General features: G+C 29.9%; 53 protein-coding genes (2 of these 53 running past the window's edge). 24 read left to right on the top strand and 29 right to left on the bottom strand.

Features of this window, described 5'->3' with window-relative positions; all coding sequences use genetic code 11:
* The 5 genes from BLT70_RS16685 to BLT70_RS16665 all read left to right on the top strand — a co-directional run.
* A protein-coding gene (locus tag BLT70_RS16685) for a SulP family inorganic anion transporter (protein ID WP_091897057.1) crosses the window boundary here: on the top strand, positions 1–18 show its final stretch. The gene continues 1,575 nt to the left of window position 1, outside the view; the window shows 18 of its 1,593 coding nt (coding positions 1,576–1,593); its start codon lies off the left edge, out of view; it ends in the stop codon at positions 16–18.
* Between the two features lie 4 nt (positions 19–22).
* Positions 23–814, top strand: a complete 792-nt coding sequence (locus BLT70_RS16680) for a universal stress protein (RefSeq protein ID WP_091897054.1) — start codon at positions 23–25, stop codon at positions 812–814.
* A gap of 9 nt (positions 815–823) precedes the next feature.
* A complete protein-coding gene (locus tag BLT70_RS16675) occupies positions 824–1,453 on the top strand; it encodes a carbonic anhydrase family protein (RefSeq protein WP_091897051.1) in 630 nt (209 codons plus the stop codon).
* A 91-nt stretch (positions 1,454–1,544) separates the two neighbouring features.
* Positions 1,545–3,407 carry a SulP family inorganic anion transporter gene (locus BLT70_RS16670; RefSeq protein ID WP_091897048.1) on the top strand — a complete coding sequence of 621 codons (1,863 nt, stop codon included), beginning with the start codon at positions 1,545–1,547 and terminating at the stop codon, positions 3,405–3,407.
* Between the two features lie 10 nt (positions 3,408–3,417).
* The gene (locus tag BLT70_RS16665; protein WP_091897046.1) at positions 3,418–4,044 is read left to right on the top strand and encodes a carbonic anhydrase; all 627 of its coding nucleotides are present in this window, start codon (positions 3,418–3,420) and stop codon (positions 4,042–4,044) included.
* Positions 4,045–4,083: 39 nt separating this feature from the next.
* On the opposite strand, the gene BLT70_RS16660 is transcribed toward BLT70_RS16665, so the two are convergent.
* On the bottom strand, positions 4,084–4,611 hold the full coding sequence (locus BLT70_RS16660) for a CvpA family protein (protein ID WP_091897043.1): 528 nt from the start codon (positions 4,609–4,611) through the stop codon (positions 4,084–4,086).
* 82 nt (positions 4,612–4,693) lie between these two features.
* Here BLT70_RS16660 and BLT70_RS16655 point away from each other — a divergent pair, with 82 nt between their 5' ends.
* Positions 4,694–5,053 (top strand): hypothetical protein, encoded by a 360-nt coding sequence (locus BLT70_RS16655; RefSeq protein WP_091897040.1) that lies wholly within the window; start codon positions 4,694–4,696, stop codon positions 5,051–5,053.
* On the opposite strand, the gene BLT70_RS16650 is transcribed toward BLT70_RS16655, so the two are convergent.
* The gene (locus BLT70_RS16650; protein ID WP_091897038.1) at positions 5,050–5,847 is read right to left on the bottom strand and encodes an SDR family oxidoreductase; all 798 of its coding nucleotides are present in this window, start codon (positions 5,845–5,847) and stop codon (positions 5,050–5,052) included. The genes BLT70_RS16655 and BLT70_RS16650 overlap by 4 nt on opposite strands.
* Before the next feature lie 104 nt (positions 5,848–5,951).
* Here BLT70_RS16650 and BLT70_RS16645 point away from each other — a divergent pair, with 104 nt between their 5' ends.
* Positions 5,952–7,322, top strand: a complete 1,371-nt coding sequence (locus BLT70_RS16645) for a TlpA disulfide reductase family protein (RefSeq protein WP_172824436.1) — start codon at positions 5,952–5,954, stop codon at positions 7,320–7,322.
* A gap of 3 nt (positions 7,323–7,325) precedes the next feature.
* Here BLT70_RS16645 and BLT70_RS16640 read toward each other — a convergent pair whose 3' ends face one another.
* From BLT70_RS16640 to BLT70_RS16630, 3 genes are read right to left on the bottom strand one after another with little or no spacing between them, the layout of a single operon-like run.
* Complete coding sequence (locus BLT70_RS16640) at positions 7,326–7,685, bottom strand: YraN family protein (protein WP_091897035.1); 360 nt, start codon at positions 7,683–7,685, stop codon at positions 7,326–7,328.
* A 28-nt stretch (positions 7,686–7,713) separates the two neighbouring features.
* Positions 7,714–8,697 (bottom strand): LD-carboxypeptidase, encoded by a 984-nt coding sequence (locus BLT70_RS16635; protein ID WP_231962755.1) that lies wholly within the window; start codon positions 8,695–8,697, stop codon positions 7,714–7,716.
* Positions 8,687–9,307 carry a hypothetical protein gene (locus BLT70_RS16630; RefSeq protein WP_231962754.1) on the bottom strand — a complete coding sequence of 207 codons (621 nt, stop codon included), beginning with the start codon at positions 9,305–9,307 and terminating at the stop codon, positions 8,687–8,689. Before BLT70_RS16630 ends, BLT70_RS16635 begins: the two co-directional genes overlap by 11 nt.
* Before the next feature lie 50 nt (positions 9,308–9,357).
* On the opposite strand from BLT70_RS16630, the gene metG reads away from it, so the two are divergent.
* The 3 genes from metG (at position 9,358) to BLT70_RS16615 (ending at position 13,744) form a co-directional block, all read left to right on the top strand.
* Positions 9,358–11,499 (top strand): methionine--tRNA ligase, encoded by a 2,142-nt coding sequence (gene metG, locus BLT70_RS16625; protein ID WP_157691932.1) that lies wholly within the window; start codon positions 9,358–9,360, stop codon positions 11,497–11,499.
* Between the two features lie 1,073 nt (positions 11,500–12,572).
* Positions 12,573–13,031 carry a lipocalin family protein gene (locus tag BLT70_RS16620; RefSeq protein WP_091897029.1) on the top strand — a complete coding sequence of 153 codons (459 nt, stop codon included), beginning with the start codon at positions 12,573–12,575 and terminating at the stop codon, positions 13,029–13,031.
* 5 nt (positions 13,032–13,036) lie between these two features.
* Entirely contained in the window at positions 13,037–13,744 is a 708-nt protein-coding gene (locus BLT70_RS16615) for an OmpA family protein (protein WP_091897028.1), read from the top strand.
* A 67-nt stretch (positions 13,745–13,811) separates the two neighbouring features.
* Here BLT70_RS16615 and BLT70_RS16610 read toward each other — a convergent pair whose 3' ends face one another.
* The 3 genes from BLT70_RS16610 to BLT70_RS16600 all read right to left on the bottom strand — a co-directional run bounded on the left by BLT70_RS16610 (position 13,812) and on the right by BLT70_RS16600 (position 17,073).
* Positions 13,812–16,028 (bottom strand): xanthine dehydrogenase family protein molybdopterin-binding subunit, encoded by a 2,217-nt coding sequence (locus tag BLT70_RS16610; RefSeq protein WP_091897025.1) that lies wholly within the window; start codon positions 16,026–16,028, stop codon positions 13,812–13,814.
* Positions 16,029–16,047: 19 nt separating this feature from the next.
* The gene (locus BLT70_RS16605) at positions 16,048–16,509 is read right to left on the bottom strand and encodes a (2Fe-2S)-binding protein (protein WP_091897022.1); all 462 of its coding nucleotides are present in this window, start codon (positions 16,507–16,509) and stop codon (positions 16,048–16,050) included.
* Positions 16,510–16,734: 225 nt separating this feature from the next.
* On the bottom strand, positions 16,735–17,073 hold the full coding sequence (locus BLT70_RS16600) for a single-stranded DNA-binding protein (protein WP_091897020.1): 339 nt from the start codon (positions 17,071–17,073) through the stop codon (positions 16,735–16,737).
* Between the two features lie 174 nt (positions 17,074–17,247).
* On the opposite strand from BLT70_RS16600, the gene BLT70_RS16595 reads away from it, so the two are divergent.
* From BLT70_RS16595 to BLT70_RS16585, 3 genes are read left to right on the top strand one after another with little or no spacing between them, the layout of a single operon-like run.
* The gene (locus BLT70_RS16595; protein ID WP_091897017.1) at positions 17,248–17,796 is read left to right on the top strand and encodes an HNH endonuclease; all 549 of its coding nucleotides are present in this window, start codon (positions 17,248–17,250) and stop codon (positions 17,794–17,796) included.
* Positions 17,797–17,812: 16 nt separating this feature from the next.
* Positions 17,813–18,166, top strand: a complete 354-nt coding sequence (locus BLT70_RS16590) for a hypothetical protein (RefSeq protein WP_091897014.1) — start codon at positions 17,813–17,815, stop codon at positions 18,164–18,166.
* A 1-nt stretch (position 18,167) separates the two neighbouring features.
* Entirely contained in the window at positions 18,168–18,455 is a 288-nt protein-coding gene (locus tag BLT70_RS16585) for a hypothetical protein (RefSeq protein ID WP_091897010.1), read from the top strand.
* A 4-nt stretch (positions 18,456–18,459) separates the two neighbouring features.
* Here BLT70_RS16585 and BLT70_RS16580 read toward each other — a convergent pair whose 3' ends face one another.
* The 6 genes from BLT70_RS16580 to BLT70_RS16555 form a co-directional block, all read right to left on the bottom strand.
* A complete protein-coding gene (locus BLT70_RS16580) occupies positions 18,460–18,927 on the bottom strand; it encodes a CBS domain-containing protein (RefSeq protein WP_091897807.1) in 468 nt (155 codons plus the stop codon).
* A 526-nt stretch (positions 18,928–19,453) separates the two neighbouring features.
* Positions 19,454–20,881, bottom strand: a complete 1,428-nt coding sequence (pyk, locus tag BLT70_RS16575; RefSeq protein WP_091897005.1) for a pyruvate kinase — start codon at positions 20,879–20,881, stop codon at positions 19,454–19,456.
* A 5-nt stretch (positions 20,882–20,886) separates the two neighbouring features.
* Entirely contained in the window at positions 20,887–21,357 is a 471-nt protein-coding gene (locus BLT70_RS16570; protein WP_091897003.1) for an IPExxxVDY family protein, read from the bottom strand.
* 90 nt (positions 21,358–21,447) lie between these two features.
* Positions 21,448–22,185: a ribonuclease III gene (gene rnc / locus BLT70_RS16565; protein WP_091897000.1), complete on the bottom strand. Its 738-nt coding sequence runs from the start codon at positions 22,183–22,185 to the stop codon at positions 21,448–21,450.
* Positions 22,186–22,189: 4 nt separating this feature from the next.
* The gene (fabF, locus tag BLT70_RS16560; RefSeq protein ID WP_091896997.1) at positions 22,190–23,443 is read right to left on the bottom strand and encodes a beta-ketoacyl-ACP synthase II; all 1,254 of its coding nucleotides are present in this window, start codon (positions 23,441–23,443) and stop codon (positions 22,190–22,192) included.
* 7 nt (positions 23,444–23,450) lie between these two features.
* Entirely contained in the window at positions 23,451–23,687 is a 237-nt protein-coding gene (locus tag BLT70_RS16555) for an acyl carrier protein (protein ID WP_091896995.1), read from the bottom strand.
* A 170-nt stretch (positions 23,688–23,857) separates the two neighbouring features.
* Between BLT70_RS16555 and BLT70_RS16550 the strand changes: the two genes are divergently transcribed.
* Complete coding sequence (locus BLT70_RS16550) at positions 23,858–24,430, top strand: phosphoribosylglycinamide formyltransferase (protein ID WP_091896992.1); 573 nt, start codon at positions 23,858–23,860, stop codon at positions 24,428–24,430.
* The gene (locus BLT70_RS16545; protein WP_091896989.1) at positions 24,423–25,061 is read left to right on the top strand and encodes a viroplasmin family protein; all 639 of its coding nucleotides are present in this window, start codon (positions 24,423–24,425) and stop codon (positions 25,059–25,061) included. The genes BLT70_RS16550 and BLT70_RS16545 overlap by 8 nt, the downstream gene beginning before the upstream one ends.
* A gap of 66 nt (positions 25,062–25,127) precedes the next feature.
* Here BLT70_RS16545 and BLT70_RS16540 read toward each other — a convergent pair whose 3' ends face one another.
* From BLT70_RS16540 to BLT70_RS16520, 5 genes are all read right to left on the bottom strand, one after another.
* Positions 25,128–27,782, bottom strand: a complete 2,655-nt coding sequence (locus tag BLT70_RS16540; protein WP_091896986.1) for a carboxypeptidase-like regulatory domain-containing protein — start codon at positions 27,780–27,782, stop codon at positions 25,128–25,130.
* A gap of 5 nt (positions 27,783–27,787) precedes the next feature.
* On the bottom strand, positions 27,788–28,507 hold the full coding sequence (locus tag BLT70_RS16535; RefSeq protein WP_091896983.1) for a GLPGLI family protein: 720 nt from the start codon (positions 28,505–28,507) through the stop codon (positions 27,788–27,790).
* A gap of 64 nt (positions 28,508–28,571) precedes the next feature.
* Complete coding sequence (locus tag BLT70_RS16530; protein ID WP_157691931.1) at positions 28,572–28,805, bottom strand: hypothetical protein; 234 nt, start codon at positions 28,803–28,805, stop codon at positions 28,572–28,574.
* 232 nt (positions 28,806–29,037) lie between these two features.
* Positions 29,038–29,787: a GLPGLI family protein gene (locus BLT70_RS16525; protein WP_091896977.1), complete on the bottom strand. Its 750-nt coding sequence runs from the start codon at positions 29,785–29,787 to the stop codon at positions 29,038–29,040.
* 63 nt (positions 29,788–29,850) lie between these two features.
* Positions 29,851–30,093, bottom strand: coding sequence for a hypothetical protein (locus BLT70_RS16520; RefSeq protein WP_091896974.1), 243 nt, complete (start codon positions 30,091–30,093; stop codon positions 29,851–29,853).
* A gap of 510 nt (positions 30,094–30,603) precedes the next feature.
* Here BLT70_RS16520 and BLT70_RS16515 point away from each other — a divergent pair.
* Both BLT70_RS16515 and pth read left to right on the top strand, forming a co-directional pair.
* Positions 30,604–30,873, top strand: a complete 270-nt coding sequence (locus BLT70_RS16515; RefSeq protein WP_091896971.1) for a helix-turn-helix domain-containing protein — start codon at positions 30,604–30,606, stop codon at positions 30,871–30,873.
* Between the two features lie 124 nt (positions 30,874–30,997).
* On the top strand, positions 30,998–31,564 hold the full coding sequence (gene pth / locus BLT70_RS16510; protein ID WP_091896967.1) for an aminoacyl-tRNA hydrolase: 567 nt from the start codon (positions 30,998–31,000) through the stop codon (positions 31,562–31,564).
* Between the two features lie 112 nt (positions 31,565–31,676).
* Here the strand turns inward: pth and BLT70_RS16505 are convergent, their stop codons facing one another.
* The 6 genes from BLT70_RS16505 to BLT70_RS16480 form a co-directional block, all read right to left on the bottom strand.
* Positions 31,677–32,417 carry a succinate dehydrogenase/fumarate reductase iron-sulfur subunit gene (locus BLT70_RS16505; RefSeq protein ID WP_091897805.1) on the bottom strand — a complete coding sequence of 247 codons (741 nt, stop codon included), beginning with the start codon at positions 32,415–32,417 and terminating at the stop codon, positions 31,677–31,679.
* A 22-nt stretch (positions 32,418–32,439) separates the two neighbouring features.
* On the bottom strand, positions 32,440–34,452 hold the full coding sequence (locus BLT70_RS16500; protein ID WP_091896962.1) for a fumarate reductase/succinate dehydrogenase flavoprotein subunit: 2,013 nt from the start codon (positions 34,450–34,452) through the stop codon (positions 32,440–32,442).
* Positions 34,453–34,463: 11 nt separating this feature from the next.
* Positions 34,464–35,129 carry a succinate dehydrogenase cytochrome b subunit gene (locus tag BLT70_RS16495; protein ID WP_091896959.1) on the bottom strand — a complete coding sequence of 222 codons (666 nt, stop codon included), beginning with the start codon at positions 35,127–35,129 and terminating at the stop codon, positions 34,464–34,466.
* A 145-nt stretch (positions 35,130–35,274) separates the two neighbouring features.
* Positions 35,275–36,891: an aspartate:alanine exchanger family transporter gene (locus tag BLT70_RS16490; protein ID WP_091896956.1), complete on the bottom strand. Its 1,617-nt coding sequence runs from the start codon at positions 36,889–36,891 to the stop codon at positions 35,275–35,277.
* Positions 36,892–37,075: 184 nt separating this feature from the next.
* Entirely contained in the window at positions 37,076–37,714 is a 639-nt protein-coding gene (locus BLT70_RS16485; RefSeq protein WP_091896953.1) for a hypothetical protein, read from the bottom strand.
* A 56-nt stretch (positions 37,715–37,770) separates the two neighbouring features.
* Complete coding sequence (locus BLT70_RS16480; protein ID WP_172824435.1) at positions 37,771–40,602, bottom strand: sialidase family protein; 2,832 nt, start codon at positions 40,600–40,602, stop codon at positions 37,771–37,773.
* A gap of 137 nt (positions 40,603–40,739) precedes the next feature.
* Here BLT70_RS16480 and BLT70_RS16475 point away from each other — a divergent pair, with 137 nt between their 5' ends.
* Both BLT70_RS16475 and BLT70_RS16470 read left to right on the top strand, forming a co-directional pair.
* Positions 40,740–40,997 carry a GlsB/YeaQ/YmgE family stress response membrane protein gene (locus BLT70_RS16475; RefSeq protein WP_091896949.1) on the top strand — a complete coding sequence of 86 codons (258 nt, stop codon included), beginning with the start codon at positions 40,740–40,742 and terminating at the stop codon, positions 40,995–40,997.
* Between the two features lie 153 nt (positions 40,998–41,150).
* The gene (locus BLT70_RS16470) at positions 41,151–42,461 is read left to right on the top strand and encodes a DEAD/DEAH box helicase (protein ID WP_091896947.1); all 1,311 of its coding nucleotides are present in this window, start codon (positions 41,151–41,153) and stop codon (positions 42,459–42,461) included.
* A gap of 61 nt (positions 42,462–42,522) precedes the next feature.
* Here BLT70_RS16470 and BLT70_RS17285 read toward each other — a convergent pair whose 3' ends face one another.
* The gene (locus BLT70_RS17285; RefSeq protein ID WP_172824434.1) at positions 42,523–42,699 is read right to left on the bottom strand and encodes a hypothetical protein; all 177 of its coding nucleotides are present in this window, start codon (positions 42,697–42,699) and stop codon (positions 42,523–42,525) included.
* A gap of 20 nt (positions 42,700–42,719) precedes the next feature.
* Positions 42,720–51,722 (bottom strand): BspA family leucine-rich repeat surface protein, encoded by a 9,003-nt coding sequence (locus BLT70_RS16465; protein WP_172824433.1) that lies wholly within the window; start codon positions 51,720–51,722, stop codon positions 42,720–42,722.
* A 271-nt stretch (positions 51,723–51,993) separates the two neighbouring features.
* Here BLT70_RS16465 and BLT70_RS16460 point away from each other — a divergent pair, with 271 nt between their 5' ends.
* Positions 51,994–53,283, top strand: a complete 1,290-nt coding sequence (locus tag BLT70_RS16460; RefSeq protein WP_091896941.1) for an aminopeptidase P family protein — start codon at positions 51,994–51,996, stop codon at positions 53,281–53,283.
* A gap of 75 nt (positions 53,284–53,358) precedes the next feature.
* Here the strand turns inward: BLT70_RS16460 and BLT70_RS16455 are convergent, their stop codons facing one another.
* Positions 53,359–54,363: a sugar kinase gene (locus tag BLT70_RS16455; protein ID WP_091896938.1), complete on the bottom strand. Its 1,005-nt coding sequence runs from the start codon at positions 54,361–54,363 to the stop codon at positions 53,359–53,361.
* A 69-nt stretch (positions 54,364–54,432) separates the two neighbouring features.
* Positions 54,433–55,215, bottom strand: a complete 783-nt coding sequence (locus BLT70_RS16450) for an alpha/beta fold hydrolase (RefSeq protein WP_091896919.1) — start codon at positions 55,213–55,215, stop codon at positions 54,433–54,435.
* A gap of 198 nt (positions 55,216–55,413) precedes the next feature.
* On the opposite strand from BLT70_RS16450, the gene ppk2 reads away from it, so the two are divergent.
* The 4 genes from ppk2 to BLT70_RS16430 all read left to right on the top strand — a co-directional run.
* Positions 55,414–56,181 (top strand): polyphosphate kinase 2, encoded by a 768-nt coding sequence (ppk2, locus tag BLT70_RS16445; protein ID WP_091896916.1) that lies wholly within the window; start codon positions 55,414–55,416, stop codon positions 56,179–56,181.
* An 82-nt stretch (positions 56,182–56,263) separates the two neighbouring features.
* On the top strand, positions 56,264–56,698 hold the full coding sequence (locus tag BLT70_RS16440) for an Rrf2 family transcriptional regulator (RefSeq protein ID WP_091896913.1): 435 nt from the start codon (positions 56,264–56,266) through the stop codon (positions 56,696–56,698).
* Between the two features lie 74 nt (positions 56,699–56,772).
* Positions 56,773–57,111, top strand: a complete 339-nt coding sequence (locus BLT70_RS16435; RefSeq protein WP_091896909.1) for a cupin domain-containing protein — start codon at positions 56,773–56,775, stop codon at positions 57,109–57,111.
* Positions 57,112–57,139: 28 nt separating this feature from the next.
* Positions 57,140–57,671 carry the 5' portion of a nitric-oxide reductase large subunit gene (locus BLT70_RS16430; protein WP_091896906.1) on the top strand. 1,688 nt of this gene lie beyond the right edge of the window, so the window shows 532 of its 2,220 coding nt (coding positions 1–532); the start codon lies at positions 57,140–57,142; its stop codon lies beyond the right edge, outside the window.

Genomic DNA, 57,671 nt, shown 5'->3' with positions numbered 1-57,671 from the left:
GATTTAAGCTTAAGCTAAAACCATGAAAGAGGAAAAAAAATATAAAATTTTAGTGCTATCAGACCTAAAAAAAAGCACACAAAGTGTTTTAAAAAGTACTCTTAGTTTTGCTAAAATAATAAATGCTGATATACACTTTTTTTACATTAAAAAGCCAACAGAAATTATAAAAAACGACAATCAATTATCTGCAAAAAGAGCAATTAATAAAGAGTCTTTTATGATAGATAAGAAAATAAAAAATTTATTAACTTCTTTTTCTGATGACAATAACACCAGTATTAAATACTCATTTTCTGTTGGTAATGTAAAAAATGAAATTGATAATTATTTAAACAAAAACAACCCAGATATTGTTGTTTTAGGAAAAAGAAAATCGAAATCTTTTAATATTCTGGGAGATAATATAACAGATTTTGTTTTACAAAATTACAAAGGATCTGTAATTATTGCTTCCGAAGAAAACATTTTAGAGCCACACAAAAAATTATCATTAGGTTTTTTAAATGACACAAAAGAAGATACAAATATTAGTTTAGCATTAGACTTAAAAGCTAAATCTAAAGAACCTGTTAAATATTTTAGAGTGGTAAAAAATTCTGAAATTGAAAAAGAAACCCATCAAAATTTAGAAGGAAAAAAAATAGAATATGTTTTTGAAGAAAACGACACAATAGCTAAAAACATTTCTAATTATCTTTCTAAAAGCAATGTAAACCTACTTTGTTTAACAAAAAGTAAAAAAGCAAATGATACTGCTTTTTTAAAAAAAATAATTAATGACACAAATGTTTCATTATTACTAACAACATAAAATTATAACATGAAAGCACATACAAGAGAAACACAAGCTACAATGACACCAGAAAAGTCATTACAATATTTAACAGAAGGAAACCAAAGATTTCAAGACAATTTAAAAGCACATAGAAACTTATTAGAGCAAGTTAACGACACTAGTACTGGTCAATTTCCATTTGCAACAATTTTAAGTTGTATAGATTCTAGAGTTTCTGCAGAATTAATTTTTGATCAAGGTTTAGGTGATATTTTTAGCATAAGAATTGCTGGTAACTTTGTAAACCAAGACATTTTAGGTTCTATGGAGTTTGGTTGTAAACTAGCAGGCACAAAACTTGTTGTAGTTTTAGGACACACAAGTTGTGGCGCCGTAAAAGGTGCTTGCGACAATGCTAAACTAGGAAACTTAACTGCAATGCTAAATAAAATTAAGCCAGCTGTTAATGCCATTTCAGAGCCAAAAGATGTTAGTTTAAGAAATTCTTCTAATTTAGAATTTGTAGATAATGTTGCAGAAAAAAATGTAGCACTTACTATTGAAAGAATTAGACGTGAGAGTGAAGTTTTAGCTACAATGGAAGAAAAAGGTGAAATTATGATTGTTGGTGCCATGTATAATATTAACGATGGTGCTGTTACATTTTTAAAGTAAAATCTTATAAATAACTTAATAAAAGAAGCTCTTAGTACTTCTTTTATTAAGTTATAATAATTATCTTACAACCAATAATAACTATTACTTTATGAAAAATTTATTCTCAAATTTAAAAGGTGATGTTTTTGGTGGTATTACTGCTGGTATTGTAGCCTTACCTCTAGCTTTAGCTTTTGGGGTTTCTTCTGGCTTAGGACCAAGTGCTGGTTTATATGGCGCTATATTTATTAGTTTTTTTGCTGCTCTTTTTGGCGGAACAAGCACACAAATTTCTGGACCAACAGCACCAATGACTGCTGTAAGTATGGTTGTTATTGCAGGTATTATTGCTGCAAATGATGGTGATGTTTCTAAAGCGCTTCCAGCAATTTTAAGCGTATTTTTATTGGCTGGATTTTTTCAAATTGGTTTAGGATTAATAGGTTTAGGAAAATATATTAGATACATTCCTTATCCAGTGGTTTCTGGTTTTATGACTGCAATTGGTTTAATTATTTTATTAACTCAAGTATTACCTTCTATTGGTTATTATCCAAAGGAAGATGTAGAATTTGTATCAAATTTTAAAGCACAAGCACAAGAGGTAATTCTAGAAAACATATTAAAAGATGAGGCTGGTGAAGGTGTTTTAGTACTTGATAATTTTAAAGAAACAATTATAAAGGCAGAAAAAATAACATCAATTGAAATAGATAAAGAATCGCAAACATTAGCTGCAAAAGAAACTTCTGGAGCTTTAGGTGCAATTAAAGCTTTTCCTAGAGCAATTCAAAATATAAATTGGTTAGAACTAATATTAGCATTAGGAACCATTTTTATAATTTATGGTTTTAAACGGATTACCACAAAAATCCCTAGTACGTTAGTTGCCTTAATTGCAATGTCTGGTATTGCAGTTGCTTTTAATTTAGACTATAGAACTATACAAGAAATACCAAGTGGAATTCCTGAAATGAAATGGGAAATTTTTACAGGTTTTTCTATCAGTAACCTAACTCCTTATATTTTCACAGCTTTAACCTTAGCTCTTTTAGGAGCCATAGATTCGCTTTTAACAAGTGTAGTTGCAGATAATATGACTAAAACCAAACACAAACCAAATAAAGAATTGGTAGGACAAGGAATAGGAAATAGTATTGCTGCTTTATTTGGCGGAATTCCTGGTGCTGGAGCAACAATAAGAACGGTTGTTAACATAAATGCTGGAGGTAAAACCAAACTTTCTGGAATGGTCGCTGGTATTATGCTTTTAATTATTATGCTTGGTTTAGGCCCTATCGCTTCTAAAATACCTGCAGCTGTTTTAGCTGGTATTTTAATTACAGTTGGTATTGGAGTTATGGATTATAAAGGCTTAAAAGCAATACCTAGTTTACCTAGAGATATTAAAATTGGTCCTTTAAAATTAAGTTCAGAAGTATTAATTATGATGGTTGTTTTATTATTATCAACCTTTTGGAATTTAGTTTACGCCGTAGGTATTGGCTTAGTAATTGCTTCATTAATGTTTATGAAAAAAATTGGGGATTTAACAGCAGAAAGGTCTGATGTAAAATCATTAAAAGAAGAAGAATGGTCTGATGAAAAAGGATTTCCAGCAAACTTAAAAGAAGAAGTTTTTATCAAACATATAAAAGGTCCTTTATTCTTTGGATCAACTAGTGATTTTCAAGCACTTTATCTTCAAATTCCTGATACAGCAAAAATCGTTATTATGCGTTTAGGACGAATGCAATATATGGATCAATCTGGGTTATACGCTATGGAAGATATGTTGCAAGATTTAAAAACGAAAAATGTGGAAGTGTTGTTTGTTAATCTTTTACAACAACCTAGATATATGATGGAACGAATCGATATTATTCCAGATTTTATTCCGAAAGAACACATTTTCAAAAATTTTGATGAATGTACAAGTTGGATTAAAAAAAATGTAAAAGACACTATTTAAAACATAAAAAATGGATTTAGAAAAAGTATTTGAAAACAACGAAAAATGGATTCAAGAAAAGTTATCTATTGATAAAAATTACTTCGAAAAATTAGGAAAAGGTCAAAATCCAGAATTACTTTATATTGGTTGTTCTGATAGTAGAGCTACTGCAGAAGAATTAATGGGAGCAAAACCAGGCGAAGTTTTTGTGCACAGAAATATTGCTAATATGGTTATTAGTATCGATCTAAACGTAATGTCAGTTGTTAACTATGCCGTAGACCATTTAAAAGTTAAACACGTTATTGTTTGTGGGCATTATGGTTGTGGCGGTGTAAAAGCCGCAATGCAATCTGCAGATCTTGGCATATTAAATCCTTGGTTGCGTAATATTAGAGATGTATATAGAATTCATTCAACTGAATTAAATAAAATTACAAACGAAGAAAAAAAATACGAAAAATTAGTAGAGTTAAACGTAAAAGAACAATGTGTAAATTTAATTAAAACAGCAGCTGTACAAAAAGCATTTAGAGATAGAGGCTTAAAAGTACACGGTTGGGTTTTTGACATTCATACAGGTAAACTTGTAGATCTAAAAATAGATTTCGAAAAATACCTAAAAGATATTATGAAAATTTATCATTTAGATTAAAACCAAAAACCCGAAAAATATTCTCGGTTTTTTTATTAGCTATTTTATACTAAAATCTATTTTTGATTCTCCTTCTTCACCTTCTTTTATAATTGATGGAAACAAAGCTGGCGCAATCTTTTTAACAGGATTGTACATAACAGATTCATCTAAAGTTTCTTTTTCTACAAAAGGGATTGTATTGTTTACACTACCAAAAAATGTAAAAATTACACTTAAAATTAAAGCAATTTTTAAGCCACCAAAAATACCGCCTAACAATTTATTTAACATACCTAAAGCTGTAATATCTGCAATTTTTGTTAAAATTTTTCCAATAAAGATTACTAAAATTACTACAAACAAAAAAGTAACTGCAAAAGATACAATTCGGTTTGTTTCATCAGACCAATTTATAGCTGAAGAGTTTACCAAATAATACTCCATATGATGCGCATAATGAATAGCTACAAAGACTCCAGCAATAATTGCCACTAAAGAAGCAACTTCTGCAAAAAAACCTTTCATAATTCCTCTTACAAAAGCAAAAAGCAGTAATGCCACAATAATGATATCGAAAATATTCATTCTAATTAATTTATGTAAATCTACATCCTTTTTTTAAAAATTAAAAATGGGCATTGTATCTTTACACTTTTAAACAGTTTTTATGACAAAAGTTAGTAATTTAAAAGAAAAATGGGATTTTTTAGTAAACAAATTAACCGATGATTTTTCTGAAGGAGATGAATTAAATTTAGACGGAATCGTTTATTTAATTGGTGTGCAAGAATTAGGACAAGGTTATAGAGCGTTTAAAAAAGACGAAAAAGTAAATTTGATGCATATTGCCATTTGCAAATTATTAGAACCTTATGGATATTACGAATTTGATTATTTTGATGAAGATGGTTGGCCACATTATAAAACACTTACAGAATTACCAAATTTAAAAGCTGGTGAACAAACTGTTTTAATGAAAGAGGCAATTGTTTCTTACTTTGATACTTTATCGTATTTTAAAGATTAAGTAACACTTAATTTACGAATCATCTTAGACAATAACTTAGGATAAAAGCGTTTTAAATACACGCCTAATTTTTCTTTTACTCCAGCAATATAAACTTCCTCTTTTTGGTTTTTAATAGCCTTTGCCATTAATTTTGCAAAACGATCTGGATCAATTCCATTTGCTGTAGCAACATCCATTTTTTGTTGCGGAGTTCCATTTCCTGTTAATGCATTTTTAGAAACATTTGTGTTTACAAAACCAGGACAAACCAGCGTTACAACAATATTATCTTTAAAATGTTCTGCGCGTAAACTATCAAAAAAACCATGTAAAGCATGTTTACTTGCGGCATAACTAGAACGTAAAGGAGTTCCTATTTTACCAACAATACTTGTAGTAACAACAAAATGCCCACTTTTATTTCTGATAAAATGTGGTAAAATAGCTTTAGACAAAGTAACAGTTCCTAAATAATTGACATCCATAATTTGTTTATCAACCGCAATTAAAGTATCTTTTACAAGCGATCTTTGACTAATTCCACCATTATTTACCAAAATATCAATTTTACCAAAAGTGTCAATTGCTTCTTTAACTTTAGATTGTAAATTTGTATAATCTTCTAAATCTAACGCAACGATTTTTACATTATTTGGGTTTTTACATTTTTTCTTTACCAGCTCTAAATCGTTAATTTTTCTTGATGATAAAATAATTTTTGCGTTTTGGTTAGACAATTCTATTGCCAAGGCTTTTCCTATTCCTGAAGATGCGCCAGTAATCCAAATTATTTTATCAGAAAAACTACTCATAATTAAATTAATTTTAACGTTACAATATACTTAAATTGATGTATAAATAGTACATTTGGTACGTTTTTTGAATTTAAAAATTAGAGAACAAAATTTATCTAAGAATGATGAAAAATATTTTTTACTTTATACTATTTATTTCCTCTTTTGCAAATGCTCAACATGTTATAAAAGGTACCATGAACCCAAAAATTGAAACCGATTGGGTAATCTTATATAAAATTGAAGGCACTAAACAAATTTTTGTTAGCAATACAACCATAAAAACAGATTCTATTACCCTTAGCGGAAAAAAACAAGCTGTTGGTCGTTTTGAATTTAAACTAAAACCTGATGCAAAACCAGGTGCATATAGAGTTAATTACAGAACTGAAGGCGCAGGTTTTTTAGATATTTTTTACAATAAAGAAAATATTTCTTTCATTTTTAATCCAGATTATCCAGAGCAGACAGTTTCTTTTTCAAAATCATCAGAAAATAAGTTATATCAAGAATATGTAGAAACTATTTCTAAAGCACAAGAAAAATTAGATTCAATACAAATTGCTGCACTTCAAAATCCAAAATTAGATTTAAAAACACGTTATATAAATGCTTTTAATAAAGTAAATGTTGTGCAAAATAAATATGCAGAATTATCTAAAGAAAAATATATTGCTCCTATTATAAAAGCTAGTAATCAAAATAATTCTGCAGAAATTTTAACCTCTGTAGAAGATTATCTTTTTAAGGTTAAAAATTCATTTTTTAACAACTTAGATTTTAATAAAAAAACACTTATAAATTCTTCTTTTTTAACAGATAGAATTGTGTCTTACATCTTTTACATCAATTATTCTGATGATAGTAGAACACAGCAAAAACTCTATAAAGAAGCTATAGACGTTGTACTTTATAAAATTAACAATCAACCTTATAAAAGAGATATTATAGAGTTTTTAATAGTACAATTTGAAGCTTATAAAAATTTAGAAATTATAGATTATCTTTTTGAAAATCATTATAATAAATTACCAGAAACTTTACAAAGTCAAAAATTTAAATCAGAAAAAATAGCTTTATTTGCTTCTGAAATTGGCAGAATTGCGCCAGATTTTTCTTGGAAAGAAAATGGCAAATCCTTTAAATTATCTACATTAAATGATGCAGAAAAGTATGTATTGGTTTTTTGGAGCACAAGTTGTTCTCACTGTATGCGAGAAATACCAGAACTACACTCCTATTTAAAAAACAAGAAAAATATAAAAGTAATTGCCTTTGCCTTAGAAGATGATGCTTTTGTTTGGGAAAATTATTCTAGAACCAATTTATACGGTTGGCACAATGTGTTAGGTTTAAATAAATGGCAAAATGAAACTGCAAAAACCTATCAAATTTTTTCTACACCAAGTTATTTTGTGCTAGATAAAAGCAAAAAAATAATAGCAAAACCAAATGAAATTGATGATGTTATGGAGTATTTTAATCAAGAATAAGCATTAAAAATAAAGAAAAGCATCTTCTAAATGCTCAATCTTTGTATTGTTTTTTTGATAGATAATTGCAATAATATCAAAACGAACTTCTACATCTAAGTCTTTTTGAATAACATAATAATCAATTGCAGAAAGTAATAGTTTTATTTTCTTCGGATTTACAAAATCTTGCGGTTTACCGTAATAATCAGAACTTCTTGTTTTAACTTCAATAACTGCTAAAACACCGTTTTTTAAGGCAATAATATCAACCTCAGCTTTTAAATAACGGTAATTTCTTTCAAGAATTTTATACTCGTTTTTAATTAAAAAATCAACAGCAATTTGTTCTCCTATTTCGCCAAGTTCATTATGATCTGCCATTTTTTAATATTCAGTTATCAGAAATAAATTATTTTAAAAACTTTAAAGTCGATTTTTCTTCTCCGCGACCAACGACTAATTTAACTTTTCTTCCAAAAAGCAAAGCTCTATTATCTGATTCATGACCAGCAGGAAAATCAAATAAAACAGGAATATCGTTTGGCAAAACATCTAAAACTAATTGCTCTATAGAACTGCCCCAATTTGTAGAATTCTTTTTAATTTTTGTCATATCGCCAACAACAACTGCTTTTACTTTTGTAAAATATCCAGCACGCTTTAAACTTTGTAACATTCTGTCTATAGAATATTTATATTCACCAATTTCTTCAATAAAAAGAATTTTTCCATCTGTATTTAATTGACTTTTAGAACCTAGCATAGAAGCCAAAATAGAGATATTTCCACCAATAATTTGCCCTTCTGCAACACCAATTTTATTATAATTTGATGAGGAAATAGAGTACGTAATTTCTTCGCCAAAAAGCGATTTTTTAAACGATGAAATTGTCTCAATAATTTCTTCTGGTTTATCACCTAAACTTGTGCCCATCATACCGTGAATGGTTTCTACATTTAAATTGTGAATATGATTATGAAACGCTGTAATATCAGAATAACCAATAATCCATTTCGGATTTTTTTTAAATTTCGTAAAATCTAATTTATCTAAAATTCTAACAGAACCATAACCGCCTCTTGCCGCCCAAATTGCTTTGATATTTTTATTGTCTAAAGCTTCTTGAAAATCTTGACATCGTTCATCATCAGTACCTGAAAAATGATTTTCCTGATTAAATAAGTTTTTACCTAAAACAACTTTTAATCCCCAACTTTCTACTAATCTTTTGGCTTTTTCAATTACTTCTTGTTTGTTTTTTAAAATTCCTGCGGGTGCTACAATTGCAATTGTATCACCCTTTTTTAAATATGGTGGCGTTGTTAATTTTTTTTGAGCAAATACTGATGAAAAAGTCATCAATAATAAAAAAGGGATTACATTATTTTTCATTTTTATATATTTTGTGCCAACCTAAACCAAAAGTTAAGCCTAAACCTACATAAGATTTTTCAGCAATATTTGCGTATAATTTAAAACCTATAGATCGTCCAAAACTTGTTGGTTTACCAACCGGAATTAATCCATAAAAAACTCTAAATCTTTCTTTTTTCGATTTAAAAAAACTCATTCCTATTTCTAAAGGAAATCCTGCAAAATTATCTCTTGTTTTAAGATTACCATTCACATCTTCATTTATATTGTAAGAAATACCTCCAGAAAAATGATACGATATTCCGTCTTCAATATATCTTTTTCCATAAAGTACAGCAAATTCTGTTGTTGTATTGCTTACCGTAGAAATTGGAACAAAAAGAAACCAATCTATTTTATCTACACTTATAGTTTGTAAAGTTCTAAAAGTAAATAAATTATTATTTTTCTGGTAATTAATATTAAAACCAGCAGTAACAGCGCTTTTACCAGAGTTTGAATACCCAAGAATAAAATCTGAGAACACAATTGGGTTCTCTTGTACTTTTATAAAATCACGTTTTTCTTGCGCAAATGTTGATGAAATAATCAATAAAAAAAAGGCGATACATAAAGAAAAATTATTCAAAATATTTTTTGGTTCTTGGTACTTATCTTCAAAAGATCTATTAATTGTAAATGTATCTATTTTCTATCGGATTTAAAAATTGCTTTTTCGTACTTTTGCACTTCAAAAATCAGTACAAAAATAAAACAAAAGTACACATGAGTGCTCCTAAAAGATATACAATTACAGCAGCTTTACCATATACAAATGGTCCAATTCATATTGGGCACTTAGCAGGCGTTTACGTTCCTGCAGATATTTATGCGCGTTATTTACGTTTAACTGGTAATGATGTTGCTTACATTTCTGGTTCTGATGAACATGGTGCAGCCATACCAATGAAAGCAAAAAAAGAAGGTGTTTCTCCGCAAGTTATTATTGATAAATATCACGGAATTATCAAAAAATCTTTTGAAGATTTTGGTATTTCTTTTGATAATTACTCAAGAACTTCATCAGAAATTCATCATGAAACGGCTTCTGATTTTTTTACAAAACTGTATAATGATGGCGAGTTTGTAGAAGAAGTTTCTGCACAATTGTATGATGAAGAAGCAAATCAGTTTTTAGCAGATCGTTTTGTTGTAGGAACTTGCCCAAAATGTGGCTTTGAAGAAAGTTATGGCGATCAATGTGAAAATTGTGGAACAAGTCATAACGCAACAGATTTAATTAATCCAAAATCTGCAATAACTGGTAATGTACCAACTATAAAAGAAACAAAACACTGGTTTTTACCTTTAGATAAACACGAAGCTTTTTTACGAGAATGGATTTTAGAAGGTCATAAAAATGACTGGAAACCTAATGTTTACGGACAAGTAAAAAGTTGGGTAGAAGACGGTTTAAGACCAAGAGCAGTAACTAGAGATTTAGATTGGGGAATTCCTGTTCCTTTAAAAGATGCAGAAGGCAAAGTGTTATATGTTTGGTTTGATGCGCCAATTGGCTATATTTCATCAACCAAAGAATGGGCAGCAAGAGAAGGAAAAAATTGGGAAGATTATTGGAAAAAAGACGATACAAAACTGGTTCATTTTATAGGAAAAGACAATATTGTTTTTCACTGTATTATTTTTCCTGCGATGTTAAAAGCGCATGGAAATTATATTTTACCAGAAAATGTGCCTGCAAATGAGTTTTTAAATTTAGAAGGAAATAAATTATCGACTTCTAAAAACTGGGCAGTTTGGTTGCATGAGTATTTAGAAGAATTTCCAAATCAGCAAGATGTTTTACGTTATACTTTAACTGCAAACGCGCCAGAAAGTAAAGACAACGATTTTACTTGGAAAGATTTCCAAGCAAAAAACAATAATGAATTGGTTGCTATTTTTGGTAATTTTATTAATCGTGTGGTAGTTTTAACCAACAAATATTATCAAGGAATTATACCAACTCCAAATGATTTTACAGAAGCAGATGAAGATGCTTTAGCAGCTGTAAAAGAGTTCCCTAATATTATTGCAAAATCTATTGAAAGATATAGATTTAGAGAAGCTAGCCAAGAATTAATGAATTTAGCAAGACTTGGTAATAAGTATTTAGCAGACGAAGAACCTTGGAAAGTTATAAAAGTTGATGCAGAACGCGTACAAACTATTATGTATGTTGCTATGCAAATTTCTGCTGCTTTAGCAGTAGTTTCTGAACCTTTTTTACCTTTTACTTCGGATAAATTGAAAGGGATTTTAAATATTGATAACAGTTTTACTTGGGAAGATATTACAGAAAAGGATGTTTTATTACCAGCAAATCATGAGGTAAATAAAGCTGAATTATTATTTTCTAAAATTGAAGACAAAACGATTGAAGCACAACTAGAAAAATTAATTGCTACTAAAAAAGCAAACGAAGAAGAGAAAAGAGTTGTAGAACCTCAAAAAGAGACTATAGATTTTGAAGATTTTACCAAACTAGACATCAGAATTGGAACTATTTTAGAAGCAGAAAAAGTTGCAAAAACCAAAAAACTTTTAAAGTTAAAGGTTGACGTTGGTATTGATATAAGAACTATTGTTTCCGGAATTGCAGAAAGTTTTTCTTCAGAAGAAATTATTGGTCAGCAAGTTTCTGTATTGGTAAATTTAGCGCCAAGAAAAATAAAAGGTGTAGAAAGCCAAGGAATGATTTTAATGACAGATACTCCTGATGGAAAATTAGCTTTTGTAGAACCAGAAAAAGCAGTTAAAAACGGGCAACAAGTAAGTTAAAAAATAGAACTAAATGATTAAAAGTTATTTTTTATAAATATAAGTGTTACAACAGTTTTGCAAGAAACTGTTGTTTCGTTTAAAAATTATTTGAAAACCTCTTCTTCTAATATTAAAGAATGTAATTATGTTAGTAAATTCTGAAACCGATAAAATTACTTTTTTTATTGCTGATGCTAAAAATGTAAATGGTTATAAAATTGATCTTGTTTTAAAATTACAGAAAAAATAACATCCTAAGAAAAAGCAAAAAATACTGGGTTTTAATTTGCTCTAGCACTTCTAAAAATGATACTTATCGTGTTTTTTTAAATCAAGAAAAAACTATTTGTGTGTTAAATGATTAAATTATTGATGAAAAATATTTACAGAATCAAGCTTAAGCAAATAACATCTTTCTAAAATCTACCTTTACTTTTCATATAGTCACTAATAAAAAAGGATTACTTAAACTATTAAAATATTCATTTTAAAGAGCTTAATATTCATCTTATCGATTATTTTATAAATATACTATGTACGCATAGTATATTTGCACCCCCTTACAGCGTAAAAATTGTAAATTAAAATAAATAATCGTACCCTAATAATAATTACTCATGATTATCCCCCAGCAACTATTGCTACGGAATTGCTAAAAACTTAATTGATTTTAGCAATTCTTTTCTAAAACAAACTTTATATTTAACGATTAAATAATTCATTTTAAAGAGTTTAACACTACGTTTAACGATTTTACAGCAAAAAAAATAGATATGTATATTACATTTGTAAACCTTTAACACTTAAATAATAACTAATTAAAAGAAAAAATAAATACATCAATAATAATTACTCATGATTTACCCCCAAAGCGACTATTGCTAAGGAATTGCTAAAAACTTAATTGATTTTAGCAATTCTTTTAATAGCCTAATTTAATATTTTAACAAAAAACATCAATTAAACTTTAAAACTAACGATAACTAGGTTAATATATAGTTAATACCTTAAATGAGTTCACTTTTTTACCTTTTGAGATACTGTTGTATCTTTTTTCGTTGTTACTTTGCATATAATTAAAAACATAACTTATGAAAAACTTAATAGTGGTTGCACTCTCATTGATATTGTTCTCATGTAGTGCTACAAAAAATGTAAGAACAAAAGAGAAAATAATAAAAGGAAATTGGACATTAAATAAAATAGCTTACAGTAAAACTGGCGACTATAAAGTAACAATGTTTAACGACTCTCCAAAAGAATGTTTTGAAGGTAGCTCGTGGAAATTTGTACCAAATAACAACTCAGGAACTTATGACATTAATAACACAAATTGTGTAAATGGAGAAAGAGATTTTATTTTTGTAGTTCAAGAAATTGATGCTGTTTCTGGTTATTATGATTTTTTACTAAAACCAAAAAATAACGAAAACAATGTAGGTTATAGACTACAATTAACAGAATTATCTGAAACTACAATGCAATGGAAACAATACTTAAATGTAGATGGAACTCAATTTATAATTAACATAAACTTTACAAAACAATAATTATTATGAAAAAACTAATCAATAAAACAGTAATAGTAACTTTAGTACTTACATTAGTATTCAGTATCTCTAGTTGTGAAGCAATAAAAAATGCAAATAATAAACAAAAAGGCGCAACAATTGGCACTGCTGGTGGTGCAATTCTTGGTGCAATCATTGGTAATAATGTAGGTAAAGGAGGAAATGGAGAATTAGGCGCTATAATTGGTGGTGTTGTTGGTGGTGGCGCAGGTGTGCTAATTGGTAACAAAATGGACAAGCAAGCTGAAAAAATTGAAACTGAAATTCCTGGAGCAGTAGTAGAAAGAATAGATGATGGAATTGTAGTTACTTTTGATGAAAATAGTGGTGTATATTTTGATACCAATAAATCTAATATTAATGCTAAATCTCAAGAAACTTTAAATAAACTTTCTGATGTGTTTTTAGAATTTCCTGATACTAATATTTTAGTAGTTGGTCATACAGATAGTTCTGGTAAAGACGAGTATAATATGACGCTTTCTGAAAAAAGAGCTTTATCTGTTACAGATTATTTAATAGCTAAAGGTTTGGTTAAAAATAGATTTCAGACTTTATGGTATGGAGAAACTCAGCCAAAATATGATAATGCTACCGCAGAAGGAAGAGCAAAAAACAGAAGAGTAAATGTTGCAATTGTACCAAATGATAAAATGGTAAATGATGCAAAAATAGAATCTGGTGGAAACTAAGTTTCAAAAATAATAAAGCCAAAAAATGCCGCAAATTGCGGCATTTTTTGGTTTAAAGAACTACTCTTTATCCTAAAACGGCACTATTTTTAAGTTCCTTAATAAAAGGCTGACTGTAAATTCTTTGTCCTAATGCTGCATTAATTGCATTGGCAACTGCACCACCTGCAGGTGGTAAACCTGGTTCTCCTAAACCTGTAGGAGATAAATTATTTTCAACAAAATGAACTTCAACTTTAGGTGTTTCTTGCATTCTAATTAATCTATATGTGTCAAAATTTTGGGAATCTGGTTTTCCTTCTTTAAAAGAAAAATCAGCATACATTGCATGACCAATTCCGTCTAAAACTCCACCTACAACTTGGTTTCTTGCGCCTGTTGGGTTTACTACAACTCCACAATCTACAGCAACTGTTACTTTTTTAACAATTGGAAATCCGTCTTTTAAAACAATTTCTGCAATTTCTGCAACATGCGTATTATGGCTATAGTAAGCAGAAAACCCTTGGTAAGTTCCTTTTTCAGTTTTGCCCCAATTTCCTTTTTCACGCACTAACTTAATAGTATCTTCCATTCTTTGACCAGAATATTCTATTTTTTTATCAGAAGTATTTTTTACATTTTGTAATAAATCTAAACGCAATTGAATGGTATCAATATTTAATTCTGATGCTAATTCATCAAAGAAACTTTGTTCTGCAAATGCTAAAAAGTTGGTATAAGGTGCTCTCCAAGCTCCTGTTGTAATATTACTTTTATAATTTGCGGTATCTACTTTAAAGTTTGGAATACATCCTGCAGGAAAAAAGTTTGGAATTAAGCCGTACATATTTCCATTTATTGCAGCTTCTTTTAAATAATATCCTGTTACTTTTCCATCTTTGATGGATGCTTTTATTCTATATTTTATGGAAGGTCGATAAACTCCCATTGTCATATCATCTTCTCTTGTAGAAATTAATTTAACTGGTTTTTTAATTGCATTTGATATTTCTGCAGCTTCATACACAAAATCTCCATACAGTCTTCTTCCAAAACCTCCACCCATTCTGGTCATTTCTACAGAAACTTTCTCCAAATCATAACCCAATAAATCTGCAACAACTTGGGCTGCATATTCTGGTGTTTGAACAGGACCTGCTAAGTGTATTTTTTCTGAAGAAACATCAGCATAAAAATTCATAGGTTCCATACAATTATGCGGTAAAAAAGGCGAATGATATGTTTTCTCAATCACTTTATCTGCATCAGAAAAAGCTTGTTCTATGTTGCCGTCTTCTCTTCTTGTATTAAACTTTTTACCATCTAAAATCTCGTTTAAAAATTTATCATGAGCTGCAGTATTTTCTAATTCAGAATCTGATTTCCATATTGCAGAAAGTGCTTTTTTACCTTTTATTGCTGCCCAGGTATTTTCTGCAATTACCACTACTTTATCAGTTTCAGCCATTGTAAATGTCCAGTTTCTCTTATCAGACTCTACATATTTTCTTACTTTATCACCAATTGTTATCACATCAATTACACCTTTCACTTTCTTTGCTTCAGTTGCATCAAAACTTTCTAATTTTTGACCAAAAGCTGGCGGTCTTAAAACAGAAGCATATAACATTCCTTCGGTTTTATAATCCAACCCAAAAAGTGGTTTTCCTGTAATAATTTTATCAATATCTACATTTACAATTTCTTGACCAATAATTGTAAAATCTTTAATTTCTTTCAATTTTACATTATCAGGCACTTCTAATAAAGCAGCTTCTTTTACAACATCTCCATAACCTAATTGATCTCCATTTGCATTGGTTATTATTCCTTTTGATGCTTTACAAGTAGTTGCATCAACATTCCATTTTGCAGCAGCTGCATTTACTAATAGCTGTTTTGCAGTTGCGCCTGTTTGCCTTAAAGCATCCCAACCAAAACGAATAGATTGACTTCCTCCTGCAATTTGCCTTTGAAAATTTTTAGTATCTAAAGCCCCTTGAACTACATTTACTTTATTCCATTCTACATCTAATTCTTCTGCAATAATCATTGGCATAGCTGTTTTTACACCTTGACCAATTTCTGGATTTGGAGAAAAAATGGTTATATAACCTTCATCAGAAATTTTAATAAATGCATTAAAATCATTAAAATTTAAGCTTTCAATATCTACAGGCATTATTGCTTCTGGTTTGCAGGCTGAAAGTAAATTGAATCCAATTAACATTCCACCACTTGCTAAAAGCGAAGTTTTTAAGAAACTTCTTCTGCTAAAATTATCTTTTTTTTGAGATTTCATTTTTAAGTAGTTTAGTTAATTATAACATTTTTTCTGCAGCAACTTTTACCGCTTTTTCAATTCTATTATAAGAAGCGCATCTGCAAATATTACTATGCATTGCTTCTCTAATTTCTTCTTCTGATGGATTATTATTTTCTGATAAAAAAGCAGAAGCTGTCATTATTTGACCTGCTTGACAATAGCCACATTGTGGCACATCAATTTCTTTCCAAGCTTCTTGTACTGGATGTTTACCATCTTCTGATAAACCTTCAATTGTTGTGATTTTTACATCATCTAAAATAGAAACTTGCATTTGGCAACTTCTTGTTGCAACACCATCTATATGAACAGTACAAGCACCACATTGTGCAATTCCGCAACCAAATTTTGTACCTACTAAATTGAGTTCATCTCTTAAAACCCATAACAAAGGTGTATCTGCATCTGCAGTTACAGTTCGTTCTTTTCCGTTAATATGTAAAGTGTAGTTTGGCATAGAAGTCGATTTTTAAATTGATGTTGTAAGTTACAAAAATTAATTATTGTTAGATTAAGCATATATTAACCTTAACCAATTTTTAATTATCTGCTTTAAAAAATGAAACTCTAAAGTTTGTTTCAAATTATGATTAAAATAGATGGAATAATTAAATTCCTCAAACCAAAAAAGACCAACATAAAGTTAGTCTTTCTTAAAGCTTTCAAATTTACCTAAATATTTCTATTGGTTATTTCCGAGCATCAAAAGTTCGCTACAAACAACTTCTGTAATGTATCTTTTTTCACCATCTTTGGTTTCATAACTTCTTGAAGTTAACTTGCCTTCTATAACAATCTCATTTCCTTTTACTACGTATTTTTCTATAATTTCTGCAGTTTTATTCCAAGCAACAATGTTGTGCCATTGTGTATCTGTTACTTTTTCTCCTTGTGCATTTTTATAACTTTCGTTAGTTGCAAGAGAAAATTTTGCTAACTTTTTTCCACTTTCTAAAGAAATAATTTCTGGGTTTTTGCCTAAGTTTCCAATTAACTGTACTTTGTTTCTTAACGTACTCATAAGATAAGGTTTTAGATTATTTATAATTTGTTTTTGTCTATTCGTTTAGACACTGCAAAGATGAAACACAATAGCAATTTTATTCGGTTATAAAGCATTTACTTTCGGTTGTAATTATTTGTAGTCGTTTGTAAACGTATAAATGTGTATATTTACACAAATTAAAACATCAATATGAAATCATTTAGAAATGAAAGCTGGAAAGCTTTTGATTTAGCTGATTGCAATTTTGAAAAAGAAGAAATATTAGTATCGAATTACGGAAGAGTTCAAAAAAAGAAAAAAGGAGCCGAAGAATTTAAATTATATAAAAAAGGCATCATTAATAAATTTGAAACTCTTTCTTATACAAACAGTAAAAACAAAGTTAGAAGTTTTTACGTACACAGGGCTGTTGCTTTTTTGTTCCTAGAAAAAAAAGAAGATTCAAAATTTGTTATTCATAAAAACCATGATTTAACAGATAATTACGTCCAAAATTTAAAATGGGTAAATCAAAAAGAACTAACTGTACATCAATTAACAAATCCAGAAAGGAAAAAGAAATTAGGTTTAAAAACGAGTGCCAAATTATCTGAAGCAAAAGTTAGGGTAATTAAGAAAAAGTTATTAGATCCTAATAGAAGAACCAGATTACGAATTATTGCAAGCCAATTTGGAGTAACTACAATGCAATTGTATAGAATAAAATCTGGAGAAAATTGGGGGGAAATTGAAGTGTGAAAAATGAAAAAAAGCTATGGAAAAAAGAATTTGTTTAGAATGTAAAGAACCTGTTAAAGGCAGAGTTGATAAAAAATTCTGCTCTGATCATTGCAGAAATGCATACAATAACAAAGTAAATAAAGACAGTAAAAACCTTATTAGAAATATTAATAATCGGCTTCGAAAAAACTATAAAATTTTATCAGAATTAAATATATCTGGTAAAACAAAAGTAACAAGAACTAATTTATACGATAAAGGTTTCGACTTTCAGTTTTTTACATCAATTTACACCACTAAAACAGGAAACACCTATTTTTATGTGTATAACGAAGGTTACTTGGCACTAGAAAATGATATATTTTTATTGATAAAAAAAGAATCTTAGAATGAAAAAAAGATCAGGAATATTTGCCATAATTATCTTAATCATTATTATAATTGTTAGTTTTAGTTTGTACAGAAAACAAAACAATAATAAAATTAAAGAGGAACAAAAAGAATTAGAATCTTACCAAAAAGATAAAAAACTAGAACAAGAACAAATTTTAAATCAAAAAGACATAGCCATTTTAAAAAGATTAGATTCTCTTGATTCTCTTAAAAGAAAATCTATGGACAATAAAATGAAAAAAATTAAACAAAGGCTTCAAAAAGTAAATAAGAAAAAAAATTAGCATCCTATTTCCAAGTGTTTCCTTTTACCTTAATTGCTGCTTTTAAAACATCTTTTTGACTTAATTGACCTATTAATTTTCCGTTTTCTACAACTGGGAATCTTCTTCTGTGAGAACTAATAAACTTAAAAGCAGCATCAAAAATATTCATATCTTTATCAATCGTATCAACATCGGTAACCATATATTTACCTACAGTATTGTTGGTATCTGTTGGCATATTATAGTATTTACTTTCAGAAATATGTTTTATACAATCGGTTTCAGAAATAATACCAATTAACTCATTTTTATCATCTACAACTGGGCCTCCAGAAATTTTATTTTTAATTAGTAAATTAATTACATGATCTAAAGAATCTTCTGCTTTAAATGTGATTAATTTAGTTGTCATATAATCAGAAACTAAAATTTGTTCATCATTTTTTCCTTGAGATTCGTCTCTTTTTCCTTGAAAGCTTTTAATACCCATAATAAGTTGATTTTTAAGTTGATTGAAATTTACAGAAAATTCTGTTTGAATCCACATTTAAATAAAGTTTTTTTATTTATATCTTTATAAAACTTTTCTTTTAGATGAAAAGAGCTTCTTCTGTTTTATCTATTATAATAATTTTATATATTATTTTTTGTAGTTTTTTTTTGACATTAAACCATATTTAACTAATGTAAAACCAACTAAAAAAACAGCGTTTTCTTTAACTAATGCATTGCAACATATAAAGAAAATAAGTAAAAAAACATTATGTTGATTCTGATGAAAAATGTAACTTTTTTTTTTAGTATCAATAACGATAAAAAATTAGATATTACTTTAAAAGAAATCTCTTTTGGTTTATTAACGAATTCGAATTTTTCTAAAAACCCAAAACACCTTTTGTAAGGAATGATGCTATTATTATCAGTAAAAAAAATAGAACTTTAAAAAATTAAATTTTAGCACAAAAAAAGCGCTCTAAAAATTTAGAACGCTTTCTTTTTATATCAAAAAATAGATTTTACTCAATTTCAGAAACACGTAAAGTATTTACCATTCCTCTAGCCTCTGCAGGCATAGATGCTAGGTTAATAATGATGTCTCCAGACGTAACAAAACCTTTTTCTTTGACAAGATTATTAATATCTACAACGGTATCGTCTGTAGAAAGATTTTTATCGTAATAAAAAGCTCTAACACCCCAAAGTAAATTTAATTTCCCTAAAATTCTTTTATCCGTAGAAAAAGCCAAAACATGTGTTCTTGGTCTCCAAGAAGAAATTTGAAAGGCTGTATAACCACTATTTGTTAGTGTACAAATTGCTGCTGCATCTGTATCATTTGCCATTAAAGCAGCGTGATAACAGATAGATTTAGTAACAAATCTATTTGTTCTTATATGAGGCGGTTCTTGTGGTACTTTAATCATTCTAGAGTTTTCTACAGCTTTAATGATTTCAGTCATTTTTTGAATAACTTTTAAAGGAAATTTACCTACAGAAGTTTCTCCAGAAAGCATTACAGCATCTGCACCATCCATAATAGAATTTGCAACATCATTTACCTCTGCTCTTGTTGGCACAGGATTATCGATCATTGTTTCCATCATTTGTGTAGCAATAATTACAGGAATTCTTGCTCTTTTAGCCCTTCTAACTAATTTCTTTTGAATTAAAGGCACATCTTCCATCGGTATTTCTACACCTAAATCTCCACGAGCAACCATTAATCCATCACAATAAGGAATTAATGCATCTATATTTGCAACAGCTTCTGGTTTCTCAATTTTAGCAACGATAGGAATTCTATATTCTGAATGTTGTGCAATTAAATCGCGTAACAATCTTAAATCTTCTGGAGTTCTAACAAACGATAATGCAATCCAATCAACTTCTAGTCCAATTGCAAAAATAGCGTCTTCTTTATCTTTTTTAGTTAAAGCTGGTAAAGAAATAGCTGTATTAGGTAAGTTTACACCTTTTTTAGACTTTAAAGGTCCACCAACCATTACTTTTACAACAACTTCATTTTCTTTATTTGTAGAGATTACTTCGAAACGTAATTTACCATCATCAACCATAATAGTTTCCCCAGCTTTTACGTCTTTAGGAAAACGTTGATACGTCATAAAAGCTTTTTCTTTAGTTCCAATACATTTATCTGTAGTAAATGTAAAAGTGTCTCCATCTTCCAGAATTACATCTTCTTCCATTACACCAACACGTAATTTAGGACCTTGTAAATCTGCAAGAACTGCTACATTGTACCCTTTCTCTTTGTTGATTTCTCTTATTATTGTTACTTTTCTTCTTACATCTTCATAATCTGCATGAGAAAAATTAATTCTAAAAACATTAACACCATTACTAGCTAATTGTGTTAACATTTCTTTTGTGTCAGCTGCAGGACCTAGGGTTGCAACTATTTTGGTTCTATTATTATTTGGCATATTTTCTAAAATATTAAAAAGTCTTTAGACTTTAACGTGTTCTTATCTATTAAATAGCAAGTTATTACTTGATCTATTTTTTTTATCTTATCTACTGTTTTAGACAGTATATTATATTCTAAATCTCCAGCAATTTTAATAAAGAAATCTACTTTTTTCTTTTCTTGAATTAAATATGTTTTTGTTTCTGATGTTAGTAGAAGTTCATTTGATGCTGTTTTATTTTCTCTTTTAGAACTATTGGCAATTAAAAACCAGTCAAAATCATATTTTTTAATAGAGCAGTTAAAAATTGAAAAACATGCTTTTATTTGCAAATCCTCAATAATTAAATCTTCTATAGCTTTTTGAAAGCTGGTACTTAAGTTTTTATTCAATAAATAGGCTAACTTAAAATCTTCTAATGCTGTATGAATACCAATTAAGGTATATTCATCTTCAGATAAATCTTCTAAACCTAATGAATGAATTTGCATAATTAATTACTAGTTTAGTTCGTCTATGAGCTGCGAAATTACTAATACTTTATGAATATTTCTTGGATTTTAACGAAAACGTTATCGTGTTTAGTTTACAGAAATTTGTTTTTGAAAGGCAAAATATACTCTTTTAGCTGCTTGTTCTTCTGCTTTCTTCTTAGATGTAGCTCTACCCTTAGCTACTTGCACCCCATCAATACTAATTCTAACGCTAAAGTGTTTTATAGACTCATTACCAGAATCTTCATAAGTATCAAATTTATACTTCTTTTTTTGCTTTTGACACCATTCTATAATTAACCCCTTATAACTTGTTATTTTACCTTCTAACTTTTCGATATCAACATAAGGAACAATTACATTTTCGTAGATAAATTTCTGACAAGAATTATAGCCTTTATCTAAATAAATAGCGCCAATTAATGCTTCAAAAATATTACCATGAATATTATCGCCAACATTGGCTTGATCTATATTGCTTTTTACAAATCGAATTAAGTTTAAATCTTTTCCTAATTCATTTAAATGTTCTCTACTAACAATTTTAGAACGCATTTGTGTAAGATAACCTTCTGTGCCTGTTGGCACCTTTTTATACAAATAAGCCGCTATTGCAGAACCTAAAATAGAATCTCCTAAAAACTCTAAACGTTCATAATTAATAGGCATTCCTTTACTGTCTAATATTTGAACAGACCGGTGAGTAAATGCCTTTTTATATTTATTTATGTTTCTTGGAGAATATTTGAGTAACTTTTTTAATTCGCTATTTAACTCTTGATCTTCTTTAGAACGAGATGTAACTATTTTGCGAATAAAATTCATATACCTACTCGTCTAATTTCTTAAAAGCTACACAAGCATTATGACCACCAAAACCAAATGTATTACTCATTGCTATTTTAATATCTCTTTTTTGAGGTTTATTAAGCGTAAGGTTTAATTCTGGATTAATATTCTCATCTACGTTTGTATGATTTATTGTTGGCGGCACAATACCATTTTCCATTGCCAAAATAACGGCAATAGATTCTATAGCACCTGCAGCACCTAATAAATGCCCAGTCATAGATTTTGTAGAATTTATATTAATATCCTTAGCATGCTCTCCAAAAACTTGAGAAATTGCTTTCAATTCCGCAACATCTCCTAATGGAGTAGAAGTACCATGAGTATTAATATGATCTACATCTTCTGCTTTAATTCCTGCATTTTCTAAACAGTTTTGCATAACAGCTATAACACCAACTCCATCTGGATGAGGAGCCGTCATATGATACGCATCAGAAGACATACCGCCACCTATAATTTCTGCATAGATTTTAGCGCCTCTTGCTTTTGCATGTTCATATTCTTCTATAACAATTGCACCTGCTCCTTCTCCTAAAACAAAACCATCTCGTTCTGCATCAAAAGGTCTAGAAGCCGTTTCTGCACTTTCATTTCTTGTAGATAAGGCATGCATAGCATTAAAGCCACCCATTCCTGCAATTGTAATAGCAGCTTCAGAGCCACCAGTAACAATTACATCACAATATCCTAATCTTATGTAATTAAGTGCGTCAATCATTGCATTTGCAGATGATGCACAAGCAGAAACTGTAGTATAATTTGGCCCCATAAATCCGTTTTTTATGGAAATATGTCCTGGAGCAATATCTGCTATCATTTTTGGAATAAAGAAAGGGTTGAATCTTGGAGTTCCATCTCCAGAAGCAAAGTTTAAAACTTCGTTCTGAAAAGTTTCTAAACCACCAATTCCTGCTCCCCAAATTACACCAACGCGTAATTTGTTAATTTTGTCTAGATCTAATTTAGAGTCTGCAATCGCTTCATCGGAAGCGACCATTGCATACTGCGTAAATCGATCCATTCTACGAGCTTCTTTTCTGTCTATAAAATCTGTGACATTAAAGTTTTTCAGCTCGCATGCAAAACGAGTTTTGAACTTGGCAGCATCATAATACGTTACAGGTGCTGCTCCACTAACTCCGTTAATTAAGCCTTTCCAATACTCTTCAATATTATTTCCTATTGGCGTTAATGCGCCAAGTCCAGTAATTACTGCTCGTTTTAATTGCATATTAAATTTACTTTTTTGCTGCTTCTATATAGCTAACTGCTTGACCTACAGTTCCAATATTTTCTGCTTGATCGTCTGGAATTTGAATATCGAATTCTTTTTCGAATTCCATAATCAACTCAACAGTATCTAAAGAATCTGCTCCTAAATCGTTTGTGAAGCTAGCTTCTGTTGTTACTTCATTATCGTCTACTCCTAATTTATCTACGATAATAGCTTTTACTCTTGATGCAATGTCTGACATAATTCTGTTTTTTTAAAATTTAAATCGACGCAAAAATACGAATCTTATTAATTCTAACTAACTTTTGCGTGAAAAATGATTAATAAAGGTAAATAAAAAAGTTTAAACTACTCTTAAAATAACCATTTTGTTAATAATTATTCTTTTTTTTGTACTCTAGATATATAGTTATGAAGCGTATTGTTGTTTTTGCTTCTGGTTCTGGTACGAACGCAGAAAATATTATAAAGTTTTTTAATCACACTAAAATTGCTAAAGTTACTCAAGTGCTGTGTAACAATGAGCATGCCAAAGTTTTTGAAAGATGTAAAAAATTAAATGTTAACTGTTTACATTTTAGAAGAGATCAATTTTTAAAAGAAGACACTATCTTAAATCTTTTAAAAGAGAACGCAGATTATATTATTTTGGCCGGTTTTTTATGGAAAATTCCTGCTAAAATAATTGAAGCTTTCCCTAAAAAAATCATTAATATTCATCCTGCTTTGTTGCCTAAATATGGAGGAAAAGGCATGTATGGAATGAACGTTCATAAAGCTGTAAAAGAAAATAAAGAATCAGAAACTGGCATCACAATTCATTATGTAAATGAAAATTATGATGAAGGAGCGATCATTTATCAGGCAAAAACAGCTTTAAGCGATGATGATTCACCAGAAACTATTGCAGAAAAGATCCATATTTTAGAGCAGAGATATTTTCCTAGAATTATTGAAAGTGTAATTTTAGACATTAATGAGTAAAAAAAAGTTTTATGTAGTTTGGAAAGGAAGAAAAACAGGCGTTTTTACTTCTTGGAATGTGTGTAAAAGACAAATTGATGGCTTTGAAGGCGCACAATACAAATCTTTTGCCAATTTAGATGAAGCTGAAATTGCATCCAAAAAAACCTACGATGATTATAAAGGGAAAAACACAAAAACAGCTACTTTATCATCCGTAGAAAAAGAAAAATTTGGAAAACCTATTCTAGAAAGTATTTCTGTGGATGCTGCTTGTGCTGGAAATCCGGGAAAAATGGAATATCGAGGTGTTTTTACACATAACAAAAAGCAAATTTTTATAAAAGGTCCTTTTGCTAAAGGGACGAATAATATTGGTGAGTTTTTAGCTTTAGTGCACGGCATTGCCCTTTTAAAAAGCAAAAACAAAGAAGATGTTCCTATTTATTCTGATTCTAAAATTGCTATGAGTTGGATTCGTCAAAAAAAATGTAAAACCAATCTTCATTTTGATGCTTCTAATAAAGATCTTTTAGAACTGATTAAAAGAGCTGAAAAATGGCTAAAAGAAAACACGTTTAAAAACCCAATTTTAAAATGGGAAACAAAAGCTTGGGGAGAAATTCCTGCAGATTTTGGACGTAAAAAATGAGTTGACAGTATTCAATATTCAGTCTCAGTTCGTAGTTGCAGTTATCAGTTATCAAAATTTAAAAAACTACAAATTATAGCCAATACTAAACATAATAACTCTTGGTAAAATAAAAGTTTTAGAGTCTGAAATTAAATAATCAGAAAAAGTGTTGCTTTGTTTAAATTGTGCATTAAACATATTTTGAGCCGTAATTTTGTACGTCCAACCTGAGTTTTCTTTTTTGTATGACAACGTTGCATTTGCAATTTCATACACGTTTTTTTGACCTAATGTTTTATTCTGATAATTGCTTTTTCTGTAATCGAAATTAAAAATAAATCCTTTTAAAAAATCGTAATCTATATTTAGATATGGTTCTGTAGTTACAAATTTTGAGGTATTTGAACTTGCTATAAATTTGCCAATATCTGTATTAAAACCAACTTCTATTGTTGGAAAATTATCAAACAACGTTTCTATTGCAAACTCATAATTATAGCCATTATTTTTATTGGTTTGGTTTGCATTGTTTACTTCTTGTATGTAAGTTGAGTTGTTAAAACCAACATCAAACTTATATTTTAAATCTTTAATAGTTTTTTCTAAATGGATATCTCCTCTCCAATCTTCAGAAGGATTATCAAACATTTTTACGGTTAAAAACTGATTTACATCATTAAAATCTACTGTACTTCTACCCCCTTTTATTTGTTTATTGTAATTTAAATTTACATGCAACATAACACCTCTATACAAACTAAACCTACTAAAATAGGCTCTTGCAGCGTGATATAAATTGTTTTCTAAAATTTCATTTCCTTTAAAAATGGAATTGTATGATTGTAAATAAAAACGATTTGCAAATTTACTGGCATCAGAAAAAGTGGTTTTTAAATTGTAATTTAATTTTAATTTTTTTGATTTATTAAACTCAATTTCTGCTAAAAAATCTGGTAAAACCACCCATTTATTATTTTCTATATTGGTTTGGTTTGCCAAATTCCAATTATAATTATGTACCTCTACACCTTGTTTTACAGTAAAAATACCGGTTCTAAATTTGTAATGCATTCCTAAAAACAAATCGTTTAATTCAAAATTTAGGTCATTTCCAAATCCGCCATTGGCGAAATTATTTAGAGAACCATCATCTAAAGTTTGGCTATCATCAGTTAAAAAATCTTGATTTAAAAATTTATTTCCAACGGTTGTATAAATATGATTACTGTTGTTAATTTCCCAAAAATGTTTAAAAACGGCATCAATATTTATTTCTTTTGTGTTTTTTAATTGATTAATTCTTAAAAAATCTTGCGTTTCATCAACCGGAATTAAACCTTGTAAAATAGCATCTTGTGTTTGCCAATAATTTGTTTTATCACTTTTATCAAACACATAGTTAAACACAGAAGAAAACGTGTGTTTATCATTTTGCCTTTTATGCCATTCTATATTTTGATTGATGTAGGTTGCTGTTAAATCTCTATCTGTAGCAATGGTATTTGTCTTTGCATTTATCAACGAAACCACTGTGTTATCGTTAGTATTATTGGTTCTTTTTACTTGTGTTCTTGCCACCCATCTTTCTAATGAGTTTGGTTTGTATTCTAAATTTAAATTACCAATACCTAATAAATTATCTGTTGCTGTTTTGCTGGTTCTTTGCTCTGTAAACGATATATACTCATTTAAGTTTTCTACAAAACTACTGGTATTTGTATCAGAAAAAATAGCATAGCCAGAAACATCTAATTTTTGAGTAGCAACTTTGGTAATATTTAAGGCACCAAATTTTTGTTTGCTAGTTACCACATCATTGCTTTCCATAAACTGAGAAAAATCGCCAACTTTAAAACTAAAATTACCGTTAAAAACTGCGTTTATTCCGCCAGAAAAACTCATATAATCACTAAACGTAAACGTTTTTTCGCCAATATTATTTATGTTTCCTATAAAATTGACATTAGTTTTTGGCGAATAATAAAACAAATTGGCACTGGTTTTATAAAACTCTTTGTTGCCTTTACCAGCTTCTATATCACCAAAAACAAAGCGTTTTTTATCTTCTTTTAGTTTGATGTTCATTGCCATTTCATCAGAATCTGTTAACCCTTTTAAAAATGCAACTTCGTTATAATTGTCTATTACTTCTACATTACCAACTGCATCTGCAGGAATATTTTCTACCGCCAATTTAGAATTTCCTCCAAAAAACTTTTTACCATCTACTAACATGGTTGTAACTTTTTTGCCTTGTACTGTTACGCCTCCGTTTTTATCTACTTCTACTCCTGGTAGTTTCTTTAAAACGTTTTTAAGTTTGCGTTCTGAACCGTTTATAAATTTACTGGTTTTATAAGTTGTGGTATCTCCACGAACAGTTACAGGCATTTCTATAATAACTTCATCTAATTGCTCTGAAGATTGTTGTAAAACAAAATCTTTTCTAACTGATTTTAGTGCGATAAATTGAGATTCTATAGGTTTATAGCCTAAATAAGAAATACTAATAGTTATAGTATCTCCTTGGGCTAGCAACAACTTATAATAGCCTTCGTTATCTGTAATGGCAAACTGTAAATTTTTAGAAACATCTTTGGGTTTTGCAATTACATTGGCATAAGACATTGGGTTTTGTAAGCTGTCTTTTACTGTACCAAAAAGTGTTATTCTTTGAGAAAAAGTTGCTGTTGAAATAACAAGTATTAGAACAAATAGGAGGTTTTTAAGTAGATTCATTAATATTACTTCTGTTTATATCTTTTATTTTGTAATATTATATTCTTCACAATTGAATCATATTCTTTTTGTGTAACTTTTTTACCTTTTACAGGTTTCTCTATCTCTATTACCTTATCAGTAAGTAATGAAATTTTCGTAGCCTTAAAAAGTAATGAATCTTCTTGTAGTTCTAAAATTAAACCTGGTAATCCATTATATTCTTTAGGACCAAAATTATAAGGTATTTGTGGAGTGTACCAAGCTGTTATATTTCTTATAGACTTACCTCTTCTTGTATCAATTTCTCTACTTGTTGTTGCTTTATAACATATATAATTTCCTATTTTTTTTCTTTCTTGTGTTAATTTCCAATTAAATTGTGGAACCTCAATCAAAAATTCTTTTCCTGAAAATTCTGTTTTGTTTAGTGTTTTTTTTAAAAATGTATTAGTATAAAAAAGTCCATTTCCTACTAATATTTTTACTAAATTTAGTTTAGGTTCATCGATAATAAGTTTTTCTTCTTTTTTAAAAATTGATTCATTTTTGTTAAAAATCAGTTTATAGGTTACCTTTTTTTGATTTTTCATTATTACCTCAAAATCAGCATTTTGTTTAGCTTTTTTTGAGTCATTACTAGAGTCTTCTTTCATTAGTAACTCTGCTTCATAAATAATTTCTCCACTTTGTGAAAATTGATTAGCACTAAATAAAATAAAGAAATAAACTATTACTATTTTCATGTTTTTAAGTTTAAATGATTAAAATGGGGAAATCATTAATTTCCCCAATAAACTAGAGATTTCTTTATTCAGGAAAAACAAATTCACCATTACTACCTCCCATACATTCATCATATAGAATTGAAAACACAACATAATCATATCCCAAATCCATATTTGTATTAATAGCAATTACATTTGTCAATCTATTTGCTTTTTCAAAACAAGATTCTTGATAGCTAATTTCTTTCGAAGATGTTGCATTCATCATACTTCCAGTTGCTAGAACAAAAACTAGGCTTAATATTATTTTTTTCATAATTTAAAATTTGTAACCCTTTTTAGGGTTTATTTATTACTCTTCTTTTGAGTTTTTAGTTGATTGCACCAATTTAAAATTCTCTAAAAAATTGGTAGAAAAAAGCTTACTTTTGCAGCCTTCCTCTGTTTGTTGTTGTTTATTTACATAAGCAGCCTTTTAAGTTATACATTTATTTGCAAGATTTTTATATTTCTTAATTCCGCAAGCGGAGGTTTTTTATATAAAGCTATTAGTTTCTATTTTTCTCCTTTTTTTCATCAAATTTTCTAAATAAATTAGAAAACGCTTCTTCCGAAATTGTTTTACCTTTTGATGGTGGATTAATAATAATTGTCTTATTTTTTTTAATTTCTATTTTATGAGCGTAGAAAACAAAACTTCCTTGATTTAATTCTAAAATTAAACCTGGTAAACCTCCAAATCCTTTGGGTCCAAAATTTACAGGTATTTCTGGCGTATACCAAGCTTCAATTTCTAAATTCTTTTTCTTATTATTAACATCAATAAATTCTTTTTCTAAAATTGCTTTATAGCAAGTATAATGGTTGATTTTTTTTGATTCTTGAGTCAACTTCCAAGCTTCTTTAAATTTACTTTTTACAAGAAAAAAATCTCCAAACACATCAATCTTCTTTATTTTAAGGTCGCTTTTTTTGTTTGTAAAAACTTCTTCATTTCCTCCTGTAATAAGAATTGTAAAACTTAAATCTTTATTGTAATCTGATTCAAGGTTTTTTACTAATTTATAGTATGAAGCATCATTATTAAATACTAATTCAAACGATATTTTATCTTTGTTATCTTCAAGATTATCGTTAAAATTATTAAAAACGGACTTTATGTTTTCACTCTTTCCTTCACTATCAAAACCTTTTTCTTTAATTTGATACTTGTATATAATTTTTCCGGAAATAATTTCTTGAGAAAAAGTTATAAAAGGAATTATTAAAAAAAAGAATCTTACTATTTGTTTTTTCATATTACTTTTATTTATAAAACTAACACCAAACCCAACCTTTGTCAAGTTTGGTGTTTTTCTTAATTAATATTCAATGATATCTATTTCCTCATCTAAACACGCACTTTCTGCAGCAATAGCTGCAGAAATACCAACATATTCACTGCCAGTCATTGATGTAACAGCATCTGTGACTTCAAAATATACCTCATCACAATGACTCATTTTAAAATAATCATTAAGAGTAACTTCTTCATTTGAAGAATTTGCATTCATCATAGCTCCCGTTGCAAAAACAAAAACCATTGCTAAAATTATTTTTTTCATTTTATAAAATTTTGTAATCCCAAATTTTGTCTGGGCATTTTTAATACTAAAGTTTAGAGTTTTTATATGAGTAAACCAATTTAAAATTCTCTAAAAAATTGGTAGAAAAAGGTTTACTTTTGCAACACTTCCTCTGTTTGTTGTTGTTTATTTACATAAGCACCTGTTTTAAGTTATACATTTATTTGCAAGATTTTTATATTCCTTAATTCCGCAAGCGGAGGTTTTCTTTTTTAAGATATTTTTATTCATAAACAAATGCTGTTTCCATAAAAATACAAGTCGTTAAACTTTTTGAGAATTTTCTTATTTTAGGACCCTAAAAACAAGAATTTTAGCAATTTTCTCCTTTCAAATTTCAGAAAGATTATTGGTTAAAAAAAATAAATCGCTTTCCATTTTGGACTAGTTAGAAATGGGGTATAAATTTTACCCCCAAAAACCATTAGTCTAAAATGGAAAGTAAAAAAGTGATTTTTTTGTATTACTTTTACTACATTTAGAAATAAAATGAAAGAAAAAGAAAAAGAAAAAGAAAAAGAAAAAGAAAAAGAAAAAGAAAAAGTTGAAAGTTACTATACTGCAGTTTTAAAGAAATTAGCTAAAAACAGAGCAGAAGCCGGTTTATCTCAAATAGATTTAGCTTTACAATTAGGCATATCAGAAAGTGGTTATTTTAAGATAGAAAAAGGTAAAACTAGACTAGACATACAAAGATTACTTACTATTTTATATAAATTAGATATTTCACCAAAAGATTTTTTTAAAGATTTTAAATAATTACTTGCAACTAACATATTAGTTATAGACCTACAAACTATATTTTCTTAGTATTTTTGCCAAATAAATTAATTGGCAACTTTTATAAAATACACATATAAAAGTTGAAACTAGAAAAACGTTGATGAAAAAATTTTTAATTGTTGGTTTAGGAAATATTGGTGAAAAATATGCAAATACGCGTCATAATATCGGTTTTAAAATTGTTGATGAAGTTGCAGAAGAACATAACGTAGTTTTTGAAACTAATACATTAGGAGATGTAGCTACTTTTCGTTTTAAAGGACGAACTTTTATTTTATTAAAGCCTAGTACTTTTATGAACTTAAGTGGAAAAGCGGTGAAATTTTGGATGCAAAAAGAAAAAATTTCTGTAGAAAATTTATTAATTGTAACAGATGATTTAAATATCGATTTTGGAACTTTAAGAGTTAAAGCCAAAGGAAGCGATGGTGGCCATAATGGATTAAAAGATATTCAAGAAAAATTAGGTACAAATGTATATCCAAGATTTAGATTTGGAATTAGCGGTAACTTCTCTAAAGGTCGCCAAGTAGATTATGTTTTAGGCGAATGGAATAAAGAAGAAACTAGCCAACTAATAGAACGCTTGCCAACATCAGCAAAAATAATTACCTCTTTTGGTACTGCTGGCTTAGCAAATACCATGAATACTTTTAACGGAAAATAAGGTATAAAAAAACTCTTTAGCTTTCACTAAAGAGTTTTTTACATAAAATTCTCGGTATAATTTCGTTAAAAGAATCGAAATCTACCTAAATAAAAGCATTTTATAAACTTTATTAAAGATTAGCTTTCATTAATTCTCTATTCATTCTTGCAATGTTTTCTAAAGTAATTCCTTTAGGGCATTCTACTTCACAAGCTCCTGTATTTGTACAGTTTCCAAAACCTTCTAAATCCATTTGTGCAACCATGTTTTGTACACGATCTGCTGCCTCCACTTGTCCTTGTGGTAATAAAGCATACTGAGATACTTTTGCACCAACAAATAACATTGCAGAAGAGTTTTTACAAGTAGCTACACAAGCACCACAACCAATACATGCTGCTGCATCCATTGCCTCGTCTGCTGCATGTTTAGAAATAGGAAGTGAGTTTGCATCTTGTGTATTACCAGAAGTGTTTACAGATATGTAACCACCTGCTTGCTGAATACGCTCAAAAGCCATTCTATCTACAATTAAATCTTTTATTACAGGAAATGCTGCTGCTCTAAATGGCTCTATGGTAATAGTATCTCCATCGTTAAACATACGCATATGTAACTGACAAGTAGTAATACCTCTATCTGGTCCATGAGCTTCACCATTGATGTACATAGAACACATACCACAAATACCTTCTCTACAATCATGATCAAAAGCAACTGGCTCTTCACCAGAATTTACTAACTGTTCATTTAAAACATCCATCATTTCTAAGAAAGACATATGTTCTGAAATATCAGTTACTTTATAATCGACCATTTGCCCATTTGAACTTGAGTCTTTTTGTCTCCAAATTTTTAACGTTAAATTCATTCCTTTACCTGACATATCTTTCTTATTTATATGAACGTTGTTTCAATTCAATATCGTTAAATTCTAATTCTTCTTTGTGTAAAACCGCATCAGCTGGTTCTCCTTTATATTCCCAAGCAGATACAAATGCAAAATCCTTATCGTTACGTTTTGCTTCTCCTTTTTGAGGTCCATCTAATTCTACAGATTCCTCTCTAAAATGTCCTCCACAAGATTCATTTCTTGTTAAAGCATCTTTAGCAAATAATTCTCCTAACTCTAAAAAGTCTGCTACACGTCCTGCTTTTTCAAGTTCTACATTCATTTCGTTTGCAGTACCAGGCACCATTACATCTTTCCAAAATTCCTCACGAATTGCTTTAATTTCTGCCATGGCAGCTTTTAAATCTTTTTCGTTACGAGACATTCCTACCTTATCCCACATTACTTTACCAAGACGTTTGTGGAAATGATCTACAGATTTTGTTCCTTTATTATTGATAAAGAAATCAATTCTATCTTTAACTTCTTTTTCTACCTCATCGAACTCTTTGGTATCTGTAGGTATTTTCCCTGTTCTGATATCAGCAGATAAATAATCTCCAATAGTGTAAGGTAATACAAAATAACCATCGGCTAAACCTTGCATTAAGGCAGAAGCACCCAATCTATTTGCACCATGATCAGAGAAATTAGCCTCACCAATACAATATAAACCTTCTACAGTAGTCATTAAGTTATAATCTACCCAAACTCCACCCATTGTATAGTGTGTTGCAGGATAAATCATCATTGGAGTTTCGTAAGGATTTTCAGCGATGATTTTTTCATACATCTGAAACAAGTTTCCATATTTTTCTTCAATAATACCTTGACCTAATTCAATTATTTTTTCTTTAGAAGCATTTTTAATTCCATGAATTTTTGCTTGCTCTTTTCCATAACGTTCAAAAGCAGACGCAAAATCTAAATACACAGCTTCACCTGTTGCATTTACACCAAAACCAGCATCACAACGCTCTTTTGCTGCTCTAGAAGCAACATCACGAGGCACTAAGTTACCAAAGGCTGGGTAACGTCTTTCTAAATAATAATCTCTATTTTCTTCTGCAATTTCAGTAGGTTTTAATTTACCCGCTTGTATTGCTTTAGCATCTTCTATTCTTGCAGGAACCCAAATTCTACCATCGTTACGTAAAGACTCAGACATCAAAGTTAATTTAGACTGATAGTCTCCAGAACGAGGAATACATGTTGGGTGAATTTGTGTATAACAAGGATTTGCAAAATATGCTCCTTTTTTATGAATTTTCCAAGCTGCAGTAGCATTAGAACCCATTGCATTTGTAGATAAGAAGTACACGTTACCATAACCACCTGTTGCAATTACAACCGCATGTGCCGAATGACGTTCTATTTCTCCAGTAATTAAATCACGAGCAATAATACCTCTTGCTTTACCGTCAATTTTCACAACATCTAGCATTTCATGACGATTGAACATCTCAATCTTACCACGAGCAATTTGACGGTTCATTGCAGAATAACAACCTAATAATAATTGTTGACCTGTTTGTCCTTTTGCATAAAAAGTTCTAGAAACTAAAACTCCACCAAAAGAACGGTTATCTAACAAACCACCATAATCACGTGCAAAAGGAACTCCTTGTGCCACACATTGATCAATAATATTACCAGATACCTCAGCTAAACGATGTACGTTTGCTTCACGAGAACGGTAATCTCCTCCTTTTACAGTATCGTAAAACAATCTGTAATTAGAATCTCCATCTCCTTGGTAATTTTTTGCGGCGTTAATTCCACCTTGAGCTGCAATAGAATGCGCTCTACGAGGAGAATCTTGGTAAGCGAATGCTTTTACGTTATATCCTAATTCTGCTAACGTTGCCGCTGCAGAACCTCCTGCTAAACCTGTACCCACAACAATAATATCAATATTACGTTTGTTTGCTGGGTTTACAAGATCAATTTTGTCTTTATAAGTTGTCCATTTATCTTTAATTGGACCTTCTGGTATTTTTGAATCTAAAGCCATCGTTATTAAGATTAATGGTTATTATTTAAATGGTGAAATACTGCAACAATAATAAAGCCTAAAGGAATAATTATTGAGTAAATTTTACCAAAAGTTTGTAATGCTTTTTTTCTTCCCGCAGTAACTCCCATAGATTGAAATGCTGATGTAAATCCATGTGCTAAATGCAATCCTAAGAAAACAAAAGCAACTACATAAGCAGCAACTCTCCAAATTGGAACAAATTTTTCTTGCAACTCATGAAAGTATCTTGTAGGATCTTCTGGTAATACAGCAATGTATTTATGGTTCATTTCTGGAATCCAGAAATCTATAAAGTGAAGTATAATGAAAGCTAAAATAGCCAATCCACTATAAATCATGTTTCTACTCATCCAAGTAGAATTAGCTGCGCCATTATCTCTAGCATAGGCAACTCCGTTTGCTTTTTTGTTTTTTAATTCTAAAATAAAGCCTAACACAAAGTGAAAAATAACTCCAAAAACTAATACAGGTTGCATAGCAAATTGTATTAAAGGATTTGTACCCATAAAATGGGATAACTCATTAAAGAGATCTTCACTAAAAAGTGATGTAATATTTACGGCGATATGTATAATTAAGAAAATCATGAGGAAGAATGCCGAAAGCGCCATGGCTACTTTTCTTCCAATTGAAGATTTGAAAAATCCGCTCATTGTATTAATTTAGGTTAAAAATTGTTGTTAACAAATGTACTATTTAGATATTCTATAGTGAAATAAAACACTGCTTTTTTGGGTTATTTAGAATCGTTTTAATAAAGGTTTTAGTGGTTATCATTTTTTATAATTTTTAGGTTATTTATAAGATTGCCATTATTTCTGCAACGGCTATTATGAGTACTAATGAAAAAGGATAAACAGCCGCATAAGCTATTTGAGGTGCGTCTGATTCTGTCATAGAATCTGTAGCACTTAATCCTGGTGTTGATGTCATTCCGCCTGTTAAAGCTCCTAAAATAGACAAAAAGTTAATTTTAAGCAAGAATCGCCCTGTAAAAACGGCTATAATCATGGGGATTAACGTAATAAGGGCTCCATATAAAAACAGAATTGCTCCATGTTCTTGTACTGCAGACACTAAACTTTGACCTGCATTTAATCCAACGGGAGTTAAAAATAATAACAAACCAAGTTGACGTAATATTTGATTTGCTGGTCCAGGTAAATTCCAAATAATTGGTCCTGTTTTTCCTTTCCAACTTAAAAATATAGAAGATAAAAGCACACCTCCTGTTAGCCCTAATTTAAGATGCATTCCTCCAAGTGGAATAGCAATAGAACCAACAAGAATTCCTATAGCGATTCCAAATGCTACTGGTAAAAAACTAGTTTCTCCAATTCTTTTTAAACTGTTTCCAAATAGCTGTGTTACTGCAGAGACATTACCTGTGGAACAAGAAACTAAAATTTTATCTCCATATTTAATTTTTGTTGTAGGATGCGGGGCTAAATCGATACTAGCTCTTCGAATACGCGTAATAGTTGCAGAATAATTTTCAAAAAGATTCAACTCTTGAATCGTTTTATTTACGACATTGTCGTTACTTACAACATACCATTTTACCTCATAAGTTCCGCTTCGAGGAATTTTGATATCGGTAACTTTACCTAATAAAATTTCTATTCTATGCAATGCATTTACAGTTCCTACGGCTTTAATAATATCTCCTATTTCTAAAACTGTATCTTTTGTTGGTGAAATTGGCAATTGATTAGGCTTCATTATTCGAGAAATATTAGCCTTTGTCATAAAACGTATTTTTAATTCATCGATGGTTTTTCCATGTACATTTTGATTAGAAATAATTAAATTTTTATTAATAACCATTGGTGTGTTTGAATTTGATTGCTCTTCAAACTTTTGTTCTTCCTCTTTAATTTTCACTCTAAAAAGTGAAGGTCCTAATTTTACAAATAAGATAACACCCAAAACGCCAAATGGATACGCAATACCATAACCAATTGAAGCCAACGGAGAATGAGAAGACTCTATAGAAGCTGCTAAACCTGGTGTTGATGTTAAAGCGCCTGTTAGCAAACCACTCATCATGTTCATATCTACACCATAAATATATGAAATACTAACAGCCGTTAATCCACCTGTTATTACTGTAATTGCTGCAAGTGCTATTAACTTTGTTCCTTGTTCTTTAAAAGAGCTAAAAAATGAAGGCCCTGCTTGCATTCCAATTGTATAAATAAATAAAACCAACCCTACACTTTGTATAATTGGCGGAATACTAAAAGTAATGCCGTATAAATTATATAAATAACCAAAAAAGATAGCGACAAAAATAACAGCAGATGTGTCAAAATTAATCCCTTTTACACGAACGTTTCCGAGTGCAATTCCAAGACCAATAACCAGAAATAACACAAAGTAATCTTTAGTGAGTAATTCTGAAAAAAATTCCATATTTATAATATTTAGTTAGTTTAGTTTTAAGAAAAACTATTTTTAATTTAAGGACACAAAAGTAGCAAATTACTACATTAATTTTTTATGATAAATATCAATAAACACCTGCTATAATTGACTTTTTTAAAACTCATCCTCTCTATGTACTATGCATATTGAGCGAATACGTTGTAGTAAATTTTTACTTTATTAAAATAGCTTTTTTATTTTTTTCTGATGAAATTAAACATTTATTGTTTTCCCATTTTCCTTTTAAAGATTCTTTTAAAATTAGGTTGCCATCACAAGTTAAAAAATCTCCTTTTTCATCTTTTTTGATGATTTTCATTTCTCCTTCTTTAATTGCATTTAGAACTCTATAAATCAATCCTTTTTTAGAAACTTTACTTTCTCTAGAAATTAATTTTAAGCCTTGTTCATTATTATACAAATCCATTTTTGATGAAATTTCATCTGGCACAACACCTTCTTCTAATTGCCATTTCTTAAAAGTTAAATAATTTTCTTTTTCATGTGCTTTTCCTAAAGAACGGGCTGCAGACTCTCCAATCTCTTGATGTAATCTCGCCATCCAATACGCATGCCTAAAAGCATCTACTTGCCCACCAGAATCATCGCCATCTAATAAATTTGTTTTTTTAATTGAATCTGATACTTTACTAGCTTCTTCAGAAATTTTTAATGCTTTTGTTGCCTTAAAAGGATGAAATAAAACCCATGATTTTATGGGGCCAGAAAGTTTAAAAAACTTTTTAAAATTAGATTGTGAGTTTACAGAGATAGTAAATACTAAAAAAAGAAAAGCAATATATTTTTTCATTTATTTTTAATAACAAACCTCAAAAGTATTTAAAACCTTTGAGGTTTACTCAATAATTATTTTATTTCAAATTCTGATGTTGCATCATCAATTTTAATAGTATATTTTCCTTTTGGCAAATAATAAACATCATTTTTTGCCTTCTTAATAATTATTTCTTTGTTTCCTCTTTTAAATGCTTTTTTTCCTTTATCAGAAAATGAAACATCAAAAATTGCTTCGTTAAAGCCTCTATCTGCATCTATAGAAATTGAGTTTACTTTTATATCATCAGAAAAAACATTAATAGTTACTTTTTTCTTTGTATTTACATAAAAAGGAATATTGATTTCTGGTAAATTTGGCTTAGACCATTTACTCCAAGAACTTCCCCAAGAGCTTCTTTTTCTAATAGAATTAATTGCAAAAATATGAGTAGATTTTGCCATTAATTCATCAGTAAAAAGTTGTAAAGATTCAATATCGGCTTTATACAAACTACGGCCGTGAGTTGCTACAATTAAATGTTTTGCGGTTGGCTGAATTACTAAATCATGAACTGCAACATTTGGTAAATTTTTACTAAACACTTGCCAAGAAGCGCCATAATCAAAAGAAATATACAAACCATTATCTGTACCAACATATACTATATTTTCGCTTGCAGGATCTTCTTTTATTACGTTTACTGCAGATGTTGGAATTGAATTACCAATGTTTTCCCAGGTTTGTCCAAAATCATCAGACATAAAAACATACGGTGTAAAATCGTCAAATCTGTAACCGTTTAAAGTTACATAAACGCGTTCTTTTTTATGTGCAGATGCTACAACTCTTGTAACCCATAAATCTTGCGGAAAAGAATCTGAAATTTTAGTCCAAGAACCGCCACCATTTTTAGAAACATGTACAAATCCATCATCAGAACCGGTGTATAATAATCCAAATTGAAACGGACTTTCTGCAATTGTTGTCAACGTTCCGTAAGCAACATTTCCTTTTTTTCCTCCATTTGTTAAATCTTCAGAAATAGTTGTCCAATCATCACCTTTATTTAAAGATCTATGTAATTTATTACCTCCTAAATATAAAATATCTTGGTTGTGTTTTGATAACAAAATTGGAGTTTGCCAGTTAAATCTATACGGATTTTCGCCTAAAATATGTTTTGGCTGAATATATTTATTATTACCACTTTCTCTATCAATTCTGTAATAATTTCCAAATTGATAACCCGTATACACAATATTCGGGTTTCTATCATCAACTTGTACTTGCATTCCGTCGCCGCCCATAATTGACTCATACGGATTTTGACCAGTTTGTTTCCAGCGTTTATCGATTCTTGCATTATTACTGGCAACCCAAACGCCATTATCTTGCAAACCACCATAAATTTTGTAATTTTTCTGATTATCTGCATATACAGAATAGAATTGCCCAACCGCTGCATTATTTAATTTAATCCAGCTTTCGCCATCGTCATAAGAAAGATTTAAACCACCGTCATTACCGTTTAAAATATGTCCTGCTTTTTTAGGATTTACCCACAAAGCTTGATGATCTGCGTGTACATTTTCTTTACTGATAGATATAAATGTTTTTCCACCATCTTTTGATTTTAAAATCGGTACTCCTAAAATATAAATTCCGTTTTCATCTTGAAGATCTACTCTAATTTCTCCAAAATAATATCCGTAGGAAGAATAAACGCCATCTAAATAATCATTATGTGTTTTTTTCCAAGATTTACCACCATCTGTAGTTTTAAAAACTTCTGCACCAACAACCTCAGTATCAAACAACATAGAGTTTGCGTCTTCTAAATATTTAGCCAAATCAATTGGTTTTACAGAACCAACTCTTACCATTTGTTTTACATTTTCTGCTCTATACTTTTCTTGAAACCCGTTATTTTTTAAATATGTATTTAGTTTTTTATCCGTTAATTTTAAAAAATCATCAGAAGACATTGTTTTAAAATCTTCTTTTGTTAAATCATCAGAACGTTTTTTCTCTTTATTTTTTTCTCTTCTAAACTGACTGTCGTGCAAAGCATACACTGTATTTGCATTAAAAACTGCTAAGCCAATTCTACCAACTCCATCGCCAATTGGAAATCCACTTTTATCAGAAATCTTAGCCCAAGTAGCACCTGCATCTATACTTTTATAAATGGCAGAATGTTTACCATTTCCATCAAAATTCCATGCTTTACGTTCACGTTCCCAAGAAGCAGCATACATAATATTAAAATTTTCTGGCGCAACAGCAACATCTATAATTCCCGTATTTTCGTCAATAAACAAGGTTTTAGACCATGTTTTTCCACCATCAATCGTTTTAAAAACACCTCTTTCTTTATTTGATGAATATAAATGACCAATACTACCAATTACAACTTCGTTTGTATTATTTGGGTTGATAAGAATTCTACTTGTGTGATGAGAATCTAGTAAACCAACATTAGTCCAAGTTTTTCCTTTATCCGTAGATTTTAAAATACCTATTCCCGCATAAGATGAACGCGAAGAATTTTTTTCGCCCGTTCCAACCCAAATAGTTTCTGATTTCCAATCTACAGCAATATCACCAATATTTTGTGTATCTGAATTGTCTAAAACTGGTGTAAAAGTTGTGCCGTTGTTATTTGTGTACCACAATCCGCCAGAAGCATAACCTACATAAAATTCTGTTGTATTGTTAGGATTTACATCAACATCTACAACACGACCACTCATTACAGTTGGCCCAATATTTGTAAAATTAACATTCTTAACTAAAGAAGTACTTTCTAATTGTTTTTTATCTTTTAGAGATTTTACAATTAAGGAAGAATTAGTTGGGTTTTGTTGCGCAATAAAAATACCGCTAAAGAAAAATAGTAAATACTGAATAATTTTTTTCATCTAAATAATGGTTTGATTAAAAATATAAAACACTGAAAATAAATCCTATAAATGTTTTATACAGACTAATAACATTAGTACTTTTAAAAATTTTTACTAAATTAGCAATAATTAATCAAATAAAAATTTTTTACACTATGGATGGTTTATTATATACAATTATTATTGGTGCAATTTGTGGCTACATAGCAGATGTACTAATGAGTGATAATGGCTACGGATTAATAGTTAGTATTATTATTGGTATTGCTGGTAGTTTTGTTGGTGGTTGGGCTTTTGGACAATTAGGCATTAGTATTGGTAGTGGTTGGATTGGCGATATTATTAAAGGAGCTTCTGGAGCTATTCTTATTTTATTTATACTTGGTATTTTAAAAGGCAGGAGAAAAAGATAGCTTTACCTAATTAAAAACTTTAAAAAGATGCTATTTGCATCTTTTTTTTGCTTAATAATTAACTAAAAACGTATATAGCTAAAACTAACAATTAATCAATGTACATTTGCAGTTCTAAAAAAAAATCATTTCAATTTTTCATAAATAATATAAATGTCATTTAAAGACTTAGGATTATCAGATGCTTTAATAAAAGCAGTTAACGAAAAAGGATACACTAGTCCTACATCAATTCAACAAAAAGCTATTCCTGTAATTTTAGAAGGAAAAGATATATTAGCATCCGCACAAACAGGAACAGGAAAAACAGCTGGTTTTACTTTACCCGTTTTACAATATTTATCAGATACAAAACATCCAAAATACAGACCTTTACGTGTTTTAGTTTTAACACCTACAAGAGAATTAGCAGCGCAAGTACACGACAATGTAAGAGAGTATAGTAAATATGTAAATATTAAATCTGCCGTAGTTTTTGGTGGCGTAAAAGCAGCAAGTCAAATAGCAACGCTAAGAAGAGGCGTAGATATTTTAGTAGCAACACCAGGTAGACTATTAGATTTACACGATCAAAAAGCAGTGTCCTTTAAAAGAATTGATGTTTTAATTTTAGATGAAGCAGACAGAATGTTAGACATGGGTTTTGCTAGAGATTTAAATAAGCTGATTAGTTTTATGCCTGCAAAGCGTCAAAATTTGATGTTTTCTGCCACTTTTTCTAATGATATTAAAAAATTAGCTGCCGGTATTTTAAATAATCCTGTTTCTGTAGAATCTGCTCCACAAAATTCTACAGCAAAAAAAGTTACTCATAAAGTTTTTAAAGTTGATAAAGGACAAAAAACCACCTTATTAATTAAACTGATAAAAGATGGAGCTTGGACTCAAGTTTTAGTTTTTACAAGAACAAAACATGGCGCTAATAAACTTACCGAGAAATTAATTAAAGCCGGGATTTCTGCGGCTGCAATTCATGGAAATAAAAGTCAAGGAGCAAGAACAAAAGCTTTAAAAAACTTTAAAGATAATAGTATTAGAATATTAGTTGCAACAGATATTGCAGCTCGTGGTTTAGATATTCCTTTATTACCGCATGTTATTAATTACGAATTACCAAATGTACCAGAAGATTATGTACATAGAATTGGTAGAACAGGTAGAGCTGGTGCAGCAGGAGAAGCAATTTCTTTGGTTTGCAGTGAAGAAACAGAATATCAAAATGAAATTGAAAAATTACTGAAAGAAAAATTAAAAACAACTATTTTAGAAGGTTTTGAACCTACAGATACAGCACCTGCAAAAAGAGCTTCAACTCAAAGTAAAAGTTCTTTTGGAAAGAAAAAAAAGAAAACAAATTCTCAAGGAAGCAAACCTAAAAACAAACCTCATTTTAAAGGCAATAAACCTGCAGGATCTACTTCTAGAAGAGGAAGAACTGGTGCTCCAAAAAAGAAACGTAATTAAAGTAAAATAAATATAAAATAAAACTCCTATTAGCAAATTGCTAATAGGAGTTTTTTAATTTTTAGAAACTCTCGAAATCTTCATCAGATGGCGCTTCGGGCAAAGAAACGCTTGATGCTTGAGCGGATTTTGGATGAAGTATTATATATGTACTTAAAGCTGTTAATGCTGCATATTTACTGTAATTTCCAATCTTTTTTATTGCTTCTTTTCTGGTAATATTTTTTTTATTTTTCATCTTAGATATGTCTAAATAATTTATTTTAATACAATTTTTTTCGAAATACTTGTTCTGTTAGACTGAAGTCTTACAAAATAAACTCCTTTTGGAAGATTATTTAAATTGAATGTATTCTGAATTTCAGCTTCGTTAATTTTAAATACACCAACTTGTTTCCCTAAAGTGTTAAACAGATTAATTGTTGCTTTATCGCCTAATGGAATACCACTAATTTTTAAAGCATTTCTATCTGTAGTGTAAACTGTTATGTTTTTATTAAATGAATACTCATCAGTATTTAATGCTTTAGATGATGTTATTAAATAAAATCTACCCACACCACTAATATCTTCAGAAACAGAGATTTTATAATCTTCATCTTTTTTAGATAAAGAAGTAAAAGTGTTTAATAACTTATCTTCTAAATAAATATTTAAACCATCTTTTATATCTATTTTACTTAAAGAAAACACAACCTCTTTACCTGCTTTTACAGAAACACCAATTGGTATTGAAATATTATCTACATCAGTTAATGGTAAAGATTGAATAGTATAATCTACACCTTCATTACCCTCTAAAAGATGAGTAAATATATCTAATTGAGAAGATCCAAAATTTCCAAAATCGTAACCTGCATCAAAAGCTCTAGTAGCATTTTCAAAATATTTAATGTTTGTTTTTACTGTTGATATTCCATCAGAAATATTTAAAACAAGTTCTGGGTTAGAAGATTTATTAAAAGTTGTGTTACCTTCTACTGGCTTTAATTGTCTTTTATTTTGATTAAAACTCACATTTGTTGATGTTTTTGTTCTAATGAAAAAACCTTGTCCTGGTGGAATTGACCTATTATCAGTATCAATCTGGGTAACAGCAACATATTTATTTTGGGTATTATCCCAAATATATAATCCTTTAAAAACATCATCTAGCAAATCAAAGTTATCTTCTAAAAAACTAGAACTTTCATTTTTGTTCGCTGCTAAATAAGTTGTATAAGGGTTTCCTATAGCTTGCCATTCGCCAACATTTACATTTTGATTTACATTACCCACTTCTAAAGTTCCAGTAAATGTTACTTCACCATCTGTAGCTCTAGACATACTATAACTTCTACCAATTTCAAATGTATCTGCTACTGGTGTGTCTGCATTATAATATTGCCATTTATTAGCCATACTATCATCATAATACCCTATTGCATAACGCACTGGAGAAACAGAATTATTTATACGAATATCATTATCTGTATTTTGAGCAAATTCTATTACTCTTTGTCCAGAAACTGGAGCTGAAATAATACTCCACTTGTTAGCTAAAAGACCTCCTCTTTTATAAGTTACTGTTCCTGTTGTTATTCCTTTAAGAAAAAGTACACCACTACTTTCTGCAGAAGACTCTAAAGATAAACTACCATCTGTGTTAAACTCGCTATTTACGATAACTTCTTTGTCATTTGGTATATTTAATTCTGCGCCACTATTTAAGAAGAAATCATCTAATTCTACATCATTTTGATCTACAGTAAGTGTAACTCCATTTGCAACTGCAATAGACTCGTTTTTACTTGGTTTTCCCTTACTCCAGTTTGCTGGGTTAGAGAAATCATTAGAGCTACCTGCAGTAAAGGTAGTAATACCATCTACAGACTGTCTTAGAGGTCCAACTTCTATACCGAAAATACTCGTTTCTGTAGTACTTTCTGTTAAAGGTGTTCCATTTGAAATAAATCCGCCAGGTGTATAATGAGATCTATCTGTTACAAAACTATAAATTGCATAATCACTTATTATTACTTTATTGCCAGCTGCTGATTTTTCTATTTCAAATTTATAGTAATATCTTTTTCCTCTAATAAGGCTAATTCCAGCAGAACTCATATCAATTTTAGACCTCTGATTTACATCCATATGCCCTGCTTGAGTTTCAAATGATTTAATCTTACCTAATTCTATATTACTACCATCTGAATTACTTTCATAAACTGAAATATTAATTCGACCAAGATAACTTCCTTTTGTTGCATAGTGAGTTCTCAAAGAGATTGAGAGTAATACTCCATCTGCTGGCGCAACAAAATATTGACCTTGCACAAATTTTAGTCTTTGATTTGCTGTTGAGAAATCTGGTGCTATGTCTGCATTAACTTCAATGGTGGAAAATTCTTCAACATTTCCATACACAGTTCCACTACTATTTTTTGCATAAGTTTTGTATGCGTATGTTGTGCTTTCTTCAAAACCAGAAACTTTAGCCCCAAAAAATCCTTTACCTTCTCCAATTTGTGATTTAGTTACTCCTGTACCTCCAATTTCAGGATTTGCATTTATTGCTTTTTCAGCAACTACAATTCCTCTGTCTGTAATAGTATCTCCTCCATCATTTAAAACATTACCTCCAAAAACTGCTGAGTTTGTACCAATAGAATGTACTGGTGTTGTTACTACTTCTGTTGTATTAACAGAATTTTTATACAAGGTCATTATTTCAGCATCAGACAATGGTCTATTAAAAATCATTGCTTCATCTACTAAAGCGTCTATATTACCTCTCATTGCAGGTAACGTATGTCTTGCTCCAAATAATACTTCTGCATTATTAGGTAACCATTGTGCAATGTTTCCTTTTATGTAACTAGCTATTTCAACTGCATTTCTATATATTCTTATTGATACAGTTCCGTTTGATTTTTCTGTATAAGTAATTGCCATCATTATTGGCTCTCCAACTGTAGTTTCTTCAAAACCTGGTGTTGGATTTACAGTTCTTCTAAACCAAGAACTACCTGCCATCCATCTATTAACTTGTCTTTCAGAGAAAACAATACCATCAAAATTATCGGTTGTATTTTTACCATCAATTGTAAGTACAGATCCTGCTCTAGCAGAAAGATCTTGTAACTCTACAAAAGAAACCAATGTTTTTTGTTTGATAGTTTCTCCAGCATAAGTTGATGTACTAGCTAAACTACCTGGATTTAAATCTAATTTACCATCAACAATAGAGGTACTACTATTTAGTGTTAAAGCTGCCCAATTTCCTGTTTTATCTTCTAAACTTCCGTTCTCAAAATCCCAATGACCAATTAAACCAGATGGAATTGCTGATGGAATTGCTGTAGTTGTAAATTCATTTACATCTCCATAAACAGTACCTACACTGTTAATTGCATAAGCTCTATACGTATATGATGTACTTGGAGTAAGACCAATTGCTTTAAAATTAAATGCTCCAATTCCATTTCCTAATTCTACATCAAATAAGTCTGTACCTCCAGTAGTTGGCAGTGTGTTTACTGATGTTTTAGCATAAACAATACCTCTTTTTGTAACTGCAGCTCCATTATTTGCAGAAACATTACCCGCTAAAATTGCAGCATTTTCTGTTATAACTTGAGGAGCAACAGTAGTTATAGACGCCACACCTGCAGGTGGAGGACATTGAGTAGTAAAAGTTTTTAAAGACCCATAAGTAGTACCTGCTGCGTTAATAGCATATCCTTTATACGCGTATTTAATACAACTAGATAATCCTGTTAGTACTAAACGATGAAGCCCAGAAGTAGGACTATCTATACCATCTATTGTTATTTTATTAACATTACTACCACCAACAAATGGGTCTGTATTTAAAGTAACATCCGATAAAACAATACCATATTCAGTAAATAAAGACCCTCCATTACTATTTACACCTATTCCGCTAACTGCGGCTGTTTCTCTAATTTCATATGCAGTAGTTGTTGTAATAATACCTAAAACTACGTTTGTTGTAAATGTTTTTGTAACTCCATAACCAAATTCTGAATCGTTATTTGCATATCCTCTGTAACTATAAGCTGTATTTGGTTTTAAGTTTTTTATATCACTTATAAACGATTCTGCATCTTCTACACCAATTTTTAAAACATCTGTTGTTGTTACTTCTGGATTACTATTTAATGCCGTTTCTATTAATAATACTCCAATATCTTCTATATCTGCACCACCGTTATTTGTTACTGCACTACCAAATGTCGCTTTAAAAGCTTCAATATTTGTTACATCTGTTGTTGTAACTGAAGGTGCTAAAGGTGCGAGAGTGCTAAATGTAAGTACATCTCCATAAGCTGTACCTTGATTATTAATAGCATAAGATCTATATGAATATTCAGTTCCTCCAGATAAACCTGTTATATTTTCTGTAAATATTCCAATTCCGGTACCACCTACTACTTTAGTAACTTCGTTTCCATCAATCTCAGGAGATTCATTTGCAAAAGTTCTTGCATAAACAATACCTCTTTCTGTAACATTTGCTTTACCGTCTGAAGTGATATTACCCCCTAAAGTTACAGTTGTAACGTCTATTAAAGTTGCAGGAGTTGAAGTTATTGTTGCTTTTTCTATACTACCTTTATAAAGAGATCTTATTTCTGTTGGAGATAAAGCTCTATTGAAAAGCATTGCCTCATCTATAAGTGCATCAATATTTCCTCTTCTTATCGTAGACGTTGGAGAATGTCTTGGACCAAATAATATTTCTGTATTATTTGCTGGCCAACCTACAAAAACACCCTTATAATAAGCACCAATTTCTTCGCCATTTCTGTAAATTTTTACATTTGCAATTCCAGCTGGTGTTCTTACATAAGTAATTGCCATCATTACAGGTATATTAGTAACCGTTTCTTCGAAACCAGGTGTAGCATCTTCTGTTCTTGAGAAACTTGTACTACCAGCAAGCCATCTACCTGACTCTCTCTCCGCAAACCCAATGGCATCAAAATTATCATTTGTAATACCATCTATAGCTATTACAGCTCCTGCAGTAACAGAAAGATCTCGCATTTCTACAAACGATACTAATGTTTTTTCTTCGATAGTTGATCCTACATATGAAGATGTGCGTGCCCATCCATTAGATTTTACATCTAATTTTCCGTTTACGATACTTACATCAGCATTTTCAAATACTAAATCGCCAAAATTACCTTCACTATCTGAAACACTGCCACCTTCAAAAGTCCAGTATCCAATTCTTTTATCAAGAAAAGTAGATTCTGTAGTAAATGTTTTTACAGCACCATACGAAGTTCCAAAAGCATTGATTGCATACGTTCTAAAAGAATATTCAGTACTTACATCTAAACCATTTATTGTTTCTACAAAATAACCTCCTACTTCATCAGAAATTGGTTCTTTTGTAACACCTGTACCATTTATTAATGGTTTATTATTTATTGAAGCTATAGAATAAACCACCCCTTTTTCTGTAATAGATGAACCATAATTATCATTAACAATACCACTTAACATTGCTGATGTGGTTGTAAAATTGATTGCATCTTCTGTAGAAACATCAGAACTTTGAGGGTAAAAGGTAAAAACTTGACTATATGCAGTTCCTGCGGCATTGGTAGTATACATTCTATATGAATATTGAACACCACTACTAAATGATCCTGCTCTTAAAGTAAATTCACCAACACCTACAGGTGTTTTAGAACGATGTTGAACATCAGTACCATTCAATTGAGGATTAGAGTTTGAAGCTGTAGGAGAAAATAAAATACCCATAGCTGTAATAGAAGATCCATTATTTGTGAGCACATTACCACCGAAAGTAGCAAAGTTTTTTTCCACATCATAAACAGGCGTCGTAGTTACTGTTGGCAACCCAATATTAGGCGTAGTAAACGTTTTTACAGCACCATAATATTCTGTATTATCTTCATCAATTAAATAAGCTTTAAAACTATACTGAACATTAGAACTTAAACCTGTAGCAAAAGAAATAAATTCATCAGATATAGAACCTGATTCTAACTTTGTTGTATCTGTCCCTGAAATAGTTGGATCAGCATTTTCTGAAGAAATAGCAATAACAAAACCTGTTTCAATAATTGATTTTGTTCCATTAACAGTTATAGTACCAGAAAGTGTTGCACTATTTAAAGTTATATCTGTAGCAGTTGAAGTTGAAATTTCTGGTGCAGTATGCCCAGAGGTATTAAATGTAAAAACATCTCCATAAAAAGTTTTACCATCAGCATCAATTGCATAAGTTCTAAAGTAGTATTGTGTAGCTATATTTAAATCTGTTCTTGTTATACTAATGTCATTTCCTGCGGATGTATCTATATATTTAACAGTTGCTGCTCCAGGAATTGTTGGATTAGTATTTACATCAGAAATCATTATTCCTTTTTCTGATATTGATTTTGAACCCACAGTAATAACTAATCCACTTAAAGTGGCATTTGCAGTTGTAATATCTGTTGCAGCTTGAGTACTTAAAATTAGTGATCCACTTACCACATCATTTGCTAATCCATCTATCCAATTAGAAGTACTTCCTGTTAATGTAAAATCTGTTAAAGTTCCATTATATACTGTTCCATTGGTTTGCCTATCTAATAAGGTAGTAACTCCTGAATTATTAGCATTTACATTTCCTTGATTAAAATTGTAGTACGCTACTAAACCAGACTCATTTCCAGTTAATTCTACATCTTTATAAGCAACAATCTCAGCACTTGATCTTGCTGTATTCCAAATACGAACTTCATCTAGGTTTCCATCCAACATACTAATAGGATTACCTACAACCATAGCTCCCAAGTTTATTGCTTCTCTTGTATAATTTCCTACATTAGTTCTTGAATCAACTTCTACACCATTTTCGTATAACCTCATTGTAGTTCCATCCCAAGAAACTGCAACGTGTACCCAAGTATTTAATGGTAATGTATTTGGTGATTGTACTGATCCTGAATATCTAAATAAATTTGTAGCCTCTAGCTTTAAATTATTCAACCAAAATGGAGCTTTTAATGAAGAAATAATGTTTTGAGCCTCCTTATTTTGCTCTGTAAAAATCCACGCTTCTTTGGTATAAGATGTATTAGATGGTAAAACATTACCTATAATTACATAATCATCAACACCATCAAAGTTTAACGCGGTAGCTGGAAGATCTGAATATTCTATGCTAAATTGATTTGCAATTGTATTATTATTTCCAGCTGCATCTTGTGCAACATCTGCTGCTATATCTACTGTTAATGTTCCACCTCCAGAAGGAACTAAATCGAAACTATAATCAGCATCTGTACCTGTAAAACTCTGGATAGTTCCTCCACTTACTGAAATATCTCCTGCATCAAAACCAGTTATTGTTTCACTAAACGTTACTGTTACTGGAATTGGAGTTGTACTTGTAGGACCCATTAAACTTGAGGTAATAACTACTGTTGGCGGTACTTCATCCAAATCAATAATCGTAATAATTACATCTTGATTTGCAGCATTACCTAAGTCATCAGTAGCAATTACATTAATTGTATAAGATACTTTTGTTTCAAAATCTGGTGATGCTACAAAACTAACTTCTGCTCCATCAATTGTAAAAGATGCTTCATCATTTCCTGATCCTAAATTATATGTTATTACTCCATTATCTGTTGCTGTAATGGTGTATGCTACTCCTGCTTCGTTTTCTGTGAAATCTACAGCTGTTGCTGATGTGAATGTTGGCGGTACTTCATCCAAATCAATAATTGTAATAATAACATCTTTATTTGCTGCATTACCTAAGGCATCTGTAGCAATTACATTAATTGTATAAGATGCTTTTGTTTCAAAATCTGGTGATGTTACAAAACTAACTTCTCCTGTAGAACCAACTATTGTAAATAATGACTCGTCTGCATTTACACCTAAACTATAAGTTATAGAATCACTATCTGTTGCTTCTGCTGTATAAACAATGCCATCTGTATTCTCTGTAAAATTAACTGAACTTACTGACGTAAATACTGGTGGTGTATTACCTAAAGTTGTAAATGTTAACACATTTCCATAAATAATACCAGAAGCTGTTATTGCATAAGCTTTATAAGAGTATTCTGTATTACTAGTTAACCCTGTAATTGTTTCACTAAACGTACCAGAACCAGCATCATTATTCTCTTTCACTACTCCTGTTCCATTTATTTCAGGATTTGAGTTTGTTGATGTTACCGCAAAAACAAAACCTCTTTCAATTACTGTAACATTTGATGTTATATAACCTTCTAATACAACAGAATTTAATGTAATAGATGTCGCAACTTTTGTATCTACAGAAGTATTTGCAGTACAAGTTCCCCAACTAGGCTTATTTGTATTCAATAATGCAGAGTTGTCAGCAAACCCAATAGGTTCACTCGCTATATTTGTTGCACACCAGTTGGTAAGGTCTTGATTAAAATTCGTGGCTCCAGAAAACATAAAATACATAGCAGTTATGTTTGTTACGTTCCAATTATTTAAAGGTTGGTTAAAACTTGTAGCTCCTCTAAACATACTTTGCATATTATTAGTATCAGTTACATCCCAATTATTTAAAGGTTGGTTGAAGTTTATAGCATCTTTAAACATCTCTTTAAAGTTATTACTAGCAGCTACATTCCATGAACTAATATCTTGATTAAAACTTGTAGCTCCTGAGAAAACTTGATCGAAACCTGTAACATTAGATACATCCCAGCCAGCAATATTTTGGTTAAAACTACTAGCATTATTAAACATCGCTCTTATTGAAACAACATTAGAGGTGTCCCAGCCAGAAATATCATCATTAAATGTTGTTTTATTTAAAAATAAGCTTGACATACTAGTAATATTGGATGTATCCCAATTGCTAATATGACCATAAGTAGCTGTAGCTGTTGTTGGGTTTGCTATCCAATCATCTACTGCAGTTTGTATGTTGGCTTGGGTAATTGGAGTAAGTATTGCGTTTGGTGCACTTAACTCAACTTTAGAAACTGAAGATGTAATTAGATTTTTTTCATTTTCTAAGTTTACAATAGCTTCATCATTAACTACAAAACTTTCAATACTATAATCGTTTAATGTATTTGAAAATTTTTCTGAATTTTCAAATACATTATCATCTAATAATGGTACGACATTAATTAGATTATTGTTCTGAGAAAATGTTTGCCCAATTATTTTTTGGCTATTTAGCAATAGCATAAAAAAAGCAAACAGATAAGTAATAGTTTTTTTCATTTTCATATGGATTTAAATTTTCCATACAATAAATAACTTTTACCTATTAACTTCACAAAAATGTTCTAAAACGCCTTTTTTTGTTCTGAAATACCTTTTTTTTAATATAAAAATTATATTTTATTTAAATTTTACAATCTAAAATTGTGTTTTTACCCTAATAAAACATCAAATATTATTAATTATTAAAAAAATAAAATGTAACAATTTTGTAATTATTTTTATTGATGATATAATTGCTACCTTTGTATTTCAACATAAATTTTTAAGAATGAAATACGATAAAATAGACTCAAAATTATTTATCAAAAATCGTAAAAATTTTGCTTCTGCCATGAAGCCAAATAGTTTGGCGATTTTTAATTCTAACGATATTTATCCAATTAGCGCAGATAGCACAATGCCTTTTGAGCAGCACAGAGATATTTTTTATTTAAGTGGTGTAGATCAAGAAGAAAGTGTTTTAATGTTATTTCCAGATTGCCCAAACCCAGATTTAAGAGAAGTTTTATTTGTTAGAGAAACAAATGATCATATTGCCGTTTGGGAAGGCGAAAAATTAACCAAAGATGCTGCTTTTAAAACAAGCGGAATTACCTCTGTTTATTGGTTACAAGACTTAGACAAAATTTTATTCGAGCTTTCTACGTATTGCGATACTTTTTACATTAACACAAACGAACATTATAGAGCAAATGTAGTTACAGAAACTCGTGAAGACCGTTTTACAAAAAAACTACTAGCAAAATATCCAGCACATTCTGTTGCAAAAAGTAGTCCTATTATGCATCGTTTACGTTCTGTAAAAGATCAAATAGAATTAGATTTAATGCAACATGCTTGTAATATTACCGAAAAAGGTTTTAGAAGAATCTTAAATTTTGTAAAACCAAATGTATGGGAATATGAAATTGAAGCAGAATTATTACACGAATTTATTAGAAATCGCTCTAAAGGATTTGCATATACACCAATTATTGCAAGCGGAAATAACGCAAATGTTTTACATTATATAGAAAATAATCAGCAATGTAAAGCAGGCGATTTAATTTTGTTTGATATTGCTGCAGAATATGCCAATTATAAAAGCGATTTATCGAGAACGATTCCTGTTTCTGGGCGTTTTACAGATAGACAAAAAGCAGTTTATAATGCTGTAAATCATGTAAAAAAAGAAGCTACAAATATGTTACTTCCAGGAACTTTATGGAAAGAATATCATGTAGAAGTTGGTAAAGTAATGACATCAGAATTGTTAAAATTAAGCTTAATAGACAAAGCTGATGTGCAAAATGAAGACCCAAATTGGCCTGCTTATAAAAAATATTTTATGCACGGAACCAGTCATCATATTGGTTTAGACACACACGATTATGGTTTATTACACGAGCCAATACAAGCTAACATGGTTTTTACAGTAGAACCCGGAATTTATATACCAAAAGAAGGTTTTGGAATTCGCTTAGAAGATGATGTTGTTGTTCAAGAAAAAGGAACTCCTTTTAATTTAATGCAAAATATACCTATAGAAGCTGATGAAATTGAAGATTTAATGAATTAGTATTCAATTGATTTCATAAAAAAAGCGAGTTTTAAAACTCGCTTTTTTTATGTATTTTACAAATTACAATCAAAATTATCGATTAAATCTACCTGTAGTATTTCCTCCTAAAATAGCTATTACATCTTTTTCATTTGCATAATTAACATCACCAGAATAGGTGTGTTTTATAGCACAAGCTGCGTTCCCAAATTCCATTGCTTTATAGTCATCAAAATTTAGTAAACCATGAATAATTCCTGCAGCAAAAGCATCTCCTGTCCCAATTCTATCCACAATATGTGTAATATCTAATTCGCTAGTTTCTTTAAATTCTTTGCCATTCCACATTCTTGCTTTTATTTTATGCCAAGAAGAATTAATAGAAGTCCTAATTTTATCAAAAACCTTTTCTATGGATGGAAATTTAAGCATCAACTCTTTACTAGCCTCCATAAAATCTTCGTTAGAATACGAATAATCTGTACCTAAAAGTTCATTCATTTCATTAATTCCGCCAATAAAAATGGTCGAATAATTAATCAATTCTGATAAAACTTCCTTTGCATCTTCTCCATATTTCCACAAACCACTTCTATACGTAGGATCTGCAGAAACCGTCATTCCTTTATTTCTTGCTAATTTTAAACCTTCTAAAAGCGTTTCTTGGCTTCCTTTATTTAATGCAGGCGTAATCCCTGTCCAATGAAACCATTTACCATCTTCAAGAGCTTTTTCCCAATCTACTTTTGATGGAGTAATTTCTGAAAATGAAGAATGAGATCTATTATATGAAATAGAACTTGGTCTCATAACTGCACCAACTTCTAAAAAATAAACTCCTAAAGGTCTTGAAGAACGAATAATTGATGACGTATCTAAATCAAATTTATTTAAGTAAGAAAATGCTGTATCGCCAATAAAATCATCAGAAATACTAGAAATGTGTTTTACTTTTCCACCAAAATTTGCTAATGAAATTCCTACATTTAATTCTGTACCTCCAAAGTAAAATTCAGCTGCATTAGATTGTATAAATTTCTTATTTCCTAACGGAGAAATTCTCATTAATACTTCTCCAAACGTAATAATTTGATTCATTTTAGTATATTTTAAAAAGTAAATATAAAAAAATAAAACTGGTTAACCAATTAGGATGTTCTAATAGTTTTAGGGTAACGAAGAAATATACTGAATAGTTTGATTGTTGAAAACCTCTGGTTTATCAACATTTACAACATGACCACAATTTTCTACCACAAACAACGAAGAAGTAAGATGCTTAGAGACAATATTTTTTATAGAAGGTAAAAACAAATGATCTTCTGCACCCATGATATAAAACGTAGGAATATTAATATCTTTTGTTCTAAAAAAACGTAATAAAGGATTAATTTCTGATGTTAATTTAAACCAACGTAGAAACTCTTTTTGATATAATTTCTTTGCTTCGTTTACAAATAATAATCTCGATTTTTTATGGTTCTTCTTTGGCATAATAATAAATGCAAAAAGCTTATAAAGCAACATATAAGGCACTACAGATTTAAAGATATTACCAACTTTCATTAATACTTGTGAGCGAAAATTAAGTTTGATAATTGCACCACCCATAATCATACTTTTAACCAATTCTGGTCTTTTTTCAGCTAAGTTTCTAATCAAGATTGTACCTAACGAAATACCAATAAAGTGAGATTTCTTAATTTTTAAATGTTCAATAACCTCAACAATATCATTCGTAATAGCATCAAAAGTATATTTAGAGTTAAATGTGTCTTTTAATTTTGGCTTGCTATCTCCATGACCTCTTAAATCTAAAATTAAAACATTAAATTGTTTTTTAAAATCACGAATTTGTTTGTACCAAATAGAACTACTTCCTCCTGCACCATGTACAAAAGTTACCCATTCTTTAGAGGTTGTATGTGGATATGAATAGTAGTTTAACAAATAATTATTTTTTAAAATTATAAAATACGAAAAACAAAAATAGGACTTTTAATTTGATTATTCGTTTATGCTAAAAATTGGTGTTTTATTATTTATAATTGATATAAAATACTGAAGTTACAATTTTTAAACGCTTTAACAAAAAATCTTTTTCTTAAATTGCATCAGTAATAAAGCATCTAAGAAAACAGGCGAAGAATGAAATTTAACTACGATAGAGAACTTGCAAAACTACATACAGAATTAGTACACATGCAAGAATGGGTAAAAAGTAAAGGTTTAAAAGTGGTCATTGTTTTTGAAGGAAGAGACGCTTCTGGAAAAGGCGGTACAATTAAACGTTTTACAGAACCATTAAACCCAAGAATTTGTAAAGTAGTTGCTTTAGGTGTACCAACAGAAAGAGAAAAAACACAATGGTATTTTCAAAGATATACACAATATTTACCTGCAGCAGGAGAAATTGTTCTGTTTGATAGAAGCTGGTATAATAGAGCTGGTGTAGAAAAAGTGATGGGTTTTTGTACAGATAATGAATATGATGAGTTTTTACGTTCTTGCCCAGAATTTGAACGTATGTTAGTAAGATCTGGCATTATTGTTTTAAAATATTGGTTTTCTGTTAGTGATGAAGAACAAGAAAGACGTTTTAAAAACCGAATTTCTAACCCTTTAAAACGCTGGAAATTTAGTCCTATGGATTTAGAATCTCGCTCTAGATGGATCGATTACTCTAAGGCAAAAGACCAAATGTTTGCGCATACAGATACGAAACAAGTTCCTTGGTTTGTTGTAAATTCTGATAATAAAAAGAAAGCAAGATTAAATTGTATCAGTCATGTTTTAAGTAAAATTCCGTACAAACAAATGGATATAAAAACGATTGAACTTCCTCCTTTACCAGACAACAAATCTTATGTTAGACCACCAATGGATTATCAAACTTTTATCCCAGAAAAATTTTAAATCAAAAATAAATTATTAAAAAAACAATAAAGGATGTAATTGTCTTTTATTTTTTTGTAATTTTGCGCCATAAAATTAATATATGTTTTCTAAAACGTGTGAATATGGTTTAAGAGCGGTAATTTTTATAGCTCAAGAATCTAAAATAGATAATAAATTAAGCATTACTGCTATTTCTGAAGCTATAGATTCTCCGCATGCTTTTACAGCAAAAATTTTGCAACAACTTACCAAAAATAAAATAGTACAATCTATTAAAGGTCCTCATGGAGGTTTTTTTATTGACGAAAAAAACTTAAAAACAGTTACATTAAGTAATATTGTAGAGGTTTTAGATGGCGATACTATTTATACTGGTTGTGGTTTAGGTTTACACGAATGCAATGAAAACAAACCATGTCCGTTACATTTTAAATTTATCGAAATTAGAGAAGAACTTAGAAAAATGCTAGAAAACACAACACTCCTAGAACTTTCTGAAGATAAAAACTTAAGAGATTCCTTTCTAAAAAATTAAAAAAATTTTACACAAAAAAGGATAAAAAGACCTTTTATTCTTAAATAATAAATAAACCAACTAAATTAAATATTGTGATTACAGCTTCAATAACAAAAAACATAACCTATAAAGAAGATAAGCCAACAATAACGCTGCTTATGGAAACTGACACCACTAAAGAAATAAGAATAGTGATGCGTAAAAACCAAGAAATGAAAGAACATTCTGCTCCAAAACCAATTGTTGTAGAAATTTTTGAAGGTGAAATTAATTTTGGTGTCAATAAAAAAGTATTAAACCTTAAAAGAGGTGATTTAATAGCATTAGATGCAAATGTACCTCACGATTTAGTATGTACAGAAGATGCGATTGTAAGATTAACCATCGCAAAAACAGATTCAATAAAAAGAGTAAACGACGTAGTCTCTTAAATTTATAAAAATAGATTAAATCAATAAAATGAAGAAAATTTGGATTGCTTTTATAAGCGTAGTTGTACTCTCTTTTGCAGTACTAATTTGGGTAGGAACAGAAGTCTATCAAAAACAACCACCAATTCCAGAAAAGGTAGTAGTTAAAGATACAAACGAAGTTTTTTATACAATTGAAGACATACAAATAGGTCAAAATGTTTGGGAATCTATTGGTGGCATGGAAGTGGGCTCAATTTGGGGACATGGAAGTTATGTAGCACCAGATTGGTCTGCAGATTGGATTCATAGAGAAGCTGTTTTTATGCTTGATTTATGGGCAAAAAAAGATTTCAATAAGAAATACGACGATTTAGATGTTGAGAATAAAGCAGCAATAAAGGCTCGTTTAATAAAAGATATTAAAACGAATACGTATAATTCTGCTACTAAAACAATTATAATTTCTCAAGAAAGAGTTGCTGCAATAAATAATAATATTCAGCATTTTAGCGACATCTTTTCTAAAGGAAATGAAAGATATGCAATTCCTGAAGGTGCTTTAAAAGATAAAGTAAAGC

The sequence above is a fragment of the Polaribacter sp. KT25b genome (assembly GCF_900105145.1).
Taxonomy (GTDB): domain Bacteria; phylum Bacteroidota; class Bacteroidia; order Flavobacteriales; family Flavobacteriaceae; genus Polaribacter.
This window is presented reverse-complemented; position numbering and strand designations above follow the sequence as displayed.

What these genes read in the sequence shown, in the direction of transcription:
- BLT70_RS16580 (WP_091897807.1), bottom strand. Translation starts at nt 18,927, where the DNA reads ATGGGTATTAAAAGCTTTCAAGGAAAAAGAGACGAATCTCAAGGAAAA.
- BLT70_RS16515 (WP_091896971.1), top strand. Translation starts at nt 30,604, where the DNA reads ATGAAAGAAAAAGAAAAAGAAAAAGAAAAAGAAAAAGAAAAAGAAAAA.
- BLT70_RS16490 (WP_091896956.1), bottom strand. Translation starts at nt 36,891, where the DNA reads ATGGAATTTTTTTCAGAATTACTCACTAAAGATTACTTTGTGTTATTT.
- BLT70_RS16500 (WP_091896962.1), bottom strand. Translation starts at nt 34,452, where the DNA reads ATGGCTTTAGATTCAAAAATACCAGAAGGTCCAATTAAAGATAAATGG.
- BLT70_RS16665 (WP_091897046.1), top strand. Translation starts at nt 3,418, where the DNA reads ATGGATTTAGAAAAAGTATTTGAAAACAACGAAAAATGGATTCAAGAA.
- BLT70_RS16485 (WP_091896953.1), bottom strand. Translation starts at nt 37,714, where the DNA reads ATGAAAAAATATATTGCTTTTCTTTTTTTAGTATTTACTATCTCTGTA.
- BLT70_RS16600 (WP_091897020.1), bottom strand. Translation starts at nt 17,073, where the DNA reads ATGAGTACGTTAAGAAACAAAGTACAGTTAATTGGAAACTTAGGCAAA.
- BLT70_RS16470 (WP_091896947.1), top strand. Translation starts at nt 41,151, where the DNA reads ATGTCATTTAAAGACTTAGGATTATCAGATGCTTTAATAAAAGCAGTT.
- BLT70_RS16480 (WP_172824435.1), bottom strand. Translation starts at nt 40,602, where the DNA reads ATGAAAAAAATTATTCAGTATTTACTATTTTTCTTTAGCGGTATTTTT.
- BLT70_RS16535 (WP_091896983.1), bottom strand. Translation starts at nt 28,507, where the DNA reads ATGAAAATAGTAATAGTTTATTTCTTTATTTTATTTAGTGCTAATCAA.
- ppk2 (WP_091896916.1), top strand. Translation starts at nt 55,414, where the DNA reads ATGAAATTTAACTACGATAGAGAACTTGCAAAACTACATACAGAATTA.
- BLT70_RS16615 (WP_091897028.1), top strand. Translation starts at nt 13,037, where the DNA reads ATGAAAAAACTAATCAATAAAACAGTAATAGTAACTTTAGTACTTACA.
- BLT70_RS16570 (WP_091897003.1), bottom strand. Translation starts at nt 21,357, where the DNA reads ATGCAAATTCATTCATTAGGTTTAGAAGATTTATCTGAAGATGAATAT.
- BLT70_RS16520 (WP_091896974.1), bottom strand. Translation starts at nt 30,093, where the DNA reads ATGAAAAAAATAATTTTAGCAATGGTTTTTGTTTTTGCAACGGGAGCT.
- BLT70_RS16635 (WP_231962755.1), bottom strand. Translation starts at nt 8,697, where the DNA reads ATGAAAAATAATGTAATCCCTTTTTTATTATTGATGACTTTTTCATCA.
- BLT70_RS16460 (WP_091896941.1), top strand. Translation starts at nt 51,994, where the DNA reads ATGAAATACGATAAAATAGACTCAAAATTATTTATCAAAAATCGTAAA.
- BLT70_RS16590 (WP_091897014.1), top strand. Translation starts at nt 17,813, where the DNA reads ATGGAAAAAAGAATTTGTTTAGAATGTAAAGAACCTGTTAAAGGCAGA.
- BLT70_RS16495 (WP_091896959.1), bottom strand. Translation starts at nt 35,129, where the DNA reads ATGAGCGGATTTTTCAAATCTTCAATTGGAAGAAAAGTAGCCATGGCG.
- fabF (WP_091896997.1), bottom strand. Translation starts at nt 23,443, where the DNA reads ATGCAATTAAAACGAGCAGTAATTACTGGACTTGGCGCATTAACGCCA.
- pth (WP_091896967.1), top strand. Translation starts at nt 30,998, where the DNA reads ATGAAAAAATTTTTAATTGTTGGTTTAGGAAATATTGGTGAAAAATAT.
- BLT70_RS16620 (WP_091897029.1), top strand. Translation starts at nt 12,573, where the DNA reads ATGAAAAACTTAATAGTGGTTGCACTCTCATTGATATTGTTCTCATGT.
- BLT70_RS16595 (WP_091897017.1), top strand. Translation starts at nt 17,248, where the DNA reads ATGAAATCATTTAGAAATGAAAGCTGGAAAGCTTTTGATTTAGCTGAT.
- BLT70_RS16440 (WP_091896913.1), top strand. Translation starts at nt 56,264, where the DNA reads ATGTTTTCTAAAACGTGTGAATATGGTTTAAGAGCGGTAATTTTTATA.
- BLT70_RS16585 (WP_091897010.1), top strand. Translation starts at nt 18,168, where the DNA reads ATGAAAAAAAGATCAGGAATATTTGCCATAATTATCTTAATCATTATT.
- BLT70_RS16455 (WP_091896938.1), bottom strand. Translation starts at nt 54,363, where the DNA reads ATGAATCAAATTATTACGTTTGGAGAAGTATTAATGAGAATTTCTCCG.
- BLT70_RS16645 (WP_172824436.1), top strand. Translation starts at nt 5,952, where the DNA reads ATGATGAAAAATATTTTTTACTTTATACTATTTATTTCCTCTTTTGCA.
- BLT70_RS16655 (WP_091897040.1), top strand. Translation starts at nt 4,694, where the DNA reads ATGACAAAAGTTAGTAATTTAAAAGAAAAATGGGATTTTTTAGTAAAC.
- BLT70_RS16465 (WP_172824433.1), bottom strand. Translation starts at nt 51,722, where the DNA reads ATGAAAAAAACTATTACTTATCTGTTTGCTTTTTTTATGCTATTGCTA.
- BLT70_RS16675 (WP_091897051.1), top strand. Translation starts at nt 824, where the DNA reads ATGAAAGCACATACAAGAGAAACACAAGCTACAATGACACCAGAAAAG.
- BLT70_RS16650 (WP_091897038.1), bottom strand. Translation starts at nt 5,847, where the DNA reads ATGAGTAGTTTTTCTGATAAAATAATTTGGATTACTGGCGCATCTTCA.
- BLT70_RS16670 (WP_091897048.1), top strand. Translation starts at nt 1,545, where the DNA reads ATGAAAAATTTATTCTCAAATTTAAAAGGTGATGTTTTTGGTGGTATT.
- rnc (WP_091897000.1), bottom strand. Translation starts at nt 22,185, where the DNA reads ATGAATTTTATTCGCAAAATAGTTACATCTCGTTCTAAAGAAGATCAA.
- BLT70_RS16505 (WP_091897805.1), bottom strand. Translation starts at nt 32,417, where the DNA reads ATGAATTTAACGTTAAAAATTTGGAGACAAAAAGACTCAAGTTCAAAT.
- BLT70_RS16610 (WP_091897025.1), bottom strand. Translation starts at nt 16,028, where the DNA reads ATGAAATCTCAAAAAAAAGATAATTTTAGCAGAAGAAGTTTCTTAAAA.
- BLT70_RS16680 (WP_091897054.1), top strand. Translation starts at nt 23, where the DNA reads ATGAAAGAGGAAAAAAAATATAAAATTTTAGTGCTATCAGACCTAAAA.
- BLT70_RS16475 (WP_091896949.1), top strand. Translation starts at nt 40,740, where the DNA reads ATGGATGGTTTATTATATACAATTATTATTGGTGCAATTTGTGGCTAC.
- BLT70_RS16555 (WP_091896995.1), bottom strand. Translation starts at nt 23,687, where the DNA reads ATGTCAGACATTGCATCAAGAGTAAAAGCTATTATCGTAGATAAATTA.
- BLT70_RS16530 (WP_157691931.1), bottom strand. Translation starts at nt 28,805, where the DNA reads ATGAAAAAAATAATATTAAGCCTAGTTTTTGTTCTAGCAACTGGAAGT.
- BLT70_RS16605 (WP_091897022.1), bottom strand. Translation starts at nt 16,509, where the DNA reads ATGCCAAACTACACTTTACATATTAACGGAAAAGAACGAACTGTAACT.
- BLT70_RS16540 (WP_091896986.1), bottom strand. Translation starts at nt 27,782, where the DNA reads ATGAATCTACTTAAAAACCTCCTATTTGTTCTAATACTTGTTATTTCA.
- BLT70_RS16640 (WP_091897035.1), bottom strand. Translation starts at nt 7,685, where the DNA reads ATGGCAGATCATAATGAACTTGGCGAAATAGGAGAACAAATTGCTGTT.
- BLT70_RS17285 (WP_172824434.1), bottom strand. Translation starts at nt 42,699, where the DNA reads ATGAAAAATAAAAAAAATATTACCAGAAAAGAAGCAATAAAAAAGATT.
- BLT70_RS16545 (WP_091896989.1), top strand. Translation starts at nt 24,423, where the DNA reads ATGAGTAAAAAAAAGTTTTATGTAGTTTGGAAAGGAAGAAAAACAGGC.
- BLT70_RS16550 (WP_091896992.1), top strand. Translation starts at nt 23,858, where the DNA reads ATGAAGCGTATTGTTGTTTTTGCTTCTGGTTCTGGTACGAACGCAGAA.
- metG (WP_157691932.1), top strand. Translation starts at nt 9,358, where the DNA reads ATGTATCTATTTTCTATCGGATTTAAAAATTGCTTTTTCGTACTTTTG.
- BLT70_RS16525 (WP_091896977.1), bottom strand. Translation starts at nt 29,787, where the DNA reads ATGAAAAAACAAATAGTAAGATTCTTTTTTTTAATAATTCCTTTTATA.
- BLT70_RS16660 (WP_091897043.1), bottom strand. Translation starts at nt 4,611, where the DNA reads ATGAATATTTTCGATATCATTATTGTGGCATTACTGCTTTTTGCTTTT.
- pyk (WP_091897005.1), bottom strand. Translation starts at nt 20,881, where the DNA reads ATGCCAAATAATAATAGAACCAAAATAGTTGCAACCCTAGGTCCTGCA.